Source organism: Paenibacillus glycanilyticus, assembly GCF_023715145.1.
Taxonomy (GTDB): Bacteria; Bacillota; Bacilli; order Paenibacillales; family Paenibacillaceae; genus Pristimantibacillus; species Pristimantibacillus glycanilyticus_A.
On record NZ_JAMBNP010000014.1, the window covers coordinates 1 to 56958 of the forward strand.

General features: G+C 50.2%; 57 protein-coding genes, 9 tRNA genes and 1 rRNA gene (1 of these 67 only partly in view). 56 read left to right on the top strand and 11 right to left on the bottom strand.

Annotated features, from left to right (window positions below; genetic code table 11):
* From M3194_RS26615 to M3194_RS26665, 11 genes are all read left to right on the top strand, one after another.
* Positions 1-105, top strand: a 23S ribosomal RNA gene (locus M3194_RS26615); the annotation flags it as partial.
* Between the two features lie 136 nt (positions 106-241).
* Positions 242-316 (top strand) — tRNA-Glu (locus tag M3194_RS26620).
* A 7-nt stretch (positions 317-323) separates the two neighbouring features.
* A tRNA-Val gene (locus M3194_RS26625) sits at positions 324-399 on the top strand.
* A 17-nt stretch (positions 400-416) separates the two neighbouring features.
* Positions 417-493: transfer RNA gene (locus M3194_RS26630), tRNA-Met, on the top strand.
* Positions 494-524: 31 nt separating this feature from the next.
* Positions 525-601 (top strand) — tRNA-Asp (locus M3194_RS26635).
* A gap of 17 nt (positions 602-618) precedes the next feature.
* Positions 619-694 (top strand) — tRNA-Thr (locus M3194_RS26640).
* Positions 695-715: 21 nt separating this feature from the next.
* Positions 716-802 (top strand) — tRNA-Leu (locus M3194_RS26645).
* Between the two features lie 3 nt (positions 803-805).
* A tRNA-Gly gene (locus M3194_RS26650) sits at positions 806-880 on the top strand.
* A gap of 9 nt (positions 881-889) precedes the next feature.
* Positions 890-966: transfer RNA gene (locus M3194_RS26655), tRNA-Arg, on the top strand.
* Positions 967-984: 18 nt separating this feature from the next.
* Positions 985-1061 (top strand) — tRNA-Pro (locus tag M3194_RS26660).
* A gap of 105 nt (positions 1062-1166) precedes the next feature.
* Complete coding sequence (locus M3194_RS26665; RefSeq protein ID WP_251657151.1) at positions 1167-2156, top strand: Gfo/Idh/MocA family protein; 990 nt, start codon at positions 1167-1169, stop codon at positions 2154-2156.
* A gap of 54 nt (positions 2157-2210) precedes the next feature.
* Here the strand turns inward: M3194_RS26665 and M3194_RS26670 are convergent, their stop codons facing one another.
* Positions 2211-2708 (bottom strand): YecA family protein, encoded by a 498-nt coding sequence (locus M3194_RS26670; RefSeq protein ID WP_251657152.1) that lies wholly within the window; start codon positions 2706-2708, stop codon positions 2211-2213.
* A gap of 186 nt (positions 2709-2894) precedes the next feature.
* On the opposite strand from M3194_RS26670, the gene M3194_RS26675 reads away from it, so the two are divergent.
* From M3194_RS26675 to M3194_RS26695, 5 genes are all read left to right on the top strand, one after another.
* On the top strand, positions 2895-4133 hold the full coding sequence (locus M3194_RS26675; protein ID WP_251657153.1) for an aminopeptidase: 1239 nt from the start codon (positions 2895-2897) through the stop codon (positions 4131-4133).
* A gap of 32 nt (positions 4134-4165) precedes the next feature.
* The gene (locus M3194_RS26680; RefSeq protein ID WP_251657154.1) at positions 4166-4438 is read left to right on the top strand and encodes a YqkE family protein; all 273 of its coding nucleotides are present in this window, start codon (positions 4166-4168) and stop codon (positions 4436-4438) included.
* Between the two features lie 178 nt (positions 4439-4616).
* Positions 4617-5240 (top strand): ribonuclease H-like YkuK family protein, encoded by a 624-nt coding sequence (locus M3194_RS26685; RefSeq protein WP_251657155.1) that lies wholly within the window; start codon positions 4617-4619, stop codon positions 5238-5240.
* A 178-nt stretch (positions 5241-5418) separates the two neighbouring features.
* Positions 5419-6153 carry a metallophosphoesterase gene (locus M3194_RS26690; RefSeq protein ID WP_251657156.1) on the top strand — a complete coding sequence of 245 codons (735 nt, stop codon included), beginning with the start codon at positions 5419-5421 and terminating at the stop codon, positions 6151-6153.
* A gap of 136 nt (positions 6154-6289) precedes the next feature.
* Positions 6290-8170 (top strand): sensor histidine kinase, encoded by a 1881-nt coding sequence (locus tag M3194_RS26695; protein ID WP_251657158.1) that lies wholly within the window; start codon positions 6290-6292, stop codon positions 8168-8170.
* Positions 8171-8217: 47 nt separating this feature from the next.
* Here M3194_RS26695 and M3194_RS26700 read toward each other — a convergent pair whose 3' ends face one another.
* The 3 genes from M3194_RS26700 to M3194_RS26710 all read right to left on the bottom strand — a co-directional run bounded on the left by M3194_RS26700 (position 8218) and on the right by M3194_RS26710 (position 10191).
* The gene (locus M3194_RS26700) at positions 8218-8454 is read right to left on the bottom strand and encodes an NHLP leader peptide family RiPP precursor (protein WP_251657159.1); all 237 of its coding nucleotides are present in this window, start codon (positions 8452-8454) and stop codon (positions 8218-8220) included.
* A gap of 75 nt (positions 8455-8529) precedes the next feature.
* Entirely contained in the window at positions 8530-9465 is a 936-nt protein-coding gene (locus tag M3194_RS26705) for a hypothetical protein (RefSeq protein ID WP_251657160.1), read from the bottom strand.
* Between the two features lie 24 nt (positions 9466-9489).
* Positions 9490-10191, bottom strand: coding sequence for a tRNA (adenine(58)-N(1))-methyltransferase non-catalytic subunit TRM6 (locus tag M3194_RS26710; protein WP_251657161.1), 702 nt, complete (start codon positions 10189-10191; stop codon positions 9490-9492).
* Between the two features lie 327 nt (positions 10192-10518).
* Between M3194_RS26710 and M3194_RS26715 the strand changes: the two genes are divergently transcribed.
* Positions 10519-11085: a hypothetical protein gene (locus tag M3194_RS26715; RefSeq protein ID WP_251657162.1), complete on the top strand. Its 567-nt coding sequence runs from the start codon at positions 10519-10521 to the stop codon at positions 11083-11085.
* Between the two features lie 38 nt (positions 11086-11123).
* Here M3194_RS26715 and M3194_RS26720 read toward each other — a convergent pair whose 3' ends face one another.
* Entirely contained in the window at positions 11124-11996 is an 873-nt protein-coding gene (locus M3194_RS26720; RefSeq protein ID WP_251657163.1) for an SDR family oxidoreductase, read from the bottom strand.
* Positions 11997-12238: 242 nt separating this feature from the next.
* Between M3194_RS26720 and efeO the strand changes: the two genes are divergently transcribed.
* The 6 genes from efeO to M3194_RS26750 all read left to right on the top strand — a co-directional run bounded on the left by efeO (position 12239) and on the right by M3194_RS26750 (position 18846).
* Positions 12239-13093 carry an iron uptake system protein EfeO gene (gene efeO / locus M3194_RS26725; protein ID WP_251657164.1) on the top strand — a complete coding sequence of 285 codons (855 nt, stop codon included), beginning with the start codon at positions 12239-12241 and terminating at the stop codon, positions 13091-13093.
* Between the two features lie 4 nt (positions 13094-13097).
* Positions 13098-14390, top strand: a complete 1293-nt coding sequence (gene efeB / locus M3194_RS26730) for an iron uptake transporter deferrochelatase/peroxidase subunit (RefSeq protein WP_251657165.1) — start codon at positions 13098-13100, stop codon at positions 14388-14390.
* Positions 14391-14411: 21 nt separating this feature from the next.
* Positions 14412-16244, top strand: a complete 1833-nt coding sequence (locus M3194_RS26735; protein ID WP_251657166.1) for an FTR1 family iron permease — start codon at positions 14412-14414, stop codon at positions 16242-16244.
* A 43-nt stretch (positions 16245-16287) separates the two neighbouring features.
* The gene (locus tag M3194_RS26740; RefSeq protein ID WP_251657167.1) at positions 16288-16500 is read left to right on the top strand and encodes a hypothetical protein; all 213 of its coding nucleotides are present in this window, start codon (positions 16288-16290) and stop codon (positions 16498-16500) included.
* Between the two features lie 171 nt (positions 16501-16671).
* Positions 16672-18072, top strand: a complete 1401-nt coding sequence (locus tag M3194_RS26745) for a glycoside hydrolase family 26 protein (protein WP_251657168.1) — start codon at positions 16672-16674, stop codon at positions 18070-18072.
* 69 nt (positions 18073-18141) lie between these two features.
* Positions 18142-18846 carry a hypothetical protein gene (locus tag M3194_RS26750; protein ID WP_251657170.1) on the top strand — a complete coding sequence of 235 codons (705 nt, stop codon included), beginning with the start codon at positions 18142-18144 and terminating at the stop codon, positions 18844-18846.
* Between the two features lie 68 nt (positions 18847-18914).
* Here M3194_RS26750 and M3194_RS26755 read toward each other — a convergent pair whose 3' ends face one another.
* The gene (locus tag M3194_RS26755; protein ID WP_251657171.1) at positions 18915-19757 is read right to left on the bottom strand and encodes a lipase family protein; all 843 of its coding nucleotides are present in this window, start codon (positions 19755-19757) and stop codon (positions 18915-18917) included.
* A 429-nt stretch (positions 19758-20186) separates the two neighbouring features.
* Between M3194_RS26755 and thrS the strand changes: the two genes are divergently transcribed.
* Complete coding sequence (gene thrS / locus M3194_RS26760; RefSeq protein ID WP_251657173.1) at positions 20187-22100, top strand: threonine--tRNA ligase; 1914 nt, start codon at positions 20187-20189, stop codon at positions 22098-22100.
* 27 nt (positions 22101-22127) lie between these two features.
* On the opposite strand, the gene M3194_RS26765 is transcribed toward thrS, so the two are convergent.
* On the bottom strand, positions 22128-23282 hold the full coding sequence (locus M3194_RS26765) for a magnesium transporter CorA family protein (protein WP_251657175.1): 1155 nt from the start codon (positions 23280-23282) through the stop codon (positions 22128-22130).
* 163 nt (positions 23283-23445) lie between these two features.
* Here M3194_RS26765 and M3194_RS26770 point away from each other — a divergent pair, with 163 nt between their 5' ends.
* Positions 23446-24015 (top strand): general stress protein, encoded by a 570-nt coding sequence (locus tag M3194_RS26770; protein ID WP_251657176.1) that lies wholly within the window; start codon positions 23446-23448, stop codon positions 24013-24015.
* Between the two features lie 48 nt (positions 24016-24063).
* On the opposite strand, the gene M3194_RS26775 is transcribed toward M3194_RS26770, so the two are convergent.
* Together M3194_RS26775 and M3194_RS26780 are read right to left on the bottom strand one after the other, a co-directional pair.
* A complete protein-coding gene (locus tag M3194_RS26775; protein WP_251657177.1) occupies positions 24064-25296 on the bottom strand; it encodes an NAD(P)/FAD-dependent oxidoreductase in 1233 nt (410 codons plus the stop codon).
* Positions 25297-25350: 54 nt separating this feature from the next.
* Entirely contained in the window at positions 25351-26214 is an 864-nt protein-coding gene (locus M3194_RS26780) for an AraC family transcriptional regulator (RefSeq protein ID WP_251657179.1), read from the bottom strand.
* A gap of 189 nt (positions 26215-26403) precedes the next feature.
* Here M3194_RS26780 and M3194_RS26785 point away from each other — a divergent pair, with 189 nt between their 5' ends.
* The 4 genes from M3194_RS26785 to M3194_RS26800 all read left to right on the top strand — a co-directional run bounded on the left by M3194_RS26785 (position 26404) and on the right by M3194_RS26800 (position 31039).
* The gene (locus tag M3194_RS26785) at positions 26404-27576 is read left to right on the top strand and encodes a galactokinase (protein WP_251657180.1); all 1173 of its coding nucleotides are present in this window, start codon (positions 26404-26406) and stop codon (positions 27574-27576) included.
* Between the two features lie 38 nt (positions 27577-27614).
* Positions 27615-28604, top strand: coding sequence for a UDP-glucose 4-epimerase GalE (galE, locus tag M3194_RS26790; protein WP_251657182.1), 990 nt, complete (start codon positions 27615-27617; stop codon positions 28602-28604).
* Between the two features lie 36 nt (positions 28605-28640).
* The gene (locus tag M3194_RS26795) at positions 28641-30230 is read left to right on the top strand and encodes a UDP-glucose--hexose-1-phosphate uridylyltransferase (protein ID WP_251657183.1); all 1590 of its coding nucleotides are present in this window, start codon (positions 28641-28643) and stop codon (positions 30228-30230) included.
* 338 nt (positions 30231-30568) lie between these two features.
* Positions 30569-31039, top strand: a complete 471-nt coding sequence (locus M3194_RS26800) for a hypothetical protein (RefSeq protein WP_251657184.1) — start codon at positions 30569-30571, stop codon at positions 31037-31039.
* Between the two features lie 236 nt (positions 31040-31275).
* Here the strand turns inward: M3194_RS26800 and M3194_RS26805 are convergent, their stop codons facing one another.
* A complete protein-coding gene (locus M3194_RS26805) occupies positions 31276-31503 on the bottom strand; it encodes a DUF1128 domain-containing protein (RefSeq protein ID WP_251657185.1) in 228 nt (75 codons plus the stop codon).
* 155 nt (positions 31504-31658) lie between these two features.
* Between M3194_RS26805 and yyaC the strand changes: the two genes are divergently transcribed.
* From yyaC to M3194_RS26920, 23 genes are all read left to right on the top strand, one after another.
* Positions 31659-32171 (top strand): spore protease YyaC, encoded by a 513-nt coding sequence (gene yyaC / locus M3194_RS26810; RefSeq protein ID WP_251657187.1) that lies wholly within the window; start codon positions 31659-31661, stop codon positions 32169-32171.
* A 154-nt stretch (positions 32172-32325) separates the two neighbouring features.
* Positions 32326-33168, top strand: a complete 843-nt coding sequence (locus tag M3194_RS26815; RefSeq protein ID WP_251657189.1) for an alpha/beta fold hydrolase — start codon at positions 32326-32328, stop codon at positions 33166-33168.
* 33 nt (positions 33169-33201) lie between these two features.
* A complete protein-coding gene (locus tag M3194_RS26820) occupies positions 33202-33846 on the top strand; it encodes a DUF6483 family protein (RefSeq protein WP_251657190.1) in 645 nt (214 codons plus the stop codon).
* A 33-nt stretch (positions 33847-33879) separates the two neighbouring features.
* On the top strand, positions 33880-35061 hold the full coding sequence (locus M3194_RS26825) for a class I SAM-dependent methyltransferase (protein WP_251657191.1): 1182 nt from the start codon (positions 33880-33882) through the stop codon (positions 35059-35061).
* A 106-nt stretch (positions 35062-35167) separates the two neighbouring features.
* Complete coding sequence (locus tag M3194_RS26830; RefSeq protein WP_251657297.1) at positions 35168-36847, top strand: histidine kinase N-terminal 7TM domain-containing diguanylate cyclase; 1680 nt, start codon at positions 35168-35170, stop codon at positions 36845-36847.
* Between the two features lie 144 nt (positions 36848-36991).
* Complete coding sequence (locus M3194_RS26835; protein ID WP_251657192.1) at positions 36992-38077, top strand: HD-GYP domain-containing protein; 1086 nt, start codon at positions 36992-36994, stop codon at positions 38075-38077.
* Between the two features lie 89 nt (positions 38078-38166).
* On the top strand, positions 38167-38529 hold the full coding sequence (locus M3194_RS26840) for a hypothetical protein (protein ID WP_251657193.1): 363 nt from the start codon (positions 38167-38169) through the stop codon (positions 38527-38529).
* 184 nt (positions 38530-38713) lie between these two features.
* The gene (locus tag M3194_RS26845) at positions 38714-39586 is read left to right on the top strand and encodes a YitT family protein (RefSeq protein ID WP_251657194.1); all 873 of its coding nucleotides are present in this window, start codon (positions 38714-38716) and stop codon (positions 39584-39586) included.
* Between the two features lie 24 nt (positions 39587-39610).
* On the top strand, positions 39611-40657 hold the full coding sequence (gene thiL / locus M3194_RS26850) for a thiamine-phosphate kinase (protein WP_251657195.1): 1047 nt from the start codon (positions 39611-39613) through the stop codon (positions 40655-40657).
* Positions 40658-40673: 16 nt separating this feature from the next.
* Positions 40674-41174 carry a tRNA (adenosine(37)-N6)-threonylcarbamoyltransferase complex ATPase subunit type 1 TsaE gene (tsaE, locus tag M3194_RS26855; protein ID WP_251657196.1) on the top strand — a complete coding sequence of 167 codons (501 nt, stop codon included), beginning with the start codon at positions 40674-40676 and terminating at the stop codon, positions 41172-41174.
* Positions 41161-41982: a tRNA (adenosine(37)-N6)-threonylcarbamoyltransferase complex dimerization subunit type 1 TsaB gene (tsaB, locus tag M3194_RS26860; protein ID WP_251657197.1), complete on the top strand. Its 822-nt coding sequence runs from the start codon at positions 41161-41163 to the stop codon at positions 41980-41982. Before tsaE ends, tsaB begins: the two co-directional genes overlap by 14 nt.
* Complete coding sequence (rimI, locus tag M3194_RS26865; protein ID WP_251657198.1) at positions 41982-42467, top strand: ribosomal protein S18-alanine N-acetyltransferase; 486 nt, start codon at positions 41982-41984, stop codon at positions 42465-42467. Before tsaB ends, rimI begins: the two co-directional genes overlap by 1 nt.
* On the top strand, positions 42461-43510 hold the full coding sequence (tsaD, locus tag M3194_RS26870) for a tRNA (adenosine(37)-N6)-threonylcarbamoyltransferase complex transferase subunit TsaD (RefSeq protein ID WP_251657199.1): 1050 nt from the start codon (positions 42461-42463) through the stop codon (positions 43508-43510). Before rimI ends, tsaD begins: the two co-directional genes overlap by 7 nt.
* Before the next feature lie 883 nt (positions 43511-44393).
* Positions 44394-45935, top strand: a complete 1542-nt coding sequence (locus M3194_RS26875) for a 2-isopropylmalate synthase (protein WP_251657201.1) — start codon at positions 44394-44396, stop codon at positions 45933-45935.
* Between the two features lie 259 nt (positions 45936-46194).
* Positions 46195-46509 (top strand): hypothetical protein, encoded by a 315-nt coding sequence (locus M3194_RS26880; RefSeq protein WP_251657203.1) that lies wholly within the window; start codon positions 46195-46197, stop codon positions 46507-46509.
* The gene (locus M3194_RS26885; RefSeq protein WP_251657204.1) at positions 46506-46847 is read left to right on the top strand and encodes an ATP-binding cassette domain-containing protein; all 342 of its coding nucleotides are present in this window, start codon (positions 46506-46508) and stop codon (positions 46845-46847) included. Before M3194_RS26880 ends, M3194_RS26885 begins: the two co-directional genes overlap by 4 nt.
* A 34-nt stretch (positions 46848-46881) precedes the next feature.
* Positions 46882-47235: an ATP-binding cassette domain-containing protein gene (locus M3194_RS26890; protein WP_251657205.1), complete on the top strand. Its 354-nt coding sequence runs from the start codon at positions 46882-46884 to the stop codon at positions 47233-47235.
* Between the two features lie 45 nt (positions 47236-47280).
* On the top strand, positions 47281-47496 hold the full coding sequence (locus tag M3194_RS26895; protein WP_251657206.1) for a hypothetical protein: 216 nt from the start codon (positions 47281-47283) through the stop codon (positions 47494-47496).
* A 33-nt stretch (positions 47497-47529) separates the two neighbouring features.
* Positions 47530-48450: a polyprenyl synthetase family protein gene (locus tag M3194_RS26900; RefSeq protein ID WP_251657208.1), complete on the top strand. Its 921-nt coding sequence runs from the start codon at positions 47530-47532 to the stop codon at positions 48448-48450.
* Between the two features lie 128 nt (positions 48451-48578).
* Positions 48579-48752, top strand: a complete 174-nt coding sequence (comX, locus tag M3194_RS26905; RefSeq protein WP_015842656.1) for a competence pheromone ComX — start codon at positions 48579-48581, stop codon at positions 48750-48752.
* 46 nt (positions 48753-48798) lie between these two features.
* A complete protein-coding gene (locus M3194_RS26910; protein WP_251657209.1) occupies positions 48799-51192 on the top strand; it encodes an ATP-binding protein in 2394 nt (797 codons plus the stop codon).
* Complete coding sequence (locus tag M3194_RS26915) at positions 51170-51826, top strand: response regulator (RefSeq protein ID WP_251657210.1); 657 nt, start codon at positions 51170-51172, stop codon at positions 51824-51826. The genes M3194_RS26910 and M3194_RS26915 overlap by 23 nt, the downstream gene beginning before the upstream one ends.
* Positions 51827-52085: 259 nt before the next feature.
* Positions 52086-52496: a hypothetical protein gene (locus M3194_RS26920; RefSeq protein WP_251657211.1), complete on the top strand. Its 411-nt coding sequence runs from the start codon at positions 52086-52088 to the stop codon at positions 52494-52496.
* A gap of 50 nt (positions 52497-52546) precedes the next feature.
* Here M3194_RS26920 and M3194_RS26925 read toward each other — a convergent pair whose 3' ends face one another.
* Positions 52547-54475, bottom strand: a complete 1929-nt coding sequence (locus M3194_RS26925; RefSeq protein ID WP_251657212.1) for an ABC-F family ATP-binding cassette domain-containing protein — start codon at positions 54473-54475, stop codon at positions 52547-52549.
* Positions 54476-54608: 133 nt separating this feature from the next.
* Between M3194_RS26925 and M3194_RS26930 the strand changes: the two genes are divergently transcribed.
* The 4 genes in view from M3194_RS26930 to M3194_RS26945 are tightly spaced (at most 37 nt apart) and all read left to right on the top strand, a layout consistent with a single transcriptional unit that may run on beyond the window.
* Entirely contained in the window at positions 54609-55238 is a 630-nt protein-coding gene (locus M3194_RS26930) for a 5-formyltetrahydrofolate cyclo-ligase (RefSeq protein ID WP_251657213.1), read from the top strand.
* Positions 55238-55705 carry a cyclic pyranopterin monophosphate synthase MoaC gene (gene moaC, locus M3194_RS26935; RefSeq protein ID WP_091190342.1) on the top strand — a complete coding sequence of 156 codons (468 nt, stop codon included), beginning with the start codon at positions 55238-55240 and terminating at the stop codon, positions 55703-55705. The genes M3194_RS26930 and moaC overlap by 1 nt, the downstream gene beginning before the upstream one ends.
* A gap of 37 nt (positions 55706-55742) precedes the next feature.
* Positions 55743-56234 (top strand): MogA/MoaB family molybdenum cofactor biosynthesis protein, encoded by a 492-nt coding sequence (locus M3194_RS26940; RefSeq protein WP_251657214.1) that lies wholly within the window; start codon positions 55743-55745, stop codon positions 56232-56234.
* Positions 56231-56958, top strand: partial view of a molybdopterin-binding protein gene (locus M3194_RS26945; RefSeq protein ID WP_251657216.1) — the 5' portion only. The gene runs 292 nt beyond the window's last position; only the first 728 of its 1020 coding nucleotides appear in the window; its start codon is at positions 56231-56233; its stop codon lies beyond the right edge, outside the window. The genes M3194_RS26940 and M3194_RS26945 overlap by 4 nt, the downstream gene beginning before the upstream one ends.

The window sequence follows — 56958 nt, forward strand, 5'->3', positions numbered from 1 at the left end:
CCCAACTAGTAAGACCCCTTGAAGACGACGAGGTTGATAGGTTCGGGGTGGAAGCACAGCAATGTGTGGAGCTGACGAATACTAATCGGTCGAGGGCTTATCCTACAACAAACCCCAAAAAGTGAAGCAAATGCTTCGGAGTTGATTCCGAGTACTTTGCGGGGGCCCCGGTGTAAAACCGGAAAGCTTAAGGAAATCATTCATTCGCATCCAGTTTTCAAGGCGCAAATCTTGAATGCAAGGCCCGTTGGTCAAGGGGTTAAGACACCTCCCTTTCACGGAGGTAACAGGGGTTCGAATCCCCTACGGGTCACCAACTATATGGAGGCTTAGCTCAGCTGGGAGAGCATCTGCCTTACAAGCAGAGGGTCGGGGGTTCGATCCCCTCAGCCTCCACCATATAAGTTTTGTAATGCCGCGAGGTGGAGCAGTCCGGTAGCTCGTCGGGCTCATAACCCGAAGGTCACAGGTTCAAATCCTGTCTTCGCAACCAATTTTCTTCGGACAAGATCCGAAAGTAACATGGAGCTGTGGTGTAGAGGCCTAACATGCCTGCCTGTCACGCAGGAGACCGCGGGTTCGAATCCCGTCAGCTCCGCCATTTTTACAAAGTTTTATGCCGGTGTAGCTCAGTTGGTAGAGCAACTGACTTGTAATCAGTAGGTCGTGGGTTCGACTCCTATCGCCGGCACCATTTTTACAACACAATATGCATGCGGTCGTGGCGGAATTGGCAGACGCGCTAGATTCAGGTTCTAGTGGTGTAACAGCCGTGGAGGTTCGAGTCCTCTCGACCGCACCATATGCGGAAGTGGCTCAGCGGTAGAGCATCGCCTTGCCAAGGCGAGGGTCGCGGGTTCGATTCCCGTCTTCCGCTCCATAATTTTTTGCGGCCTTAGCTCAGCTGGATAGAGCGTTTGACTACGAATCAAAAGGTCAGGAGTTCGAATCTCTTAGGCCGCGCCATTTTTACAAATTGAATTACGGGATGTAGCTCAGCTTGGTAGAGCACCTGGTTTGGGACCAGGGGGTCGCATGTTCAAATCGTGTCATCCCGACCATTTCAATTCATTAGAAGTCAGCAGACGTACTTGATACGTAGGGCGGGCTTTTTTTTAGTTTATGGACAATTAGAGACAGACTTAAGAAAGAAGAGGTGAGTTCAATTGCTGCGCATTGGTATTATTGGCTCTAACTTTATTACGGAAACGTTTATGAATGCAGCAAGTAAGGTCGATAAGGTGGAAGTAACTGCGCTATACTCCCGTACGGAGGAGCGTGCAAAGGCATATGCAGCTGCTCATGGTATTGCTCATACCTTTACGGATCTCGACGAGATGGCACAAAGCGATCTGATTGATGCGATTTACATAGCTAGCCCAAACTCCCTTCATGCGAAGTATGCTATTGCTTTCATGAATAATGGGAAGCATGTTCTCTGTGAGAAACCGCTGGCTTCCAATGCTGATGAAGTAAAAGCTATGTTTGAAGCGGCAGGCGCTAATAAGGTATTGCTAATGGAAGCCATGAAGTCGACGGTTATGCCGAACTTTGAAGCGGTTCGCGAGAATCTGCACAAGATAGGCAAAGTCCGGACCTTCTTTGCTTCGTTCTGCCAGTATTCCTCTCGTTATGACAAATACAAGGCGGGAGAAGTATTGAATGCATTCCTGCCGGAATTGTCGAACGGATCTCTAATGGATATCGGCACGTACTGCATCTATCCGCTTGTTGTGCTGTTTGGCAAGCCTGACAGCGTGAAGGCAAGCGCGGTAATGCTGGAGTCCGGTGTAGACGGCAAAGGCAGCCTGATCCTGAACTACGGGGATATGGAGGCTGTGCTGCTTCATTCGAAGATATCGAATTCAAATATGCCGACCGAAATTCAAGGTGAAGAGGGCAATATGATTATTGAGAGAATCAGTCAGCCTTCGAGCGTTCGAATTCAATACCGCGACGGCCGCCCTGAGGAGAATGTAAGCAGAGAACAAGGGGATAATTCAATGGTCTATGAGATTCTGGCCTTTGCTGAGCTCATTGAGCGCGGCGAGCTTGAATCCCCGGTTAACTCTTATGCAAACTCGCTTACTGTCATGGAAATTATGGATGAGGCACGCCGCCAGATTGGGATTGTGTACCCGGCGGACGGGAAGTAAGGGGATAAAAAAAGCAGGCTGCTCCGGATAATTACTCCGGAACAGCCTGTCCCATTATTGAGCAACCAGCTCTGGGGCTTGCTCGTTTTGCTCGAGCTGCTGCATAAGGAATGCAGAAAGCTCTTGATATCGCTTAGTGACAGTAGCAGCGGATACTTCATATTTCTCGGCAAGATCATTCTTGCTCTTACCGGATTCGGTAACCTCACACACCATATATTCCAACGCGGCACAAAATGCGCCTGATTTACGATACGTTGGTTTCGTCATATTCGTGAAATCATGCCAGATCATAATCGCCATTGCGATATGGTTAGGCTTATAATCCTGTTTCATGGAAGCAATAACTTCATGCGCCAGTTCTGCATATTGCGGATTAGCCCACGTGGATTCGTGGTCAACCAAGTGAACCAGTTCAGCTTCTGTAAAATGACGAAGTGTATTGGAGGCTTTGCTTGTTCTAGCCGATTGTTCGTCCTTCGACATGCAGCACTTTTTATATTTCAAGCCGCTGCCGCAGTGACATTGTTCATTTCTACCTAGTTTAGACATATGAGCTCCTTCGTGCGAAAATCTTTTATGCAAGAGTACATTCCTATATAATAACATAAAAAGAGGTATGGAAAAACGAAAAACCTTCATTTTCCATTCTTTTCGTCTCGGGTAATTATTTTCATATGCCTGGGGCAAGAAGCAAACAATACGATTTATACATATTTAGAAAGGTGTGAATGAGCAATGACAAACGTTGCATTCCAGAGCAATCTGACCAAGTACGCGGAACTGATCGTTAGAGTAGGCGTTAATGTACAGGAGAACCAGGAGGTATTTATTACAGGTGCTGTCGATCAAGCTGACCTTGTACGGCTTGTTGCCGAGCAGGCCTATTTGGCCGGGGCAAGTAATGTACACGTAGATTGGACCGATGACAGATTGTCCCGTCTCAAGTACGAGAAAGCTGCCGACGAGGTGTTCACCCAATATCCGGAGTGGGAAACGGCAAAAAGGAATTCCTTCGTAGAGCGCAATGCCGTATTTATCTCCATCGTTTCCTCCAGTCCGGATCTGCTGTCCGGCATTGATTCGCAGCGAATTGCCAACTTCCAAAAGGCTGCTGGCCAAGGTCTGCAAGCTTTCCGCAGAGCGACTCAATCTGATAAGGTAAGCTGGACGGTTGTTGCTGCTGCAGGAAAAGCATGGGCATCCAAAGTATTTGCCAATGTATCCGAGGACGAAGCGGTCAGTCAGCTGTGGGAAGCCATCTTCAAAGCGGTTAGACTGCATTCGGATGATCCCGTAAAAGCATGGGATGAGCATAACGCAACGCTTCATACCAAAGCGCAGGCGCTAAACGAGAACCATTTCGTGAAGCTGCATTATACGGCTCCAGGTACGGATCTCACCATTGAGCTGGCGGATAAGCATATTTGGGTAGCCGCAGGCAGCGAGAATCAGAACAACGTTGCTTTTATGGCTAACATGCCTACAGAGGAAGTATTCACGGTGCCTCTTAAGTCCGGAGTTAACGGCTATGTGTCCAGCACGAAGCCGCTTAGCTATGGCGGCAACATTATCGATAACTTCAAGCTTACGTTTGAAGCCGGCCGCATCGTTAAGGTAGAAGCAGAGCAAGGCCAGGAAACTCTTCAAAAGCTTGTCGATACAGACGAAGGTTCGCATTACTTGGGCGAGGTTGCGCTTGTGCCGCATGAATCGCCGATTTCGCAATCGAATATTTTGTTCTATAATACTTTGTTTGACGAGAATGCTTCGAACCATTTGGCGATTGGCAGCGGCTATGCGTTTAACATCGACGGAGGTAAAAAGATGTCTTCCGAGGAGCTTGCGGAGAATGGCGTAAACGCCAGCATCACGCATGTCGACTTTATGATCGGATCCGCGGAAATGGATATTGACGGCATCAAATCCGATGGAACAATTGTGCCGATCTTCCGCAAAGGGAACTGGGCATTTTAAGGAATTGAACGGATTGTAAGGGGATGACAGTCATGGCGAAAAAGAAAAGACCAGCAGCACCCAGCCATAGAGGAAGCACAAGCTCTCAGCAGGAGCAGGGTCCAACGTTAAAGGATATGCTTAGCGCAGATGTCCTGCAGAAGCTTAAAGCCCAATCTGACGAGATGAAGGCGGCTGAGGAGCAGAAGAAGCAGAAAGCCCGGGTAGAGGCCGAGGAAGCTCGCAAGAAGGAGCAGAAACGGCTGGAGAACGATATGAATTACTTGCTGGAGAACAGCAAGCAGGATTGGCGGAAATATAAATAAGGTTTGGCGAAGAGCCCCTGGGCTGCATTTTTGTGATGCAGACAGGGGCTTTTTTTATATTTGGGTAAGGCACTTTCGTGCTTGTCAACATATTTTAATAATAATATACAACTCCCTTCGCATAGGCATGGGTATAGAAGAGAGGGAATTAGGCGATGGCTGATAAGAAAGGGCTGAAATGTACATTGTACAGGTGACGATGATGAGAAAAAATCAATCGAATAAACGGCTCCTTCTACCGGAAGAGCTGAGGTTCCAGAACGTGACGGAGAGCAGGCTTACGATTCAAGAGGTATATGACCGCATTTTGAATTTTATGGCGAGTGATCCACGGGCAGCTTATCATTTTGTAATTGGAACAGACAGCCAAGGGTTTAACGGATATACGAAGTTCGTAACGGGCATTATTATTCGGCGGATGGGCAAAGGCGCGTGGGCCTGCTACAGGCAGGTCGTTGTACCGCGCGAGCTAACCTCGCTGAAGGAGAAGCTGACGCTTGAGACGGCCTTGTCGCAGGAGGTAGCCTATTACTTCGTGGAAGGCGCCATCCAGCGGATGGAGGAGCTTCTGCTGCCATTTGTATACCAGGGAGCTTCGCTTGATTTGTTTATCGATATCGACGCAGGTACGGAGCCGACCATTAATAAGACATCGCTTTATGTAGAAGAGATGATAGACCGGGTCAGAGGAATGGGAACATATGCGGCGAGGGTGAAGCCGGATTCGTATGCGGCATCCGCTTATGCCAATCGCCATACGAAGAAGCCTGTCCGCTTCAAAAAGCGTCAAGAGCTTGTGTGAATATAGTGGCGTTTCTTTTTTACACACGAATTAATCAGGGTTTGCGAGTGAGCGTTGAGGGACAAGTATATGGCAAAAAAAGAGCCGCAGGACTGCTGTCCTGCGGTTTTTTGCGTTCGGGAGGGTTTTTCCCTATAGCTGTAGAATTCAAATACGTATAGGGGAAGGAAGGGATGTTATGGGGAAGGAAAGAACGCTTGTCATCAGTGATATTCATGGTTGTTATGATGCTTTCAACCGGCTGTTGGAACGGGTTAATTACGAGCCGGTGAAAGATCAGCTGATTTTGCTTGGGGATTTCGTCAGTAAGGGACCGGAAAGCAGGCAGGTGGTGGAACAAGCAGTCAGCCTGGTCCGGGAAAATGGAGCCATTGCGGTTCAAGGGAATCATGATGAGCGCTTCGTTGATATTGTCCGTAACAAAACCAAAGAGGCGAGAGAGAAGTTCTTCCGCCATGGCGGCCGTCAGACCGTATACAGCTATCTGAAGGGCAGCGACATGACTGGCAGCGAGGAGGACTTGCTGACAAGGCTCAGAGAGACGGTTCTGGAGCGTTATCCGCATCATGCCGACTTTCTGGAGCAGCTTCCGTATTACTTTGAGGATCAGCGTTTTATTTATGTACATGCGGGACTTAATCCAAGATATCTGAACTGGAAGGAGCAGCCAAAGCGGGATTTCTTATATATTAAGGATTCCTTTCATAAAGCGGATACGGTCGTTGATAAGATTGTCGTGTTTGGCCATACGAAGACGGTAGATCTGCATGGCAGACCGGATGTCTGGTACGGCAAAGGCAAGATTGGCATTGATGGCGGCTGTGCAAGCGGGCTGCAATTAAATGCGCTTGAGATTATTGGCGAAGAGGTACGTTCAATCTCGGTACCGGCAAGAAGAGCAGCCATATCATAGGACAAACAACAGAGCGGATTTTCCGCTCTTTTTATATGAAGAATTTTAAATTAAGAAGTTGTGAATTGAAGGAATTAATCGAAATATGTCGAATTAGTGAGCATTAAGAACTATTTCCCAGTATTGAGGTGTAAAGATGAAGGCAGTATTGAAGTACGTCTTATTCGTTCTCTTATTCATTGCAGTTACCACTTCATTACGCCCAACAATCACCTTTGCGAACACAGAAAAGGCAGCCCCGGAGATTCGGATTACCGAATGGCAGATCCACCCGGGGACGGATGAGGATAGCAAGACGCCGCCGGCCGCCGGCTGGATTACGGTAAAGGAAGATGAAGCAGCGCCTGAATTGCCGGAAGGGACCAGCTCTTTATGGGTCAAGGTTGAGCTGCCTATTATAGCCGAACCGCATGCAGGGATGCTGGTAGAAAAAGCTTATGCGCAGAATGTCTCTGTCTATATGGATGGAAGAAATCTTTATGAAACGACTAGAGATCACTCTTACGATGTTAATCGATTTGTTATTCCGTTAGCTGAGGCATCGGATGAAACCCTTTACATTCATCTTGTTAATGATACGGGCAACATTGGTGTCAGCGGTGGTCTTGTGCTTGGAGATTACGCAAAGCTATACCGTACAACGTTGGTCAAGCAAATAGATAATATCATACTCGGTGCGGCATTTATTTTCATAGCAGCATTGATGTTTATTTGTATGATTTTCCTAAAAAAAGTCCACGTTCAAGGCTGGAAATCGCTTAGTTTAATTATTTTTTCTATTGGTTGTATGTTGATTTTTTACTCACCATTTCTATATATGTTGAATGAAGATTATGGTTGGCTATATGCCACCGGCTTTGATCTATCGTCTAATCTATTCCTTCCTGCCTTATTTTTCTTCCTGGAAACGTTCTTTGGCAGAGGAAAGTTTTCAATCATTCGCATCTTTAAAATATATGCTTTATGCTTGATGATTTTTTCGACCATAGGACTATTCTTGAACATTCTAACTAATAATTCTTTCTATTCCACTTACTATTCAATCTCAACCATCCTGTTTGTTCTTGGGGTAGTTGGTGGTTGTCTCATTCTACTTGGAGTTTTACTGGTATTCAGTTTCAAGAAACAAAAAGATGCGATGATATTAGCTACTGGCCTTGGATTATTTATCATCTTTACAGTTGCAGATATTATCCAATATTACTCGCTATCGAGAAATTATGAGTTTATGTATTGGAAATGGGGAATCGTATGCTTCGTATTTACGTTAGTAGTCCTGCTGGGAAGGCAAATTGTAATCAACTTCGAGAAGGTTGTAACTTATTCCAGACAACTTGAGATTTATAATAATGAACTTCAGCGTTCAGAGAAAATGGATATGATCAGCCAACTAGCTGCTTCGGTTGCTCATGAAGTCCGTAATCCGCTGCAGGTTACCCGTGGCTTTTTGCAGTTATTGGAAGAGAAGAGCATTAGCAATAAAGAGAAGAATTATATGGTGCTTGCCATCAACGAGCTTGACCGTGCTTCCGAGATTATTACCGATTTCCTGACATTTGCCAAGCCACAGCTTGAGCATGTAACAGTATTGAATATTGCAAACGAATTCAAGCATATCGGCACCATTCTTATACCGCTGGCTAATCTGCAGGGAGGCCGGATCAAATTAAACATTCCAGATCATTTGCAGATTCAAGGCAATTCCTCTAAATTCAAGCAAGCTTTTATCAATATGATTAAGAATAGCATTGAAGCGTTAAATGGTGACGGTGAAATAGAAATCAACGGCTATCATGAAGAGGACCGGGTTATTATCTGTATAAAAGATAATGGGGTAGGAATGACGGAGAGCGAGCTTGCACAGCTTGGTGAGCCGTATTATTCGAATAAAACCAAAGGAACAGGACTTGGTCTTATGGTCACCTTTAGCATCATAGAAGTGATGCAAGGAAATATTAAGTTCAAAAGTAGCAAAGGGATAGGAACAGAAGTTGTTATTACTTTCCCTGCTGGATAAGTTAAAACCACTCCGATTTCCGGAGTGGTTTATATTTTTATATTTAGTTACCAAGCAGGAATTTCCTCTGCCGAAGCAGCTTTCAATGTGGAGGGTTTCGGCGGAATAACCAGATAAGCATGCTCTGGTGTTTCTTCAACGGCAGTAACTTCGATATTGTCCGGAATGTCTACGCCAAACGCGTCTTTGATTGCTGCTTTGGGATCATCCAGCAATTGTTGCTTGAATGCATCGTCTTCCCAAGCTTTCTGAATAATTTGATCCCTAGTAATCTGATTCGACAAAATAACCCCTCCAATTATGCTAATAGAATACCACCCGAGTACCCAAATTATAGCATAACTATTGGTTATATTATACTATCTTATCCGATTATTCGACAAAATATAATCAAATCCGCCTGATAATAAAGTCCTTCTTGTATGCTCGACTCTTTCGGTAAAGGAAGCTATACCTTCGTATATGGATTTGCTAAAAGAGTAGAGACGCTCTAAGTGGAGCGGGCTATTGTTAAGGAAGTCCAGAATATCCTTGCCACGGGCACAATATACTTTCATAAGACCACGGTCATAGATATGCGATTCTACTTCTTGTGAATTTAGCGCGATCTGGGTAGACGTCCGTTTGGAACGGATTAAAGATAATAGGCAGTTATAGTTCCCTTCCCGAAGATCATCCTCCCAGTCGGCCAGATCGTCCGCCATCTGGAGGAGAACCAGACTGAAGTCGACCCGTTCTTCCACCTGTAGGATAAGCTCTGGCCGGTCTGCCAGGAGAAGAACGCCGGTGCTTGCTAATTTAAGCGGTGAGGCTTTTTTGGCAACCTTCACGATGTCCGTATTGAAATAATCATGCTTGTCTTCATGAACAACGGCAATCGCCCATTCATTCACATATTGCTGACGATAGCTCCAGAAAAGCGAGTCGGCAGCAAACAGCTCGCGAAGAATAACCTCCAGCTCGGAGTGGCATAAATGAGCTAGTGCAAGCTGCTCTTTCCAGGCAGCAGGCGTCTCGTCCATGACGTCGTCCTGCAGAAAGTAATAAAGCATGTTGAACACATTAGCCAATGAGAGCGCGCGGCATTGCCTGATCGGAATGGGGACAGCTTCATTAATCCAGTAGGGAAGCAAATAACAAATATAATTTTTGGAGCTTTCCCGTTCAAAGACGTCAAATTTGCGGAGATAAGCCAATCCGTTCTCATTAAACGGTTCAGGGAAATTGGAGATTCGCCGTCTAGCTTCAGAAAAGACCAATTGCAATTCAGAGACATAAGGATCGAAATAATTCATCTGGAGGCTCCCCGTTTGTTCGCTCTATTCATCACGCTTCACAATCTCCATCAAGGCAATAATCTTGACGGAGCTGAATTCCTCATCAGACAGTCGGGATAGAAGGGTATCTTTAATGGATTGTTTCTCTTCAGGCGTCAGGCCGTCCTTCGCTTTATCGGCTAAACCCGTCAATTCCTTCTTGGAGAACTTGCTGAGCAGCAGGCTGGCAGCTTCATCTTTATTCTTAACAATAAGCTGATCACCGGTAGCAGGCTTGTCCGTTGCTGGTTTAGATGCACCACCCTTATCCGTCGTTGAATCGGATTTAACCGGTTTATCCCCTGCCGCCGTATGGTCTTTACTGCCGCCGTTGTTTGCATCAGCAGCGACTGAACCCTGAAGGGCTTCAACTGTTTTTTTATCGAAATATTTGGAGTTATCGGCAATGATCTGCTGAACGTCAGGATCCTTCTTAAGAGCTTCTACTTCATCCGTTGTCAGAATTTGATCTGCCATTTCGTTCATCATTTTATTGGATAAATAGTGGAACCCGATCTTGTAGCCCGCAAAGCCTACGACACCAAGAATGACGAGGATAGTCAGCAGCTTGGTCCAAATGACTGTGTTTTTCTTGAGCGGTTTTCGGGAGCCTCCCGGATATTTGATCCAGGCTTGTCCGTCCTTGCTTTTGTACTTCTGAATACCCACGAGACGAAGGGGCGTATTCACCTTTTTGAATTCCATTTGTATCGCAATCTCCTTTGTATCCCAGCTGTAATGTGGCTTATTATACCATATAAAAGGAGATTGCTAGAAATCGCTCTAGTGCCAAATGCTTATCCTACTTGCCAAAAGGACTAGAAGAGCACTAATTTACACTTTGCTATCATTCTGTTAAGTTTTGGTTGAGAGATCCTTATAATTCCATTAAAATAGGAGAATGATTAAACAATTTTCCAGAACAGGACCAAGGTCGTGGATAGGACTGTACCTCAGCAGGTTATGAAGCCATGGCTCCTGCATTAAAGTTAGATGAGTAGCGTTACTTCTTTAATGTGGAGGTTATCAGGCATGACAAGCGAGTTGGAGGTTTATGTAGTACTTACAGATACGGGAACGTTATTCACGAGAACGATTAAGTGGTTTACGAAAGATCCGCTTAATCATGCGTCTATAGCGTTTGACAGCGGATTAAACGAGGTCTACAGCTTTGGCCGCAAAAATCCGCAGAATCCGTTCTTCGCGGGCTTCGTGAGGGAAAATATGCGCGGACAGCTGTTTGCCGAGGCTAATTGCGCCTTATACCGCTGCCGCGTACATCCTGGTGCTTATGCCAAAATGCGTAGTGTCATTGCCGAGATGGAACGAAACAGAGAGCAGTATCGTTACAACTTGATTGGAGTTATCGGGCTGTTGTTCAACACCCAGCTCATTAAGAGGGATTACGCTTACTTTTGTTCGGAATTTGTTGCAGCGGTATTCGAGAAGAGCGGCGTCCATCTTGTTAATAAGTCTTCCTTTCTCGTGACGCCGGGCGATCTGGAGAATACTCCAACGCTTGAGCTCATCTATGAGGGAAGGCTGCAGAACTTGTTAAATAATCGGATAGACGACGAAATAGGCAAGCGCCTTGCGTAACGACGCAAGGCGCTTGTTGTTTTATTTGCCGTTCACGCTTAACCGTTTACAGCCTCTCCGCCGTTTATGTGGAGGAATTGTCCGGTTACATAGCTGGAATCTTCGGAGGCCAGATATACATAAGCCGGAGCAAGCTCATAAGGCTGGCCGGCACGCTTCAGCGGCGTATCCGAACCAAAGGTGGATACCGACTGCTCATCGAAGGTGGACGGAATAAGCGGTGTCCAGATCGGTCCCGGGGCAACGCCGTTTACGCGTATGCCGCGATCTGCCAGATTGGTTGCCAACGCTCTTGTAAAAGACACGATGGCGCCTTTGGTAGCGGAATAATCGATTAAGGTCGGGTTGCCCTTATAAGCCGTGATGGAAGCCGTATTAATGACGGTGGCGCCCTGCTTCAGATGGGGGAGAGCGGCTCTTGTCAGATGGAACATGCCAAATACATTAGTCCGGAATGTCTTCTCAAGCTGCTTGGCGGTAATATCTTCAAGCCGCTGCTGCACATGCTGCTCGGCGGCGTTATTGACGATAATATCTAGCTTGCCAAAGGACATGACCGTCTGTTCGACGGCATTGCGGCAGAATGCTTCATCTCCGATATCTCCGGGAATAAGAAGACAGCGTCTTCCGGCTTGCTCGATCTCTTGTTGAACAAGCTTTGCATCCTCATGCTCATTATAGTACACAATGCTGACGTCACAGCCTTCACGGGCGAAGGCAACTGCTACCGCCCGGCCAATACCGCTGTCTCCCCCGGTAACAATAGCTGCTTTGTTCGCCAGCTTGTTAGCCGCTTTATAATGATCGGTCTTATAGACCGGAAGCGGATTCATCTCAGATTCTATACCTGGCTGCTTATTCTGATGCTGCGGCGGGAAAACCACGCTTTTATTGCTTGACGATTGTGACACTGGGCAAAGCCTCCTTTTTTGGATATCCGTTCTTCTATTAGTGTGGGATGTTGGGAGGTCTGCTATACACTATGCATGAGCGGAGAGGGTGGTTTAGGCGAATGCCTGACCGTAGGCGAGGAGTAGCTTGTGAAAAGGTTTAGGAGTTAAAAATCTAATTGACAATGATTATCATTATGAATATACTCATTGGTAGTTCATTATCGAATTACATATTAACTGGATAAGGGGTTAACTATTCAATGAAAATCAAATTAGCTGCAGTTGCACTGGCAAGCGCGGTCGTATTTGCAGGCTGCGGCTCTAACAATAATGAAGCAGATAACGCGAAAGAGGCTTCGGCCAATGCGGAACAACAAGTCTCGAAGGTAGAGAATTGGGATGAGATTACGGGACAATACCGCCAATTCGCCCTGGATCAGACCGACATGCTGGTGGCGGAGACCGATAAATTTGTTCAGGCCGTAAAATCAGGCAAGGTAGAAGAGGCGAAATCGCTGTATGCGCCAACGCGCATGTATTACGAGAGAATTGAACCAATCGCGGAAGCACTTGGGGATCTGGATCCGAACATCGATGCCCGCGAGAATGATGTGGAGGAGAAGGACTGGCGCGGCTTCCACCGCATCGAGCAAGCCCTCTGGGTGAATAACACGACAGCCGGAGCAGAGGATTACGCTTCTCAGCTTCTGGATGATACGAAGACGCTGCGCGCTTTAATTGAAACGGTTGAGGTAGAACCAAGCCTTCTCGTTACTGGTGCGGTGGAGCTGCTAAACGAAGTGTCCTCCTCCAAAGTAACGGGCGAGGAGGAGCGTTACTCGCATACGGACTTGTATGATTTCGCCGCAAACGTGGAAGGCGCGAAGAAAATCTACGAGCTGCTGAAGGCCGAGCTGAACAAACAGGACGCTGACCTGGAAGCGCAAATCGGCACAAGCTTTGACAATCTGGATCAAGCGCTCGCAGCCTACAAAAGCGGAGACGGATATGTGTCTTACCTTGATCTGAAAGAGGAAGATACGAAGAAGCTCAGCCAGCTGCTTGACGCATTAGCTGAACCATTGTCGCAAATGGGAACAATTCTGGGAGCTTAACAATATGACGACCGACAAAACTAATAAGAATGCTGGAGACAGCATATTGGAGAAACCGATCAGCCGCAGAGATATTTTGCGGTTGGCTGGTGTTGGGGGCGCCGGGCTATTGCTTGGCGCTTCAGGCGTTGGGGCAATATTCGGCACAAAAGGCATGAGCGTATCAGGTACAGCCAAGCAGGATAACGAGGCAGACAGGATTGAATTCTACGGCAAGCACCAGGCCGGAATTACGACTCCCGCACAAGACTTCTTAATGTTTGCGGCCTTTGACCTGACGACCGAATCCGCAGATGAGGTGCGTAAGCTGTTCAAGGCCTGGACCGAGGCTTCCGCTGCGATGGCAAGGGGCGATATGATTGGCGAGAATAACGGAAATCAGAATCTGCCTCCATCGGATACAGGAGAGGCAGCGGGGCTTAATCCTTCGAAAACAACCTTAACGTTTGGGGTTGGTCCATCCTTTTTTGATTCGAGATTTGGGCTTGCCTCCAAGCGGCCTGCTGCGCTTGCCGACCTGCCGGCCTTTGGCGGTGACGAGCTGAGGGAGGAATGGAGCGGCGGCGACATTGGCGTGCAGGTGAACGCGAACGATATGCAGATTGCCTTCCATGCGATCCGCAATCTGGCCCGCATCGCAAGAGGCAAGGCTGTGCTGCGCTGGACGCAGGAGGGCTTTCAACGTACCGGAGGCGCGGATCCAACGGGGGCAACCCCCCGCAATCTGATGGGCTTTAAGGACGGTACCGGTAATCCGGATGTGAACGACGATGCCTTGATGAATGAGGTTGTATGGGCGCAGGCCGGGGACGGTACGCCATGGATGACAGGCGGCAGTTATATGGTTGTGAGACGTATCCGGATTCGAGTAGAGGTATGGGACCGCTCAACATTGGGCGATCAGGAAGCTACGTTTGGACGTCATCGCGATAGCGGCGCGCCGATAGGATCCAAGAAGGAATTTGATCCGGTGGAGCTGGGCAAGAAGGATGAGAAGGGCAAGCCTCTCATCCCCGTAAATTCGCATGTCGCGCTGGCGCGGGGAGACGGCAAGATCAAGATTTTACGCCGATCGTACTCTTACTCCAGCGGCATGGATAACCGCACCGGACAATTTGATGCTGGTCTCTTATTTATTTGTTATAATCGCGACACGAGAAAGCAGTTTATTCCGATGCAGCAAAAGCTTGGGCAAATGGATGCCCTTAACGAATATATTGTCCATAACGGCAGTGCCGTATTTGCTTGTTTCCCTGGCGTACGCGAAGGCGGCTATATCGGCGATACGTTATTGTAGGCGGAAGGGAGACAATTAATAATGACCGGACAACATCAACCTCAAGCGTATTTCTCCCGGTTCCTGCTGCTTCTTGTCGCTGTCCTCTTGTGGACCGGAATGATAAGCTCTGCCTCCGCGATAGGCTTCAGCCCAAGTGCTTATGCCGCGGAAGGTCAGTCGACCGAACAGCTCGATAAGCTGCTTCCGCTGGTTGGCGGGGCTCTGGCGGCTGCCGGCGAAGGAGACTGGCAGGATGCCAAGGATCATATCAAGCAGGCTAACGAGAGCTGGGAACAGTTAAAAACAGGCGCAAAGGCGAGTGCTGCCGATGTCTCCTCGGCGCTTGCGCATGCGACGGAAGCCCTTGATCAAGCGGCAGCTAAGCCGGAAGAGGCCAAGGCGGCTTTATCCGCTTTGGCCAAAGCGATTAATACGTTCGTAAAGAGCGAGAAGGCGGCGGAAGAGCCGGCGTTATCGGGGAAGGAGGCGGCAGCGAGCCTGCTGCCGCTGGCGGAGAAGCTGCTTGGCAGCATTCAAGCCGGGCAATGGGAGCAGGCAAATGCCGCCTACAAGCAGATCAATGACAGCTGGCCGCCGATTGAGCAATCGATCCGCGGCGAGAATTTCACCGTCTATGGGAAGCTGGAGACGAGCATGAGCATGATTCGAATCGCACTCCAGGCGGAACCGCCTCGGGAAGAAGATGCCCAGTCAAATGCGTCTGCCCTAATCACCCTTATTAATGATTATAAAGACGGGAAAATCTCGGCGGAACCAAGCAAGGCGTCAGAGGAACTATCAATAGGGGATCTGGTCGATAAGCTGAATCAGGCATCGCAGGACATTAAAGCGGGTCATTATGAGGAAGCGGACGGTCAGATGCAGTCGTTTATCAGCAGCTGGCCTTCCGTGGAAGGTCAAGTGCAGATTCGTTCTGCGGCGGCCTATCAGGACATAGAAATCAAGATGACGGATGTATCCAAATATCTGCTAGCGGCAACGCCTTCACCGGATAAAGCGGAAGCGGTTATCGAGCAAATCCGAGGCCAGCTGACGCCAATGATGTCGGAAGCGAAATATACGGCCTGGGATGCGGGGATGATTTTGCTGCGGGAAGGGCTTGAAGCCATTCTCGTGCTGGCGGCTCTGCTTGCTTATCTGAAGCGTACGAACAATCAGTCCAAAAATATCTGGGTATGGTCTGGCGTATGGACGGGGCTGCTTCTCAGCGTGGCTCTAGCCGTTCTATTAACAACGTTCATAGCGGAAGCCACGGCGGGCAGCGCCCGGGAAGCGATGGAAGGAATAACGGGATTGGTATCCGTGCTGCTAATGCTCTCGGTTGGTAACTGGCTGCACAAGAAATCCAATCTGCAGGCATGGAACCAATATATTGATGACCGCATGGGCAGCGCGCTGGCGAAGGGGAGCTTATGGTCGCTGTTTATCGTCTCGGGTCTCGCGATTTTGCGGGAAGGGGCGGAGACGACGATTTTTTATATCGGGATGGCGGGTTCCATCGAGCCTGTTCAATTGATACTCGGAATTGGAGTGACGTTCCTCCTTCTGCTCATGATCGGCTTTGCGATTATCCGATTCAGCGCGAGGCTGCCCATCCGGCCGTTCTTCCTTGCGGCTTCGGCTTTAATCTATTACCTGGTTGTCCGATTCCTTGGCGAAAGCATTCATTCGCTTCAGGTGGCCTCATGGCTTCCGGCACATTCCTCGGAATCGCTCGCAACCTTAAGTTTTCTTGGGGTGTACCCGACTTGGGAGACGACAATTCCGCAACTTGTGGTGCTGGCCGTCATCCTGACGAGAATCGGATTCGTACAACTTCGCAAACTCCAGGCGAAGGGGCTTGCCGATTGACGCGTCACTTGATATGCTGTTTACATTAAAGCGAGGTGATCATATGTCCGCCAATGAACATAATGAGGCTCAAGCTGAGGTGCAAGAGCAAGCAAAGCCGCTTACACAAGCTGAGCGCGCGAAGCAGCTTCTTGCTCAGAAGAAGCAAGGGCAAAACGGAGCAGCCGGTCTGAAGCATCAATCGACTGCTACGCAGGCTATGAAGAGCCAGAATACAAAGAAAGTAAACAACCAACGTAAAAAAATGGGCGTTTAATGAAAACATGCAGGGGCTGTCTTTAACTAGTCTGTTCAGGACTAGATAGGGGCAGCCTTTTTTCATAGGAAGTATAAATGCCTCTTCTTTGTCTCATCCTTGGAATAGAGAAGAGGAGGAGTTTCCCTGCTGAGCTATTGGTTAACGCACCGCCGCAAGCTGCCCGGTCTTATGCTGGTCTGTGCTCTCATCGTCATGCTGGAAGGAGCGGAGAGCGCTGCCAGAAAACATAACACTCCGCTCGAGGCAAGCGCATATGCTTCCGTCGCTGACGGAGAAGAGGCCAGCTACTCGGATTGGACCATCCATGTCTCGTCCGCGCATCCCAATTACATGCTGGGCAAATCCGAGCCGGCAACGGGAGTGTATTTGGGTGCTTACGTGCTTCAAAATTCAACGATCCATTACAGCATGGCGGAGTTCAACCAATTAGCAGGAAAGCAGCATGCCAGCTTCTTCAAGTATGTCGGATACGGGGAGCCTTTCCCGGTTGAATGGGTTAACGAAGTGAAGGCCGAGGGCGCCTTTCCCCATATTGCCTGGGAGCCTAACAACGGGCTGGCCGAGGTAAAGGACAATGCTTATTTACGGGGTTTTGCCGATGCTGCCCGCAAGGCCGATGTGCCGATCTTCCTGCGGTTTGCCTCCGAGATGAACGGAACCTGGACGAATTACAGCGGTGATCCCGAGCTTTATATGGACACATGGAGATTGGTTCATGATATCTTTGAAGAAAGAGCTCCTAAGACGGCAATGGTCTGGACCGTGCTTAATGTGCCGGAGCGGCCGATTGAGGATTATTATCCGGGTGATGATTACGTAGATTGGATAGGAATCAATGTCTATAACGTAAGATATCATAACGGGGATTTGAAGCAGCGTTCGGATTTCGAGGACCCTCTTCAGATGATTGATTACGTCTATAACCGGTTCAGCCGGACGAAGCCGATTCAGCTGTCGGAATACGGCGTGACTCACTATACGGTTACCGATGGAGTGCAGGATAACGAGTTTGCAATCTCGAAAATCAATCGACTCTATGCCAACCTCCAAGAGCTCTATCCGAGGGTAAAAGCCGTTTATTATTTTGACGTGAACAACCTTACGGAATACAACGAAGCACGCCGTATTAATGATTATTCCATAACCGGCGAGCAGCAAATTTTGGAGGCTTATCAAGCGGCAACGGCCAGTCCTTACTATTTGAGCCGTGCAGCGGCTACTGCGGGAAGCGGGACTTCCTCTATGGTCACGCAACCCTTTACTTACCGCGGGCATATATTCGAGCAGGACGGCGAGCTATACGTGGATGAGCAGTTTTTCAGCCATATGCTGCAGGTGGAGATTGAAACGACGGAGAACGGAATGGTCCGGCTGACCAGGTGGGAGAACGGCGCAATACCAAGAGCAGCGCAGGTTCCGTTCCTTCCGCATAAAATATGGAGCGGTTACAAGGTGAACGGCGTATACCCGTTATGGCGGGAAATAAATGCCCTGCCCCTGGTAATGGTTGCGGAGGAGCTTGGCTACCAGATTAGCTGGAACGGAAAACACATCTATATAGAGGAATGAAAGTGCTTGTCCCCCCGCATAATGAAAGTACACAATTCCATGAACACAGCATGAACGGAGGGATGAATCATGACAGCGATCAGCGGCTCAACCATGCGGATTTACCTGCTTGCTGGCGTTGCTACAACCAAGGGTTATTTTGATGAATGCCGTAACCAGCTCGACCGGATATTCCGGGCAGATGGACGCGAACCGATTATTCATGTCCTGCACCCGTACGGGGATGTCAGCCGTAATCTGTACAGGCAAATTGTTGAGGTGGGGACCGATCTAACTAACCGGATGTCAATTGGCCGGATTGGCGGACGTGCCGCGTTTCAACAGGTAAAAGAAACCATGCAGGGCGAAGATGAACCCATGCTGTTTATCGGGCATAGCGGCGGGGGAGCGGCGGCTTACCAGGCGGGGAAAATGCTGTATCAGCAGCGTCTCAACCGGAACTTCCGTATTGTTCAGGTGGGCTCGCCGCGTATTCCGATTCATCCGGAGCTGAGGGATAAAGTGTGCTTTTTCCATTCCGTCGACAAGGAAGGGAAGCTCAGCGATCCCATCAGCCGGATTGGTACCTGGGGAGGCTGGTCAGCGGGAGACACAGCGGTTCCGCGGTGGAACCGATACAAATATTCTCCGTCCATCGTGGAAGGGATTCCGTTAATCGGCGGACATGCTCACTATTTCTCTCATCAAACGCCTTACGTGGATCAGGATTCCGTATGTAATCTGGATAAAACCATCAATCGGGTACGCAACTGGCTTCTTCAATCCTGGTCTTGATTTTCGTTCTTATTGGTTCATGAACACATCAAAAACTCCGCAGGAAATGCGGAGTTTTGCTTATATAGTCAAACCAGCGGACACCAGCCCGGGGGCTCGGAGCAGACCGCTTCGGCAAACTGCGGCTCCTCCCTGCACAAATCGGCAAAGTAGCTGCTCAGAATATGGTTGCCGGAGACGGAGCCCATTCCGAAGGAACGTTTGACCTCGCCTTTTACATGCATGTAGAAGTACGTTTTTTTGGTATCCGGGGATTGGTATACCAGCGGCGGCAAATGAGGCACGATATCAAATTCATTCTGAAGACGCCAGTGCGTTTCGACGGTATTGTTATAAAGCCGGACGAAGCGGGGGTCTCCGACACGCGGGGTGCCAAAGGTATAAACGATTGGTGCCGTGAAAGGCGTGTTGACGGCGATATCGAGCGCGGCAAGGGTAGCGAGCGCTCCGCCAAGGCTATGTCCGGTGATGAATAACGGCTTGTCGACGGGCAGCTGCTCGACTAGTTCAAGCACCTGATCGCGCGTTGACGAATAAATATCGGTAAACCCCTTGTGGGTTTGGCCGGCATTTTTGACGGGACGGTAAGTGGTTTGCTGGGCTATGAAGTCAGATACCCAGTCCACAGCCGAACCCGAGCCTCGGAAGGCCAGAACGGAAGAACGGTCCGATTGCAAAACAAAGCCAAAGCGTTCCTCGGTGTCATCATAAGCTTTGGCGGAGAAGGCCCCAGTCATATGATAATCGCGGGGGACAAGAAAAAGGCCGTCCTTATTCTCAAATTGCGAGTAAGTCTGTCCAGCAATACCGGCAAGAAATAGGGCAATTCTCAGATCAAACGGCTGCGGCTGGCCTTGTCTCATGGGCCTTGGAAATACCGTTGTATTGGTCCTTCTCGTTGTTTTTGCCATATACGGATCCCTCCGCTCTTTCCATGGGCTGATTATGTATACTATGACTGGGCGCTTGTATGGGTAACTGATTCCTATTGACTTTTTGAAATAAAACATTGTAACATAGTGTAAATTTCATAATAAGGCATTGACCAAAGACAAGATCTCCTTTACATATCCGCCCAGAGAGAGAAGCCCAGGCTGAAAGCTTCTTCGGTGAAAGATCGAGATTACCGCTTTGCAGCCGTGACCTGGAACCTGCATTATTGATGCGGTAGTACACGTGACCGACCGATCCCCGTTAACGGATTCCAATGAAGCATCTCTGCGCAATTGAAGCGCGGGATGGAATTAGGGTGGAACCACGAGCAGAACGCACTCGTCCCTTGCAGGGAGAGCTGCGTTTTTTTGCGTTCACAAAAATCAGGGAGAAACGGAGGAGCAGAAATGGAGATTCAAGCTGTATGGCCAGACGGAAGTATAAGGAGGGTATTGCAAGGCACGACGATTGCGCAAGTGGCTGAATCGATGGAAGCCGATTGGAAAAAAACAATAATAGCGGGGGCAGTTAATGGGACGATGACCGATCTTGATGAGCCGTTTGGCGATGGCAGCCGAATCGACATGATTGCTCAGGACAGCCCGGAAGGGCTTCATATATACAGGCATAGTACGGCTCATGTGCTCGCGCAGGCGATCAAACGATTATACGGGAGGCAGGCAGTAAAGCTCGGGATCGGCCCGGTTATCGAAGACGGCTTTTACTATGACGTGGAGCTGGATCATACCCTCTCGACCAAGGATCTCGAAGCAATCGAGCAAGAAATGCGAGTCATCATCAAGGAGAACTGGCCGATTAAACGGCAGGTTGTGTCGCGGGAGGAGGCTCTGTCTATCTTCTCGGAGCGGAAGGAACCGCTCAAGCTGGAGCTGATCCGGGACCTGCCAAGCGGCGATATCATCAGCATCTACGAGCAAGGGGAGTTTGCGGATTTGTGCAGGGGCCCGCATCTGCCTTCGACAGGCCGGATTAAAGCATTCAAATTACTGCATGTAGCTGGAGCTTATTGGCGCGGCGATTCGAATAATCAGATGCTTCAGCGCATTTATGGAACAGCTTTCCTGAGCAAATCCGATCTTGCCGATTATTTGCATCGGCTGGAGGAAGCGAAGAAGCGTGATCATCGCAAGCTTGGCAGAGAACTGGAGCTGTTCATGTTCTCGGAGGAAGCACCCGGAATACCGTTTTATTTGCCGAAGGGAATGGCGGTCCGGACAGCTCTGGAGAACTTCTCCCGCGAGCTGCTCAACAGGAACGATTATGAAGAGGTCCGCACGCCGTTTATGATGAACAAGCGGATGTGGGAGCAGTCCGGGCACTGGGATCATTACAAGGACAATATGTATTTCACGCAGGTGGACGAGGCTGAGTTTGCGCTTAAGCCGATGAATTGTCCGGGGCATATGCTGATCTTCAAGAACAGTCTGCGCTCTTATCGGGAGCTGCCCATCCGTCTAGCGGAATTCGGGCAGGTACACCGGCATGAGCTGTCCGGGGCGCTCGGCGGAATGATGCGGGTGAGGACCTTCTGCCAGGATGATGCGCATCTGTTTGTCCGTCCCGACCAGATCGAAGAGGAGATCGGCAAGGTCATGGCTTTGATCGACGATGTATATAAGGTGTTTGGCTTCGACTATAGCGTGGAGCTGTCCACAAGGCCAGCTGACCACATGGGCTCGGAGGAGCTATGGGATGAGGCGGAGCAATCGCTTAATAATGTACTGGATGCCCGCGGGATGAGCTATCGCGTTAACGAGGGGGATGGTGCCTTCTATGGGCCGAAGATTGACTTCCATATCGTAGATGCCTTGAAGAGAAGCTGGCAGTGCGGAACAATCCAGCTGGATTTCCAAATGCCGGAGAAGTTTGACTTGTCCTATATCGGAGAGGATAACAAGAAGCAGCGGCCGGTTGTCATCCATCGCGCGGTATATGGCTCTCTTGACCGCTTTATCGGGATCTTGATCGAGCATTACAGCGGCGCCTTTCCGATTTGGCTGGCTCCTGTCCAGGCCAAGATCATTCCGGTGTCGGAGCATGAGCTGGATTACGCGCTGCAGGTGAAAGCTAAGCTGATCCAGGCAGGGATACGAGTAGAGGTAGATGCGCGCAGCGAAAAGCTGGGCAACAAAATACGGAAGGCCCAGCTTGAGAAAGTTCCTTATATGCTTGTCGTAGGGAAAAACGAGCGGTTAAGCGGCAGCGTCTCCGTTCGAAAACGCGGTGAAGCGGACGCGGCTGTGAGCCAGATCAATTCCGTTGCCGGAAGCATTCTCGAGGAGCTCCATCTGCGCAGATGAGTCCGTGTAGGCTCGCTCCAAGCCTTATTAGATAGTCTTGGAGCGACGCTTGCGGGAGTGTCTGGAAAGCTCCTGTTCCGGCGGCTCCGGTTCGCTATTCGCGGTAAGAGGTTCATCAAGCATCAGGATACGCGATTGCTTCTTCGAACTGCGTCCGGTAAGCAAATCGCCGGTCCAGCCTTTTTGCCACAGCCATAAATAGATAAGCAGGGTAACAATAAGAATAATGACGCACATGCCTATGAAGCCCAGCCGGTGATTATCCCAGGGGAGCGGGTTGAAGTTTGTTCCCCATAAGGCACCGATGACGGTAGCTGGCGTAAAGATAACCGTAAAAATCGTCAATGTCTTCATAATATCATTGCCGCGGAAGCTGGAGAGTGCATCATCCATGGAGATCAGCGTATCTATCTCCAAAGCATAATGCTTCAGAAGAGATTCGATACGGTCCAGCTTGTAGGTGGTCCGCTTGAATACCTCCGTGTCGGTCAGTTTGTCCATAAAGGCTTCCTGAGCGGCACCGTACAGCTCTCTGATCGGAATAAACTGATGACTCCAGTGCAATAAATCGTATCGCCGTTCAAAAATAACATCAAGAAGTCCGGTCCTGTTCGAGATGCGCATCGATTGCTCGAGCTCACCCAGACGTTTCTCGAAGCCGTCAAGTCCTTGATGGAACGGACCGAGCAAATGGCCCAGCATGATAAAGAGGGCTTCCGGCGCCGATGCGCAGTTGTTTAAACGGGAAGTGATCGTATCATCCTGCAGGCGGATCATAAATCGCAGGTCGGTATGCAGGGTAACGATTTTATCTTCCATCAGCCAGAAATAAAATGGCTGTACGTCGGTCGTCTGTTCAGAGGCTTGGAGCATCAAGGTGCCGGACACAACCGTACTTTGAACGGCAGAATGCTTAACCGCAATCTGATTCTCCTTTTTGCCCCAGCAGTCGTCCAGCCAGCTTGCGCATTCCGGAAGGAGCCGCTTGCAGCTCAGTTGTTCTTCGAAGTCCTCGTCCGTTACAGGAGGTGTAGTAAATGTCATAGATGCCTTCGACGTCTCGTTCTTTTTGCGATTGTCCTTGCGCTTTGGCAGCTCCTCAGCCGACTCCATTGGAGGCCGTTCCAGCTGCAGCACATGCCATTCCCATTTGGCGGGATAGCGGAGCATCCGATGAATCATTCTGTACCTCCTGTTCATAAAATCTAATTTCCGATTTCCATGTCGCTTACTCTTCATCATACCTTGAACGGCTTACTTACACAACCTTCCTGTACACGAGATTGATTGCCGGAGAATCAGGGTATAACTACGTAGAAGGAAGAAGAGGAGGATGAGGATAGCGATGGCTAAATTAATTGGAGCATTTGCTACGCAGCAGCAGGTTATTGATACGATTAATGCCCTGGAGCAGGCTGGTTTCGTCCAGGGGGAGATGAAGATTATCGCGAAGGACGGCGAGCATTCCCGTCGCATTGAATCGGAAAGCGATATACACGTTGATGAATTGACGGAGCTGGCGCAGACCACCAACGAGGTGGAGGGAGATGATCGCCACGGCAGGGCCTTGACAAGCGCTGCCATGATCCCCGCTATCGGGCTGACGGGAGGCGGTTCCTGGAATCCGGGTTTTGCGGCTGCAGGTCTCATCGCTTCAGGCAGCAGCTTGACGGGCGATTATATTTTTGGTGACGAGGATCACATTCAGGGCGCTATGATGGCGCTAGGACTTGATGAGCAGGAAGCGACTTCCTGCCGGGATTCGATCCGGGATGGAGCAACCCTGATTGTCATTGAGTCAGATGAGAGTAAGTCGCTTCTGGATAAAGACGGCGGTCCCGACTTATCGCGTCTTGGCATTGCGGAAGGGATCTTCAGGAACAACGGAGCGGCGCGGATTTTTACGGGCTCCTGAATAGAGACAAAGAAGGGATTCGGCCTCGGGCCGAATCCCTTCTTTGTCTTAGGTTTGAAGCGTTGGCCGCTTGAGTCCCACAATATCGGCCAGCGGATGATAACCTTCCTTGATAAGGTCATGAAGGACATAAGACGCGATCATGCTGTATACCGTGCCGTTCCCGCCATAACCGAGACAATAATAGACACCTGGCTGGGCAGGGTCTTCTCCGACAAACGGCAGATTGTCAAAGGATTCTCCAAAGGTTGCGCTCCACTCGTATTCAAACGGGACATCCAGCATGGGGAAATGAGCGGTCAACTTGTCGTACAGCCTGTTGATCCGCTTGCCGCGTTCCCGTTCACCTTCCACGGGATGCTCGAATTCCTCATCAAGACCACCGATTATGATTCGGCCATCAAGCGTTGTCCTCATATATAAGTAAGGGCGGGCCGTTTCCCATATAAACATTTGTTCATGCCACCGCAGGAGCTTATCTTTATCCTGTACCGCCGTAACGGCGGCGAAAGAACGGTTCAAGACGGGTTTGATTAGCTGTCCGCGCAGTTCTTCAGGCTCATAGCCGATGGCGTAAATAACCTTCTCTGCCGAAATAACATGACCGGTTGCGGTTGTAAGTTGATGTTTGCCATCGGCCTTGCGTTCATGGTCTATCACGTCTGTATGCTCATAAATTCGCGCTCCGTGCGCCGCAGCGGCATCGGCAACCCCGTGTACGAACCGGAACGGATTCACTTCCGCATCGCCATTTGTAATAATTGCGCCGGGACGGCGGAACGGGAAATGTTTCGCGATTTCGTCCGCTTCCCAGAAGGAGACGTCAAAGCCGTTTTGCCGCAGCGCATCGTATTCTTTATGAAGCTTAGGGAGATCCTGCTCCGAACTGGCATAATAAAGGCTTCTGCGCGGTACAAAATGGGGATTTATGGCAAGCTCGCCGGCAATAAGTCCGATCTGCTTGACCGCGTTCGCGCAAGCAGCATAGAATTGCACGGCCGGCTGCCGGCCGATCTGATTAATTAAATCGCAAAGCATAATATCATTGGAAAACTGCAATAGTCCGGTATTGGCAGAGGTGCTTCCACCGGCAATCGTATCCCTCTCCAAAACAGCGGTTGAAATGCCGCTCTTCTCGAAGACATAAGCGCACATGGCACCGGACATTCCGCCTCCGATAATTGCGACCTGCACTTGTAGGTCTTCTGATAGCGCAGGGTAGTTTTTATACTCCTCCATCGTAAGCGGCCAGAATAAATGACCGCTATGCAATTCCTTCATGAAGATCACCTCGCCCGTATTATGCCCATATTGGGGCTAACTTTTTAATACCCGTTAAGTCTTCATTTGACGCATGGATTCACGGTAGGCGGAAGGGGATAAGCCGTAGAAGCGGCGGAATTGCTTGGAGAAATACAGGGAATCCTGCAGTCCGACGGAGGCAGCGATTTGCTCGATTGTGAGACCTTCGCGCTCCCGGATCATTTGGCGGGCTTTGTCTATGCGCAGCTTGAGCAGGAACGTGATTGGCGATTCGCCCGTATAGCGTTTGAAAACTCGCGAAAGATAAGCACGGTTATAGCCGAAGGACTCGGCCATCTGCTCGATTGAGACCGGCTGGGCGTATTGGGTAGATAAATAATGAATCATCTGCTGCATCAATCTGTCGGTATCATCCATAGTCGTCAGGGCGGCTTTATCCTCGGACAGCTGATGAATGCTGCAAAGTTCGGCGAGCAGCAGCTGCAAATAACCGGCCGCCTTCAGATGGGCTGCAGGTTCGCTTTTGCGAAAGACGCTGAAGATATGGTTATACAAGACGCCGACGCGTCTGATCGGAGAGATCTCCGCAACGGGATTGGCCATCGAGAAGCCCGCCGCCTGAGCAAGCTCGGCTGCTTGGGGGCCATTGAAGGCGACCCAGCGGTACAACCAGGGCTCATCCGCATCCGAGACATAGCTGACGAGCTGTTCCGGTTCAATCAGAAAGGTATGTCCGGCATGAAGCTGATAGCTTTTTCCGCCGCAGGTGAATTCTCCTTTTCCTTCAAGCACCGTATGCATCAGGTAAAAATCATATACTTTGGGTCCCCGCTGATGAGACGGTTTGGTTTGGCTCTCGCCTGCAAACAATACATTCATGTGCTCGTTGTACGTAATGACGGGATTGGAAGCCACTTTATATGTATCTTGCCTCATTCTAACAGCACCTGCCTTAAGGTGTGGATTTACGATAAATCCATCATATCATGCCACATTGCCTTACTAAAAGTCACATAAATCCATGTGAAAAGCACTTTGCGCCATTTTGCTCAGGAGAGGCTTGCGTTATACTGAGATTGAACAAACGGCTTCAAAAATTATACAAAAAAGGACTGTTGCAAGCATATGGCATCTATCCAACAGCTTACACAACAATTTATACAGCAATTCGGCGGAGAAGCCGCTGAGATCAAAGCTTTTCACGCACCAGGACGCGTTAACCTGATTGGCGAGCACACCGACTACAACGGCGGTTATGTATTCCCCGCAGCACTGACTTTCGGAACAACGCTTCTTATCCGCAAGCGCGACGACCGCCAGCTTGGCCTCGCGACAACAAATTTCCCTTCGTCAAAGTCGCTTGCGATTGATGCGATCGCATATGATGAAGCGGATGACTGGATGAACTATCCGAAAGGGATCGTTTACGAGCTGCAGCAAAAGGGTATTACATTCAGCAGCGGTTATGACCTGCTCTTCCATGGCGAGATTCCGAACGGCGCAGGCTTGTCCTCTTCGGCATCGATCGAGGTTGTAACAGCTTACGCTTTGCTTACGATGGAAGGCAAACCTACGGATACGGTCGAAATCGCTCTTCTGTCCCAGAAATCGGAGAATGAATTCAATGGCGTGCAATGCGGCATCATGGATCAATTTGCTGTCGCAAACGGCAAGAAGGATCATGCGATCCTGCTGATGTGCGATACGCTCGAATATGAGCTTGTTCCATTCCAATCCGGCGCTTACAAGCTTGTGATCGGCAACACGAACAAACGCCGCGGACTTGTCGATTCCGCTTACAACGAACGCCGCTCTCAATGCGAGCAGGCCGTGGTTGACCTCCAAGCCGCATTCCCTGAGCTGAAGCTGCTTGGTCAAATTAACCTCGAGCAGTTTAACGCGAGCAAACACTTGATCAAAGATGAAGTCGTACGCAACCGCGCACAGCATGTTGTGGAAGAGATCGACCGCGTGCTTCGCTCGATGGATGCCCTTAAGGCAAATGATCTGACGGCATTTGGTCAATACATGAACGGCTCGCACGACTCTCTCCGCGACTTGTATGAAGTAACGGGTCCTGAGCTTGACGCAATGGTTGCGGCTGCGCGTCAGGTTCCTGGCGTACTTGGCTCGCGCATGACAGGCGCAGGCTTCGGCGGCTGCACCGTATCGCTTGTTCACGAAGACAGCATCGAACGCTTCAAGGAAGAGGTAGGGCGCCAATACACAGAAGCAACGGGACTTACGCCTGACTTCTACGTTTGCAGCATCGGCAACGGCGTAGAACAGCTTCAATAAATTATTTCAAATAACATAGAGAAAGTGGGATGAGGAGTATGGCAGTATTAGTAACCGGAGGAGCGGGCTATATCGGTTCGCATGCCGTAGCCGCACTTGCAGAGCGCGGAGAGGAAATCGTAGTAGTCGATAATCTGCAGCAAGGTCACCGCGAGGCGGTTGTTGAAGGCAAGCTGTACGTAGGCGACCTTCGCGACGCAGCATTTATGGATACGGTATTTAAAGAAAACAAGATTGACGCAGTTATTCACTTTGCAGCAAACTCGCTGGTTGGCGAGAGCATGACTAACCCTGCGAAATATTATCACAACAATGTTTACGGCACCCTGTGCCTGCTGGAGAAAATGATCGAGCATGACGTTATGAAGATCGTCTTCTCTTCTACGGCCGCAACTTACGGCGAGCCCGAGAATGTGCCGATCGACGAATTTGACCGCACGCTTCCAACAAACACTTACGGCGAAACCAAGCTGGCGATGGAAAAAATGATGAAGTGGTTCGATGTCGCTCATGGCCTCAAATACGTATCCCTTCGTTACTTCAACGCTGCAGGCGCTCATGCCAGCGGCAAAATCGGCGAAGATCACAGTCCTGAAACCCATCTGATTCCGATCGTGCTTCAAGCAGCGCTTGGTCAACGTCCGCATATCTCGGTATTCGGCGATGATTATGCAACGCCGGACGGTACCTGCATCCGGGACTACATCCATGTCAGCGACCTGGCCGATGCCCATGTCCTTGCGGTTGATAAGCTTCGCCGCGAAGGAGCGGAAAGCTCGATCTATAACCTCGGCAACGGCCAAGGCTTCTCCGTCAAAGAAGTGATTGAGATTGCCCGCAAGGTGACTGAGCGCGAGATCAAAGCGGTTATCGAGCCTCGCCGCGCAGGCGATCCTGCTACTTTGGTCGCATCCTCGGCGCGTGCCCGCCAAGAGCTCGGCTGGAATCCGTCGCGCGCTAACCTTGAAGATATCATCCGCAGCGCATGGAACTGGCATGTCAATCATCCTAACGGCTATAACGGCTAAGCTGCCGGTTAGGAGCGGAAAGGAGATTTACACATCATGACAGTCAAAGAAGATACAACAGTTACCGCAGCGGAGGCTCTCGTCCTGATCGACAGGCTTGTCCAATTTGCCCTTCGTCAAGGGATGATCGAACCGCTTGATGTGAACTATTCCCGCAATGCTTTGCTGGATCTGTTCAAGTTCACGGAGCCCCATGAGGGAGAGATTCCGGAAGAAGAGCTGGACAGTCCGGTATCTCTGCTTGAACCGCTGCTCGATTACGGGTATACGATTGGCTTGATCGAGGACAATATTCTAACGTTCCGCGATTTGCTGGACGCCCGCATTATGGGACTGCTCATGCCGCGTCCTTCCGAGGCTGCGGCGGCTTTCCGCCGTACAACGGCAGAAGCCGGCATCAAAGCGGCAACGGATGCTTTCTACAAGCTGAGCATTGACTCGAACTACATCCGGATGGACCGCATCCGCAAAAACAAATACTGGCTCCACGAAACCGAGCATGGCGAGCTCGAGATTACAATCAACCTGTCGAAGCCGGAGAAAGATCCGAAGGAGATTGCGCTGCTCAAAACCTTGCCGCAGGCACATTATCCGAAATGTCTGCTCTGTGAGCAGAACGTCGGCTACGCCGGCCGTGCCGATCACCCGGCACGCCAGAACCTGCGCGTATTGCCGCTGACGCTGGACGATCAGCAATGGTACTTCCAGTACTCGCCGTATGTGTACTACAACGAGCACAGCATTGTGTTTAAAGGCGCCCATGAACCAATGGTCATCTCTCATGGAACCTTCAAACGCTTGCTGGACTTCGTTGAGCAGTTCCCGCATTACTTCATCGGCTCAAACGCCGATCTGCCGATCGTTGGCGGCTCGATCCTGAGTCATGACCACTTCCAGGCAGGACGCCATACCTTCCCGATGGAGAAGGCAAAAGCGGTAGCCTCGTTCTCGGATCCGTCCTTGCCGGGTGTAAGCTACAGCATCGTGAACTGGCCGATGACCGTCGTACGGGTGAACGGCGCATCCAAAGAGGATGTTCTGAAGGCCGCAAGCCGGATGCTGGATGCTTGGCGCGGATATAGCGACGAAGCTGCTGACGTGCTTGCATTCACTGCAAACGGCGACGGAACGCTTACTCCCCATAACACGATCACTCCGATCGCGAGACTGCTTGACGACGGTGCTTACGAGATTGATCTCGTACTCCGCAACAACCGGACAAGCGAGGAGCATCCGATGGGGATCTTCCATCCGCATCAGCACTTGCATCATATCAAGAAAGAAAATATTGGCCTGATCGAGGTTATGGGTCTGGCTGTATTGCCTGGCCGCCTGAAAGCCGAGCTCGAGCAGATTGCTGCTTACCTGACCGGCGAAACAGCCGCGCTTCATAACGAGCTGCACAGCGCGGAGCATCCGCTTCGTCTCCATGCCGAGTGGATTGAATCGCTGGTAGCCCGCTATGGCACATCCTGTTCGGCTGAACAGGCACAAGCGATTGTGGAGGGCGAGACAGGTGCGAAATTCTCCGAGGTGCTGAAGGACGCAGGCGTGTTCAAGCAAACGGAAGAAGGCCATGCCGCATTCCAACGTTTCCTGGCTGAATTTGGCCTAAAACCAGCTTAATAATGAAGTGTAAGCCGTCGAATTTGCCCAATGGACATTTACGACGGTTTTTTTGCCCATAGCATTTTTATGAGAAATATAACCAAAAATCAATTTGGCGACTTTAAACGCGGCCGTTTATCTTCGAGATGCTGCGATTCTCCTATGAGGATTGTGCAATTATTTGAAATATGTAAAGAAATTAATTTGTAAATCGAAAAAAATTATGGTATTTTTTATATGAAAATATAAACTATTCGCAATGTTATATTTTTAATGAAAGATATGTGTACTTTTTGATAAAGGGGAAAGTTAACGCTTATCTGGAACATTCATTTCAGGTTAACGGAGGGGTCAATATGCCGGAAGCAATTATGCCTTTAGATGATTTCTTGCAGTTGAATGCCGAGGAGCAGATCGAGAAGCTGAAGCGTTGGAAGATGGATTACACGCTGAAGGATATCCGTGAAGCTTGGAATTTCAAGCATTCGGCGCAATATTATATGCTGCTCAAGAAGCTGCGTATTTACGAACGCGTTGTTAATAAATCAGACAAGTTTTATCCGATGCAGGACCAGCTGCTGGTGCAGCAGGGCGGTTCCAAGGAGCGTGCCTGGAGAGGCCGTACGACGTTTGCTGCGCAAGAGGAACAGCCGGCGGACCGTTTCAATTATCAGTTGAATACAGCGCTTACAGGCTCGGAGCTGGCAGAAAAGCTGGAGCGTCTGGCATTCTTCCTGAAGGGCGAACAGAAGCAGGTTCAGATCAGCTTAACCATCGAATCGGCAGATGCGGGGGCATCGCCTGATTCCGAGGAAACAAACGAATAAGACAACAAGGGGAGCTCTGATTGGGATAGGAGCTCTTTTTTTGTTTATTGAACATATGTCTAAAAAATTTCTAGTTAATGGCTGTTAGTGGTAAAGATTGTAATTACAGCTGTTACTTTATGTGTAAAATTTGCATAAAGCTAGGACCGTGGGCATCGTCCTTAAGTCGGATGAGCGCAAAAAAGAAGCACCGGCAGGCTCTCTGGAGTCTGCCGGTGCTTCTTCGTTGCCGTATTTTATTTGCTGCGCAGCTTGCCAAGCTCCGACACGAGCGCTTCTACTTCGCTGATGCTGAATTTATCCTTGGACGCAACAACTTCATATAGGTCGCGGATATCCTCATATTGTTCAACGCGGAAGTGGGAAGCCTGCATCGCTGCCGCTGTCGCCATTCTTAGCTTTGTCTTGATGGTTTCGATCATAAATTCCACGTTCTGCTGGGTTGGTTCTTCCAGATTGACCATGATTAGTCCCCTCTCCATGTTCGGTTAGTCTTTATCATTCTCGCCATTGTAACATATTTCGCGCATCCCATGCCTGTAAATTGAACCATGCCGCTTAATTCGGGTACAATGAAGGTAACTCTCATTCGCACGAACAACATAAAGCAGGTGTTTACATGTTAGGGAAGACAGGCGAAGCAGCAAAAAATGGGCCGGACAGCCTGCAGTCATTTCTGACCCAAGTCGCAGCGAGACACCCTGACCGCAGCCAGGTCGTATTCGTATGTATCGGCACGGACCGTTCCACCGGGGACAGCTTTGGCCCCTTGTTAGGCTCCAGGCTGGAGGAACGAGGCTGGCCTCATGTCTTCGGCACGCTGAAGCAGCCTTGTGACGCTAAGCGTTTTGAGGAGGCGCTTAAGCAAGCCGCAGAGCATGAGGTTGTTATAGCCGTTGATGCCTGCCTGGGCAAGCCGCAGTCCGTTGGAGGATATATTACTGCAGAAGGGCCGCTTACGCCCGGTCAGGCGACAGGTGCAAGATTGAAGGCTGTTGGCGATTACAGCATCGCCGGAGTCGTGAATGCCAGCAGCCATAAGCCATACATGACGCTTCAGACCACATCGCTGTACACCGTGATGCAAATGGCCGACACCGTTGCGGAGCTGGTGGATCAAGCCTGGAAATGATTTTACAAAGTGAATGCTTACGAAGCAAGAATCATCATAAACAGCGGAAACGCTGTTTCTGTGATAATTCTTTAAGTGAATGCTTACGAAGCATGAATCATCATAAACAGCGGAAACGCTGTTTGTGTGATAATTCTTTTTAGGAGGGCCCAAAATGACTCAATTAACCATCGCCAATCAAACGATCACACTGTCAAACGGCGTTTCGTTAGCTTATTACGATTCCGATCCCCAAGGAGCAGATACAGCTCAGTTAAACAAACCGGTTGTTGCGCTCCTCCATGGCTATTGCGGAAGCTCGGCCTATTGGGAACAGGTTATAGAGCCGCTCTCCGCCGCGGCCCGTATTATTGCATTGGATTTACGCGGACATGGCCGCTCATCCGGGGAGACCGGGCCGGAGGAGACGAACGCAATGGAATTGTATGCAGACGATCTTGCCGCCATGCTTGACCAACTGAAAATAAACAAGGCATGCGTCCTCGGCCATTCCCTTGGCGGTTACATAACGTTGGCTTTTGCCGAGCGCTATGAAGAGAAGCTGTCAGCCTTTGGACTTGTTCATTCTACGCCGCTGCCGGACAGCGAAGCGGCGAAGGAGAATAGAGACAATGCGGTGGCGGCCATTAAGAAGGACGGCGTTGCTGCCTTTGTGGAAGGTCTTGTTCCAAAGCTTTATTCCCCGGACAATAAAGTCGCTATGCCGGATCGGGTAGAGCGTTCTATCGCGATTGGCAAAGGAACTAGCGCGGCCGGAGCAATTGGCGCAGCCAAAGGCATGAAGATCCGTCCGGACCGTACAGAGGTCTTGAAGAAAGCCTCTCTGCCCGTGCTTCTCCTTGCCGGTGAGCATGATCAGATTATTCCGGCAGAGCGCACCTTTGCTGTTGAGGGACCGAATGTAACCCGGGAGCTGCTTGCGGAAGCCGGGCATATGGGAATGACCGAGCGTCCGGGTCCATTCGCGGAAGCGTTACTTCGTTTTATTAAATTCTAAAACGCTTGGTTTATCATGAGGGGAGGGAACAAGATGTTTCGTCGCGATTATTTGATGAACATGATTGAGCAGATGACCGAAGCGGTCGGACACTTATTGCAGTTGAAAAAGGAGCTTAAGCATCAGGAGGCGTTGCTCGTAATCGACGAGCTTCTGGATAAACGGTTTGGACTGAGCGGTAAGCTGATCCGGTCCTTGTCCGACAAGGATTTGATGGCGGTACTGACCACTAACGGCGTGATTGAGACGGATAAAATACAGGCCATTGCGGTAACTCTGAAGCAGGAGTCGGAGGTGCATGCCGAGCTTGGCAACGAAGATGCAAGCTTTGTATCCGGTCTGAAGGCGCTGCAGCTCTTCATGCGTCTGTCGCTGGTTGGAGCGGAGCCTACGCTTGTGAACCCGTCGAAGGAAGCCGAGCAGCTCCTTGAGCAATTAAAGGCTTATGAGCTGCCGGACCATGTCAAGCTGCTTCAGGCGGAATGGCTGGAAGGAGAGGGACACTTCGCCCGGGCCGAGGATGTACTTTATGAGCTTATGGAGGACAAGGCGGTTACCAAAGAGGAAGTGGAAGCTTACTACCGGCGTCTTCTGTACTGTGCGGACGAGAAGCTGGAAGCTGGCGGACTGCCGCGCGAGGAAGTCCAGCATGGACTGGACTCGTTGATAGCCAATTAATGAAAGCATTGATCTATAGGAGTGACTAACAGCATGACAGAAGAATGGCAGCAGCAAATAATAAAAGTAGTGGAAGCGGGGGAACTGCTGCAGGGAACGCTTAGCCAGCTGCGGCGCAAGGACAGCGCGGCTGCTCCGAAGACCGTTGTGCGGCCGGTTCAATTGAAGAACGGGCTTCATATGCAGTTCGAATACCACTACAGCAATAAAGTAACCCATGATAATGTAAAGCCCGAGCTCGCAGGCAACAGAATCGTCGAGCTTCTGGAAGGCGACTACAAGCAGGCTTTATTCAAAACGCCAAACGCGGATATTCAGATGCTGTTTAATAAGAAAGGGAAGGCTACTATGCTCAGCAAGCCGCCGACCGGCAGCAATAAGGCTGCCGCGGATCTGCAGCATAACCGCCAGAAAAACCGCATTTTGGCTGAAGGAACGGCTGCCCCTTTCCTGGTGGAGCTTGGCATTATGACGAAGGAAGGCGCCGTACATGCGAAGAAGCAGGATAAGTACAGGCAGATCAACCGTTTCCTCGAAATGGTGACGGATGTGCTTCCTAGCCTTCCGAAGGACAAGCCGCTTACCATTGTAGACTTTGGCTGCGGCAAATCCTATTTGACCTTTGCCCTTTATCATCTGCTCGCCGTTGAGCAGAAGCGTGAAATATCCATTATCGGTCTGGATTTGAAGGCAGATGTCATCGCGTTTTGCCAGGAGCTTGCGGATAGGCTTGGTTACGACAAGCTGAAATTCCTCGTCGGGGATATTGCCGATTACGAGGAATTGAATGCAGCCGATATGGTCGTAACGCTCCATGCCTGCGATACCGCAACGGATGCAGCGCTTGCCAAAGCCGTGAAGTGGGGGGCGTCAGTCATTATGTCCGTGCCTTGCTGCCAGCATGAATTGTTCCGGCAGGTTGAGAGCGAGGTGTTGTCTCCGATTCTGTCGCAGGGGCTTCTGAAGGAACGTTTCTCCGCGCTCGCTACGGATGCGGCACGCGGTAACCTGCTTGAGGTGCTTGGATATAAAGTGCAGATGCTGGAGTTTGTTGATCCTGAGCATACCCCGAAAAACCTGCTGATCCGCGCTGTTCGCAGCGGTCAGGGTGCCTCGAAGGAGAAGTGGGAGCAATATGAGCAGTTCCGCAGCTTCCTGCAAATTTCGCCTTCCTTGGAGCATATGCTTTCGGACCTTTGGCCTATCCCATCCTGAAAATAATAATCGAAAAGTCCTATGGAAGTAATTGTCGATTGAAATAACATTTGCTACAATGGCAATAGATGGAATGTTAATGGATGGGTGAACCGTATTGGAATCGATGATGTGGCTGGATTTTAGCATGTTCCTCGTATTGCTCGGTTTGTTTTTTTACGTGTTTGCGGTTGGTACCATTACCGTACTGCACAAAATTTATTTTGCCCTGCATCTCGTGTTGATGGTTTGGCCGCTGACTCAGTTTATAGCTCAAACGATGCCTGGTTCCTCATACAGGCTTTTTTATCTTTCAGGCTCTTATGTAGGACTGTCTCTCGTTGGCGTATGCTGGTTTATTTTTGTAGTATTCATGACGGGACAAGCCAAGGTCATACGTTTTGGAAGGATTGTGATGCTGGCCATTCCGGCCCTTCTGTCCGTAGTCGGCGTCATAGCCAATCCCAATCATATGTTCCTGGCCATTAATGAACAGCTTGGGACCAAGCAGCTTCAAAGCGGACCTTTGTTCTGGTTCATGATCGTTCAGCTGTTCTCGTATATTCTCGTATCGCTTATTGTGATGGGCTATACCATTCGCCGGGCGGCATCCGTCCGGCACCAAATGCTCGTCAGGACAGCGATGATCGGCGTACTTGTTCTTGTCTTGTTTGGACTTGGCGATTTTCTCGTTAATATTATTTTTATCGATTATTTTTCCTCTTATTTCTCCATCTTCTCAGTAGGGATTACCTTATCTGCTGTTTACCTCGTGCATGCCATTACCAGACACCGTGTATTCGACATCATTCAAATTGTGCAGCGCGACGTTATGAATACGATCTCGACGGGCATTATTGTACTGGACGAAAGCGGGATTGTCCTTGAATTCAATAAAGCGATGAAGCCGATTGTGAAGCTGAAAATCGGAGAAAGGTTTAACCCTGAAGCGCTTGGTATTCACCTTCCTGATCCGATTCGCGAGGAATTCGACGATTTTCTGAAGCTGCAGAAAGAGCGGCCGATGGAGCGGCAGGAGCTGGAGATCGCGCTGCATAGCGACGGCGATTACCGTTATATCGTGATGCAGTCCGCACCTATTCTAAGCCAGAAGAAGAAGGAGCTGCTCGGCCGTCTCTTAACCTTCCATGATGTAACCGAGCTGCGGTTGCTGGTTGACGAGACCAACTCGCAGAACGAGCTGCTGCAGGAACGGAATCAAGAGCTGCTTAAGATGCAGGAAGAGCTGTTCCAGGTGAATAAGAAGCTGGAGTACATGGCGATTACGGACGGATTAACGGGCTGCTATAATCGGCGGTATTTGCTGCAGCAGCTAGAGCATGAGCTCGCGGTGAACGTGCAGTACGGCATTCCTTTTTCGATCTTCCTCTTTGATATCGATCTATTTAAGTCTATTAACGATAGATACGGCCACCTTGTTGGTGATGAAGTGATCTGCGCGACTGTTGAGGCCGTAAGAGGCACGCTGCGCGCAGCCGATATCCTTGCCCGGTACGGAGGCGAAGAATTTACGGTGTATCTGCCGCATACCAACCGGGAGCAGGCGGATATTATCGCGGACATGGTCAAGGAATCCGTCGAACAAAATGTGGTCAAGACGGGGCATGGCAATCAGTCCGTTACCGTGACGATCAGCATGGGCGTCGTTTCGGTGGAGCAGTTCGATCGGCAGGCGCTTGATGATCCAAAGGCCTTCTTGAGAGAGCTGCTGGCACAAGCGGATTCGGCCTTGTATGAAGCAAAATATAGCGGGCGCAACCGTATCGTTAAGCGGAAGCTCGCCTGACAGAAAGACTCGGCATTTAAGGGATATACGCCTTTGCATGCCGAGTTTTTTTGTATTAGTGATAGATTTCCTTCCATGATAGTAAGTCCATCCTATATCTGATAAAATAGCTTCGTACTAGTATGATTGAAAGAGGAATGAGCGATGAGAAAAGTGCAAATTGGATCGGTCAAACCTGGGGACAAGCTTGCTAAACCGATATTTCAAGATAATGGACGGGTTCTGCTTGGTGAGGGTGTAGAGCTGAGTGAACGATATATAAATCGGCTTCAAAATTTAGGCGTGGATATTGTTTATATTGAAGATGGCATGACGGAGGATCTTATCCCCGAGGAGACGCTTCGGGATGAGACCCGCAGGCAAGCCGTAGAAGCAATCTACAAGACGATGAATACCTTTAAGGATCAGTCTGTAGTCATGAAAGGCCGGGCGATCGCGCCGGATTTGGGCCGGACCTTCCGCAATGTGTTTGGTCAGATCATGACGGATTTGACGGCAAGGCCAAACATGATGGTGAATCTGACCAATATTCACGTGGCAGACGCGTATTTGTTCCATCATTCGGTGAATGTGGCCATGCTAGCCGGGGTGATGGGAATAGCAAAGGGCTATAACCGCAATCAGCTGGAGGAGCTTGGCATCGGCGCGCTTTTGTTTGATATCGGGATGACCAAAATTCCGCAAAAGCTAATTGAGAAGGAAGGTCCTCTTACGGCCGATGAAAGGGTTGTTATGGAGAGCCATACGAAGGAAGGCTTTGATATTTTGCGCAAATATCATGATATATCCATCGTGTCCGCGCATTGCGCGCTCCAGCATCATGAACGTTACAACGGCTCGGGTTATCCCCGCCAGCTGAAGCGGGATGAGATTCATATGTATGCCCAGATTGTAGGGATTGCGGATGTGTATGATGCGCTCACTTCTCCAAGACCGCACCGCAAGCGGTATACGCCATCGGAGGCGATCGAGTTTTTGTTTGCTGCCGGCAATACTTACTTTGATTTCGATCTGATCAAGCTGTTCTGCAAGCATATCTCCATCTATCCGGTGTCTACGACTGTACTGCTGAGCTCCGGTCAGGTTGGCGTGGTATCGCTTAACAGCGAGCTGGCGCTGCATCGCCCGAGAATCCGGATTATCCGCGAGGCTGACGGCAAGGAGCCTGCTTCGCCTTATGATTTGGAATTAAAGGATGAGCTTCATCTGACTATCGTGAAGGAATTGTAATTGGACGGCAGCTAGTAGGGTTGTAACCATACCAAGCTATCACTCTCCGAATATCCTAATAAAGAATTAGGAGGGAGGGTGGAGACAGTATGGCTGCTAGAATAAAACCAACTTTAATAAGTCCTTCCAAAGGCAAAGGGAAAGTGATTAAAAAAGCCGCAAAATTAGCTCCGCTGCAAACGGGTCCGATCTTTAGCCGTTTAACGGTAGTATGGGTGAATGAAAATGGCGTTGCGTTTGATACATCGGCAGGTTATTTTGCCAGGTTGTTCAGAGGAACGACTATTGTTTCAACATCCAGCTTTGATCGGTTTGGCGTAGTCCGCTTTAATAATATTACAACACTTACAAACTCTATTTTTACAATCCGGATCTATCGGATCTCTGACGGAGCCTTGTACCGTACCAGAACGATCCCGTCCGGTGTAGAGACATTTGCCGTAATCGGCTAACCGGTAATAATCCGGCGACTTCGTTTCGCATAAACGGAGGCGCCGGATTTTTTTAATATTTTGCTCTATCGGACAAGTTTCGCGGGAGATTGATATATTCTGCATAGGCTGGTCTTTGAATATCTTGTTTATTAAGGTAAAATAATCGTAATTAGCGAGTTCGGGGGGAGGAACAAGCTTACATATGCCAAGTCACTCACAGCACTTAAAGCTGCCTAAGCTGGAAATTCTGCGCCGGGTATTGTTTATTACGCTTGGAGCGGCACTTGTTTCCGTGGGACTTGAGATTTTTCTGGTTCCCAATCACATTATTGACGGCGGTATCGTCGGGATTTCGATTATGGTATCCCATTTGTCCGGACTGCCCCTTGGTATTTTCTTATTCCTTTTGAACCTGCCATTTCTAGTGCTTGGCTACAAGCAGATTGGCAAAACCTTTGCGATGTCTACCCTGTACGGGGTAAGCGTCATGTCGCTTGGCACGTTCCTGCTTCACCCGGTTCCGCCTCTGACGGAAGAATATTTCCTGGCTTCCATATTCGGCGGGGTTATTCTGGGCATTGGCGTCGGGATCGTTATCCGGTTCGGCGGATCTTTGGACGGAACGGAGATTATTGCCATCCTGTTCAATAAGCGTCTTCCTTTCTCGGTTGGCGAGATCGTCATGTTCTTTAATCTATTTATTCTTGGCAGCGCAGGGTTCGTGTTTGGCTGGGACCGCGCTATGTATTCTCTGGTGGCTTACTACATCGCTTACAAGATGATTGATATTACGATGGAAGGCTTCGAAGAATCGAAAGCAGTCTGGATCATCAGCGATGAAGCCAAGGAGATTGGCTCCGCCATCATTGACCGTCTCGGGCGGGGCGTGACCTATCTGCATGGGGAAGGCGGCTTCTCCGGCGGGCAGAAGCGAATAATCTTCTGTGTCATTACGCGTCTGGAAGAAGCGAAAATGAAGTCGATTGTTAATGATCTTGACCCGTCTGCGTTTCTTGCCGTTGGCAACATCCACGATGTGAAGGGCGGCCGATTCAAGAAGCGGGATATTCACTAATAGGGATAGTAAGGAGATCAGGCAGTGGACGAATTTGCAAGCATCCGCCATTGGACGTCAGGGCGGCAAAGCGAAAGTTGGCAGCGGGAACGCGGAGTCCGTCTTGGCATTGGTGACGATGCGGCGCTTGTCGACCCTGCCGCTCCGATAGCCGGAGTAAGCTCGCCGTATGAATATGTCATGGCGATGGATACGATGGTAGAGACGGTGCATTTCAATGAGGTGACGATGTCCTACGAGGATATCGGCTATAAAGCACTTGCCGCGAACATCAGCGATATCGCCGCGATGGGCGGCGTGCCGCTGCAGGCGCTTATCTCGGTAAGCGTGCCGCGGCAGCTCGGGCCGGACCCCATGCGCCGGCTCTATGATGGGCTGTATGCCTGCGCCGGGCAATACGGCGTAGCTGTTATTGGCGGCGATACGACTTCTTCGCCGCAGCATCTTGTTGTCGCGGTGACGGTGACGGGAGCCGTCGAAGCGGGGAAGGCGCTGCGCCGGTCCGGGGCAAAGCCCGGCGACGCGGTAGTGTTGACCGGCCCCGTAGGCATGTCGGCGGCCGGTCTGCACTTTCTGCTCGCGCAGCAGGAACGCGGTGCGGATGCGCTCGCGGGAGAGCGGGCGGCGCAGCTTGTGCATGCTCACCGCCGCCCGTCGCCTTCGGTGCGGGCAGGGCGCCTGCTGCTTGCCCGGGGCACCTGTCATTCGCTTAACGATGTAAGCGATGGTCTTGCGAGCGAGGCTTGGGAAATCGCCGAGGCATCCGGACTTGTAGTCACGTTAGCGGAGCAGCGGCTTCCGCGCAGCGGCAGCATGGCGGCTTATGCCGGGGCCGCGGGAGTAGATCCGCTCGAGTGGATGCTGTACGGCGGCGAGGATTATGTATTGCTGGGCACGATGGAACAAAGTGACGCGGAAGCTGTACAGGCGGCCTTCCATGCGGAAGGGCTGCCCTTTTATATCATCGGGGAAACATCAGCCGGCACCCCGGCTGTCCAATTAATCCGTTCTACGGACAGAGGCGAGCAGAAGCAGCCGCTGGCTAAGCGGGGTTATAATCATTTTGAGTAATAAGCAGGTGAAGAAGATGACGAGCAGAGGACAAATTGTCCTGACCGTTCGAAGCGAACAAGAGACAGCGTTGCTTGCGCAACGGATTGCTGAGCTTGTTAAGCCCGGAACGGTTCTGGCGCTTGACGGAGATCTGGGGGCCGGCAAGACGACCTTTTCGCAAAAATTCGCAAAGGCAATTGGCGTAACCGACGTGGTGAACAGCCCGACGTTTACGATTATTAAAGAATACGAGGGGGCTTCCATGCCCTTTTATCATATGGATGTGTACCGCCTTTCCCTCGAGGAAGCGGACGAGCTGGGGCTCGACGATTATTTCTTCGGCAGCGGGGTTACGATTGTGGAATGGGCAAGCTTGATCGAGGAGCTTCTGCCGCCTGAGCGGCTGGAAATGTATATTGCGCATGAAGGCAGCGGGGGGCGGGTGTTCCGGATTAACGGAATAGGCGAACCGTATGCTTCGTGGTGTGAGGCGTTGAACGAGATGGGAGCAGGGAATAACGATGACAGAGCTTAATGACGGACCAATATTGGCTTTTGATACTTCAACGGCTGCGTTTGCGGCAGCGATATTAGAGAAAGGCCGCATACTGGGTGACACGCAGTCGCTGGCGGAACGGAACCATTCCGTGCACATTATCACGCATGTGAAGCAGCTCATGGAGCAATGCGGCGTAACGGCAAGCGATGTAGGAGCTATCGCGGTCGGAAGCGGTCCGGGATCCTATACCGGGATGCGAATCGCGGTTGCGGCAGCCAAGACGCTCGCTTGGGTATGGGGCAAGCCGCTTATCAGCGTATCAAGCCTTGAAGCGATTGCCTACGGAGGCTGGTATCACGGCGCAGGCATAGAGCTTGGAGCGGCTTCACCCGCAGATGCGGCGGAAGGCGAAGACTGGATTCTGCCCATTATGGATGCTCGGCGAGGACAAGTATATACAAGCGGATATGCGATGTCATCGAGCGGGTCGTGGAGCTGTTTTGCTGCAGACGGCGTACGGCTTATGCATGAATGGGTGGATCGCATTGCCGGCGAGGCAGCGGAGCTGCAGGGTCAATTGAAGCGGATATGGGTTATTGGCGATTTGGCTATTCATGCCGGCGAGGCAGAACGTCTCAAAGCTTTATGCGAGGACAACCTGACGAGTATCGAGGTCAATCTACTGTCTTATGAACTGGAAGGCCGCGCGATCGCCTGGCTTGGCCGTCATCGCCAGCTTGAAGGCAAATTTGCGGATACACATGGACTAACGCCTAACTACACCCAGCTTGCAGAAGCGGAAGTTAATCTGCGCGCGAAGCAGCAAGGGGAGGCGAAGTCCTGATGGTATCTGATCTTGTTTTCCGTTCCATGACGATGTCTGATATTCCTTCCATCGTTGCCATTGAACAAGAAGCGTTTGCAACCCCCTGGACACCGGAAGCGTTCAAGAACGAGCTGACGAGCAATATGTTTGCGCGCTATATGGTGATGGAACAGGATGGACAAATTATCGGCTACGGCGGCATGTGGGTCATTATTGACGAGGCTCATGTCACCAATATTGCTGTAAGCTCGGATCATAGAGGCCAAGGGCTTGGAGAGCGTCTGCTAAGCGAGCTGCAACAGACGGCCGCTTTTTTTGGCGCGAACAAAATGACGCTCGAAGTACGCGTGTCCAACGAGATCGCTCAGCGCTTGTACCGGAAGCTTGGGTTCAAGCCATCGGGCATCCGTCCGGCCTATTATTCGGATAATAACGAGGACGCGCTAATTATGTGGGCGGAATTGAACCGGTACCAGCCCACGGCAGAGGAGCAGGAATGGTGAGCAAAACAAATCAGGATGCCGTAATTCTGGCAATTGAAACAAGCTGTGACGAAACATCGGTCGCCGTCGTGCGCGGCGGTAAACATATATTATCGAATGTTATCTCGAGTCAAATCGAAGTTCATAAGCAATTTGGAGGAGTCGTCCCGGAGATCGCTTCGCGCAAGCATGTAGAAGTGATTACGCTGATGATTGAGCAGGCGGTGGAGGAATCCGGCCTGACGCTGCAGGATATTTCGGCGGTTGCCGTTACTCAGGGACCGGGGCTTGTAGGAGCTCTCTTGGTTGGCATTGTTGCAGCCAAAAGCCTTGCGATGGCGCTGGACGTGCCTTTTATCGGGACGCATCATATTGCCGGCCATATTTATGCGAATCAGCTTGTTCACGAGCTGGAGTATCCGTGCATGGCGCTTGTCGTTTCCGGCGGTCATACAGAGCTTGTACTGCTCGAGAGCGAAGGACAGTTCCGCATGATCGGGCGTACCCGCGATGATGCCGTTGGCGAGGCGTACGACAAAGTGGCCCGGGCATTGAAATTCCCGTATCCCGGAGGACCTCATATCGACCGGCTGGCTTCGGAGGCGGAATCGGTTATTGAGCTGCCCCGCGCGTGGCTGGAGCCGGATTCCTATGACTTCAGCTTCAGCGGGTTGAAATCGGCCGTTCTTGCCGTCATCAATCAGACGAATATGAAGGGCGAAACATTGAATGCCGGTGCGCTTGCCCGGGGATTCCAGGAATCGGTGATTGAAGTGCTCGTGGAAAAAGCGCTCCGCGCCGTGCGCGCATTTGGCGCCAAGCAGCTGCTCTTATGCGGCGGCGTAGCGGCGAATAAAGGCCTGCGCGCAGCTCTTGCCGCGCGTTGCGACAAGGAAGGCGTACCGCTGCTGGTTCCGCCGCATAAGCTGTGTACGGACAATGCGGCGATGATTGGAGCGGCAGCTTACTTGAAGTGGCAGCAGGGAGAATTCACTCCGCTCGACATGAAGGCGGAGCCGAATTTCTCGCTGGAGGGCTGGGCTGAGCCTTCCGTGCCGCAATAAAGAATATTTTTTTCTTGGAATTGACAGAATATTTGTTGGGGAATATAATGGGTACCAATAGTTCAAACTCCATACTGTGCAAACGCAAAGAACAGGAGTAGTAAGGTTGATCCGGGTTTAGAGAGCTGCGGGAAGGTGCAACGCAGTCGAAGGATACCTGAAACTCGCCTGGGAGCGGAGCAGCGGAAATTAGGCTGGCCATGGACAGCCCGCAAGTACGCCGCTACGGTTAACCCCCGTAAAAGGGTGCGCATTCGTCAACATCCGGAGTTGGCAATGTGCCTAAGGTGGGCATTCGTTTGGCTGCGGTTAGCAGCAAATGATGTCAACAAGGGTGGTACCGCGCAGGTTAATAATAGCCTGTCGTCTCTTGAATTCAAGAGGCGACAGGTTTTTTGGTGTCTTTGGACTAGTTTTGGCAAGGTAAAGGCAAGATGATCACTTACGAATAAACACACGGAAATTCATATACAAAACGCTGGGAACAGGATTAGTAAAGCAATGAAGCGGGTACACGGCGCGAGAAGATCAGGGTTAGCCTGAACGATCGCTGCCGCAGAGAGCTGCGGGTTGGTGCGACGCGGTCGAAGCTTAAGCTTGAACTCACCTGGGAGCGGAATGATGGAGGCCAGGGACTGCTCGAAGAGAAGCAGTCAGTATGCGGCGAGTACATCGTTACGGATACCTCCGTCATCGGGTGTTCAAGCGGGTCGGACCTGCATGAAGCTTAAGTTTTGGCTTGCCGCAGAAGGCTTGCGGCCGCTTCATGAAGGTCCGGCCAATGAGAGTGGTACCACGGCAGCTCACTTACGAGCCTGTCGTCTCTTACAAAGAGACGGCAGGCTTTTTTGCATTCAAAAACACATAAACGGAGGGTTTACCCATGAAAAAAATTCAAATCTTTGATACAACTTTACGTGACGGCGAGCAATCGCCCGGAGCATCGATCGAGCCTGAGCGCAAAATTATTATCGCTCGCCAGCTGGCAAAACTGGGCGTAGACATTATCGAACCGGGCTTCGCGATCTCGAGCCCCGGCGAATTTGCAGCCATTCAGCAAATCTCGCGCGAGCTGCAAAACGTCGAAATCTGCGGCTTTGCACGTGCGGTGAAGGTGGATATCGATGCGGCCGTCAAGGCTACGCAGGACGCCGCAAAACGGCGCTTGCACCTGTTCATCTCCTCTTCGGATATTCATTTGAGCCATCAGATCCGCAAGACGCGTTCGGAAGTTATTCAGATTGCAAGGGACATGATCTCTTATGCAAAGCAGTTTGTAGACGAGATTCAGTTCGCGGCGATGGATTCGACCCGATCGGACCGGGATTTTGTTATTGAGCTGGTAGAGGCGGCCATTGAATCCGGGGCAACGATCATTAATTTGCCGGACACACTGGGGTATGCGCTGCCAAGCGAGATGGTGGACCTGTTTACTTCGGTTCGCCAGCAGGCGCGTGGCGGAGACAAGGTCCGTTACAGCACGCACAATCATAACGATCTGGGCATGGCGGTAGCCAACAGCCTGGCGGCGGTTCAAGCCGGGGCAACGCAGGTTGAGGTTACGGTTAACGGTGTCGGCGAACGGGCGGGCAACTGCTCGCTCGAAGAACTGGCCATGTTGATCGAGACGCGCAAATCGGCGCTGCAGATCGAGACCCATATTGAACAAAGCGAGATATATACAACTTCTCATATGGTCAGCCGCGCGATGCATTATCCGATCGCTTATAACAAGCCGATTGTCGGGCGCAACGCGTTCCAGCATGAATCCGGCATCCATCAGGACGGCTTGCTGAAGGATCGCAGCACCTACGAGATTATGGATCCGGAAGCAATGGGGATCTCCCGCAGCATGATTATTCTGGGCCGCCACTCCGGCCGTCATGCCATTAAGCATCGTTTGTCGGAATATGGAATTAATGTTGCGGATAACGAGTTAAATGATGTCTATAACCAATTCAAGCAAGTAGCGGACGAGAAGAAAATCGTCACCGATGACGAGCTGATCCGCATCGCCGGCGAAATGACCGAGACGCAGCCCGATCCATACAAGCTGGTTGATCTGCAGGTGTTGGCAGGCAGTCAGAAGTCCAGAATCGCTTCCGTGACGATACGCGAAAGCGACGACGGCGTCGAACGTTCTTACTCCGGCATGGGCGAAGGACCGTTGGAGGCCGTTATTCACTGCATACAGCAGGCGATTCCGGTGGCTGCGCAATTCGAGGATCTGGAGCTGCATTCGTTATCGACGGGTGAGGACGCCCATGGTGAAGCGGTCGTGAGCATTATTATAGAAGGCGAGAGGTTCCGCGGTACATCCATCCATAAAGATATCATTTATGCAGCTGCCCAGGCTTATGTGGGTGCCTGCAATCAAGCGGTAATGACGGGCAGGAAACGGGTCATCGAGGAAAATGCCGTGTAACCCGAATGGTTATCCACAAAACCAAACGTTCTGTGCATAAGAGGGAAAAACCGGATAAATACAACCTTTTCCCTGTGAATAAAATTGTGAGTGTTTCGTGGATAGTTTTTGCACAGCCCCCTGTGGATATTGTTGATAACGTGGATAAAATTACGGACAAGGAAGCTTTTGTAAGTAATTAGTGACATTAACCTTTACAAATCAAGCTTTGTTATCGACAGAATTAACTAACAATTTGCGTTTTTATGTGGATAAACATGTGGATAACGTGGACAGTTACCCCGAAAGCACGTTTTTTGTGCTTTCGGGGCTTTTTTATGTTTTCGAAGCTTTTTATGTTTTTCACGCTTTTGTGCTTTCGGGGCTCTTTTTATGTTTTTCGTGGCTTTTTTATGTTTTTGAAGCTTTTCGCGATTTTTGTCGTTTCGGGACTTTTTGCGTTCCCGCAATAAAATTGCGTGATACTGCAATACGGTTTTCGGTGAAAACACTTTCAGTTTCAGGTAAGGTTAAATTACTAGATAACGTTCCGGCGAATAGGCATTCCGGCCTGAATGGAGGAGAACTGAAGTGAAATTAGAGACGGTCATTCAAGTAAGCTCAATCTGCAAATGTTATGGTCCGTACAACGCATTAAATGAGGTCTCCTTTGAAGTAAACAGAGGCGAGCTGTTTGGTATTATTGGGACCAGCGGGTCAGGCAAGACAACCTTGCTGGAGATGCTGATGGGGCTTCGCAGACCGGATGAGGGCACCATAGAAGTGCTTGGCATGGATGCCATCATGGAGGCCAAACAGCTGAAGGAATATATCGGCATGCATATGTACAGCAATTCGCTCGTAGACAATCTGACGGTTCGCGAGGCGCTGGAACTGTTCCAAATCGTTCTACATCAGGCAAAAAGATATTGATTCCATTATTGCGGATCTGGAGCTGGAGCCTTACGTGAATAAGCCGGTTAAACGGCTGTCAGGCGGCTGGCAGCAGCGTATTGCGCTTGCTTTCGCGCTAGTGAATGATCCCGATATTATATTCTTGGATGAACCAACAACAGGGCTCGATAAGCAGGCGAGAGCAGACTACTGGGCGCTGCTTATGAAATTGAAGAGCCAAGGGAAAACGATTGTAATGGCTTCCCATGACATGGGGGAAATGCAACGAAATTGCGATCGTATTGCGGTGCTGCGCAAAGGAGATATCGTCAGATGCGATTCTCCGCAGCAGCTCATCTCCCAAATTCCAGAGGGCTGTTTTACGATGGAGGGTGTGTACGTCCATTTCGCTTACGCGGGAATGTGACCTAACCTGAATGATCCGGCCTAGTTTGAAGGAGGACTTTTGTATATGGATCATGGAAACGACATCAACGAAGGTCCGTCCGTTCATCGAAGCCAGGTGATAGAGAAGCGCATGGAGATGATCGCCATGCTGCTTGATAAATTAAATGGGGAGGAGATCGTCCAACAATCCAAAACCAGGCAAGCATCTCACAAACGAAAGGGGCGAAATAACGATAAGCTGATGCGCATAGTTGCCGGCATTTTCTTCCATCGTATATGATAGTGATGACACTACCATGACGGAGGTCAGAAGATGGAAGACATTGTGCCTATGATCGGGCAAGAAATGCTGCGGATTTCCGATAAGTATTTCACTACGGAGCCGCTTCGCGGATATGCCCTCGCTTTTATACGGGAAAAGCAGGCCGAATCGATGAGATTTGGTCTTTTAACCATGCTTCATTACCGGATGTTTGGAGGAGGCTCTAAGCAGATTCTTCAGGCTGCTGCTGCAGTTGAGCTATTTATACTGGCGTCGGATATTCTGGATGACTTGCAGGATGGAGACGCGCCTCATCAGGCCTGGTCCCAGGTGCCGCCGGCCGCCGCGATGCAGACGGCTGCTTCCTTGATGGTGCTTTCGCAGCAGGCGATTCTGGAGCTTGATTTCGGACAGGCCGAACGGCTTCGCGCGGCGCAGATGATGAACGATCAATTCCTTAAAGCAGCAAATGGACAAATGCTGGATTTGATGAACGCCGTTACCGATGAGGATTCCTATATCGCCATGGTACAGCTTAAATCCGCGGCGCTGATCGTAATGGCGTGCATGACCGGAGTCATGCTTGCGGGCCGGGAATGGCATCCGATGGTCGCGGAATATGCGGAAGAAGTAGGTATGGCGGCTCAAATTAAAAATGATATCAGGGACCTGCTTCGCTGGGATGACAAGAACGATTTTATTTTGCGCAAAAAGACCCTGCTCACTTTATTCCTTTTGGAGGAAATTGCGGAGGAGGATAGGTGGATCAAGGACTATTTCGAAGGCAGGCTGCGGGCAGAAGATGTCGCTGACCGGCAGCAAATGTTGGAAGAGGCATGTGACCGGACAGGTGCAGCATTATATGGCTCTGTTCGCATGAGAATGCACTTCAATCGGTTTCAGGAGCTGATAGATGAGGTCCCTGAGGCCGCATCAGCTAAGGATAAGCTCCTACAGATTTTCTCCAGCTAGGGCCTTTCCTCACAAACCGCAATGAGGATTGCGGGAAATACGGGACATGTTGGCGTTTGCTGTCGAAAGAATTCCTGCTATAGTAGAATCAGAATTTGATTCTACTATAGCAGAGGAGGAATTTTTAAATGTTGAAAGATGCTATTCGTTCGCTTGCTGCAAGTAAAGAGAAAATGTCGATGGTGATGGGTGGACAGCTGCAATTGGCTGGCGTATCCGCAGCTGAGCACAAAGCACTCCAAGATGCGCTGAAGAATCAAGACGAGAAAAAAGGCAATTATACGCTGGCAGTTTGGGGCTAATTCAGTCATAAAACGACTTCATGCGAGTGCAGGAGGAGAATAGACGATGTTAAAACCCACTCATAGAATCTCAGCACCTCTCTTCCTGATTGCATTTCTCGTTATTTTGCTCTATTTGACCTTCACGATCATCAAGGAGCCTTTTATCGGAGTCGAGCTTGTGGAAGGGTCAAAGGGAGATTATTTTGTGAAAGCTCTCGAGCCTGCCGGACAAGCTATCAGCAAAGGCATCTTGGTCGGCGACAAAATCGTTTCCGTAAACGGTGCGCCGGCAGGTCAATATAGCAATGTGAAGAAGTTTTTCTCCATTGAGAAATCAGATGCTGTGCTTGTCGAGCATAGCAACAAGGATCAGCAGTTGATTGTATTTAACCGGGGCTGGTACGGAGATCATTCCAGTTGGGAATTATTCATCCAGCTGTATATACCGCTTATTTCGCTGATCCTGTTCGCAGGGTTTTCTTCTTTTCTATATTCGAAAAGAAAAAATGACAGCGCAGCCTTAATGCTCATGCTGTTTTTTGCCACGATTGGGCTATGCTACTATTCATCGGCTGCATCCTATCGGAGTGATCCTGTCGGATTCTCCATTATTTATTTTGTATTGCCGTCTGTGCCGATCATTTTCCTGCAGTTCATGAATCAGTACATGAAGAGATATAATGTCGTCTTTATCAGCAAATCCGGTTTAATCGGGATGCTTAGCTCGTTTGGCATCGTTGAACTCGGAATGCTGCTGTATGTCTGGACGAGTCTTATATCCAACGATGCTTTCGTATACATACGGATGTTGTACTACGGTACGTTAATTATCGGTAATTTCATTTGCATCTATCAGCTTATCCACAAGTTTTTGCAGTACCGCAAGACGAAGTTTAATTCGTTGTTTAAGATTACGCTAGTGTCGCATATCGTTGCGTTCACGCCGTTTACGGCTATGAACCTTCTGCCGCTGTTTATTGGCGGCGGCCAGATTTTACCGGCTGCGTTTACATCGTTATTTTTGTTTGTGCTGCCAATCGTGTATTTCTACCTGTTAACATCCAATCAGCTCTTTGACATTGACTTCATCCTAACCAGGTTTAAATATTATACGCTTCTGTCTGCCGTGCCGGCTCTAGTGCTGACGCTCGCGATGATCGGGGTTCTGAGCGATAGGACGGAAGTATCATGGGTTGGCTATATTCAGATGTTCTTGTCGTCTTACGTCGTGATGACTCTGTTCTTGTACGTGAAGGAGCAGATCGATCACAAGTTTCGTCCGAAGCTTTTCAAAGCGATGTACAGCTATCAGGACAGTCTGGACCGTTTCTCCCGCAAAGTTGCGACGGTTATGAAGAGGGCTGATCTGGAGGCCGTGCTCAAGCAGGAGATCAGCGACTTGCTTCCGGTTAACCGCATTGATTTCGTTCTAGTTGATCAAGCGGACTGTTCGGTTCACAAGATGGGCGAATCCGACGAAGAGAAAGGGACTTCCTTATTCCTGCTTCAAGTCGCGGACTCGCTTCAGGTTGGCGAAATGGTGGAGCTGCCTCACGGGATTGGTCTTGTCATAGGCCGTCAGCGTTCCAGATACCATGTGGTCTGGATCGGCTCGAAGACGAACCACACCCGTTTCAATTCGGACGAGCTGCGCTGGCTAAAGACGTTAGCCAACTATTCAAGCATCGTATTTGAGAATCTGTATTTGATCGAAGGTCTGATTGAGGACCTGGAATCGGAAGTGCGCAAGGAGCAAACGACCGCGCCTTGGGTATTGCGCTTATTGTTCTGTCTGTCGGAAAATGAACGCCGAAAGCTCGCCGCGGATCTACATGACTCCGCTCTTCAGGATCAGTTAATCTGGTACCGCAAGCTAGAAGGCGTTATGAATGATTATCCGATCTCGGACAAGCTGGGTGACGAGCTGAATGAGATTAAGGAAGGCCTTCTGGATGTTATCCATCAAATCCGCGAGACCTGTAACGAGCTGAGGCCTCCGCTGCTGAAAGAGATGGGCGTCATTGAAGCAGTTGAGTCCATTGTCGAGCATTCGCAGATGCGGGATAACTTTGCCGTAGATTTCAGACCTAAACCGTTTATCCATCCGCTTAACGAAGAGCAGATCACCGCCGTTTACCGGATCGTGCAGGAATTGCTTCGCAATGCGGCCAAGCATGCGCAGGCGAACCAGGTTACGCTGGAGCTTGAACAGCGGAAAGGAAAGATTTATTTCCGCTACAAGGATGACGGAATCGGGATGGATGTTGATTATATGAAGGCGTCCTTCGAGCATATGGGACTGTCCGGGATTAAAGAGCGGGTAGCCAGCCTTGAAGGAGAAATTACGTTCCGGTCGAAGCGTGGAAGCGGGCTGGAGGTTGTAATCAACTTGCCGGAGACAATGACGACCGGTCGTTCGGAAAGGGGATTATTACGTGATTCGTATCTTATTAGTTGACGATCATCCTTCCGTAGGCGAAGGAACCAAGACCATGATCGAACAGGATCCTGAGATGAAGGTAACGGTTGTGTTATCCGCGATGGAAGCGCTGGATGCCGTCAATCATGATCCCTTTGATATTATATTGTGTGACCTAAATATGCCGGGGATCAGCGGGCTGGAGCTTGCCAAAAGGCTTATTCAGCAGGATCCTGACCGCAGAGTTCTTATCTATACCGGATATGAGATCAGTACCCACTATAACTTGCTGATCGAATGCGGGGTATCCGGCTTTATCTCCAAGACGGTGTCGCGGGAACAGCTGCATAATAACATCCGGTGCGCGATGCGGGGGGAAGCGGTTATTCCGATTACCCTGCTGAAGCAGCTGAGGCGCAACGAAGTGAAGATTACCCGCGCGGAAAAGGCAATTGAAGAGGTCTCGATTAATGAACGGGACCAGGATATTTTGCAGGAAGTTGCCAATGGCAGCAGCAATAAGGATATTGCCGCCAAGCTTCATATGAGCCAGCGGACGGTGGAGTACAACCTGACCCGTATATTCGAGAAGTTGAGCGTCCGATCAAGATCGGAAGCGATTGTGGAAGCCAAGCGGCTTGGACTTATTCGCATGGAGCAATTCTTAACCTAAATGATGTTTACTACGACTTTTAACGACTCGCCGTCTGCGGTGAATCATGAAAGTCTTCCTATATGGGATAACTGCCGCATTCGCTGCAGAATCGTATCCCCATGATTGTCTTGCAAGACCACCCTAACTTTTGGTTTCCCTCTCAATGCTTACGTCTATATGGCGTAAGCATCTTTTTTTAAATATTAGAGATAAGGTTCCTTTATACTGCGCTCATATTACGTCGCGTAACAATTAGGTCCGGAAAGGAGGCATAGCTTTGAAGTATTTGTGGCTGTGGATCGTCTTTGCAATTGTATTTACTCTGGCCGCTATTGGACTGGAGCTGCTGGAGGGGAATAAGATTACGACAACGGAATACTATGGGCTGCGTAACATGGGCAGCATCTTTGTTGCTTTTTGTTTACTCTGCAGCATCGTTTTTTATCTGATTACCTTCCTTCCGTTAACGTTCCTTTGTACGAGGTTTGTAAAGTTTTTGCTCGGAAGAATGATCATTTATACCATTGCCGGGGCAGTAGGGGGAATCTGGGTATTTGACCAATTCTACGCGTTAGATGATGACTATTACGTGAAGGGATATGGGCTCAACCTCAATAGCGCCATGATCTTGTTTGGTTTGGCAGGATTTATTTATGCGTGGATGGATAGGTATTTGGAAAAAAAATAAAAAACCTCCCGCCACTCTCACTATGGAGGTACCGGGAGGCTTTTTGCTGTTTATTCGCTTAATTGTTCCCACTGCTCGTAGGCGTTGTTTAGCGAAGCGCGTTTCTCTTCAATTTTAGCCTGAATCTCTTGAATAGCCATGTAGTCATTAAAGATCGCGGGATCCGTTAACTGCACTTCGTGCTCGGCGATCTGCTCTTCCAGCGAAGCAATGTCCTGTTCCAGCTGCTCGAGCTTGCGCATTCGGCTGCGTTCTTCCCGTTTGGCCTGCTTATCCATTTCATAAGAGGTAGGAGCTTCTTGAGCGGGCTGATTGGACTTGCTTGCCAGCTTGGCAGCAGCTTCAAGCCGGGCTTCTTCAAGCTCGTTTTTCTTTTCGATCATGTCGTCGTAATTTCCTAGGAAATGCTCGGTTCCTGTCGGAGTCAATTCGACGATCCGTTCCGCCATCTTGTTAAGGAAATAACGGTCATGAGAGATAAATAGAAGTGTTCCCTCGTAATCAATCAAAGCGGATTCCAGTACCTCTTTGCTGAACAAGTCCAGATGGTTGGTAGGCTCGTCAAGGATCAGAACGTTTGCCTGCTCGAGCATCAGCTTGGCAAGCGATACGCGCGCCTTCTCGCCGCCGCTGAGGGAAGAGATGCGCTTCAGGACATCTTCTCCGCTGAATAAGAAATTGCCAAGGACCGTACGTATACGGGCTTCTTCCATATGGGGGTAGGTGCCCCACACTTCCTCCAGAACGGTATTGGAAGAGGTTAGTCCCGTTTGCTCCTGGTCATAATAGCCGAGCTTAACGTTGGAGCCCCAGCGGACGCTGCCCGTTTGCGGCTGTCTTTGTCCAACCAGCACTTTAAGCAAGGTGGACTTGCCGATCCCGTTAGGACCAATGAGGGCAACCGTTTCACCACGCGACAGCTTGAAGGATACCTGCTGGAACAGCTGACGGTCCTTTTCCGGGAATTTGACGGACAAGTCCGTTACATCCAGAACATCCTTGCCCGTTTGGCGTTCGATTTCGAAAGTGAACCGCGCTTTCTTGAGATCGCCAAGCGGCTTGTCCAGCACATCCATTTTCTCGAGCGCTTTCCGGCGGCTTTGCGCGCGTTTGGTTGTGGAAGCACGAACGATATTGCGCTGAATGAACTGCTCCATCTTCGCAATTTCATCCTGCTGCTTCTCATAAACCTTCATGTTCGCTTCGTATTCGGCAGCTTTCAGATCGATGTAGCGGCTGTAGTTGCCTGTATACCGCCTGGCTGCATGACGTTCGATCTCCACGATGGTTGTGACCAGGGCATCAAGGAAGTATCGGTCATGGGATACAACCAGAATGGCGCCGGAATAGCTGCGAAGATAACCCTCCAGCCAGGTCAGCGTTGGGATATCCAAGTAGTTGGTAGGCTCGTCGAGCATCAATAGATCAGGTGCCTGCAGGAGAATGCGCGCAAGCGCGAGACGGGTTTTTTGGCCGCCGCTTAAAGTGCTGATCAAGGTGTCCGGCGGGAAGCTGCCAAACCCCATTCCGTGAAGAACGCTGTTAATCCGGGTGTTGATCTCGAAGCCGCCTTGCTCGCGGAACCAGTCTGATTTGCGCGAGTAACGGTCAAGAACCTCCTCGTAACGCTTTGGATTATCATGAAGAGCCGGATCGGCAATCTGCTGTTCCAGCTCGCGAAGCTCCTTCTCGGCATCGATCAGATGGGAGAAGACGGCGCGCATTTCCGCTTCGATGGTGCGGTTCGACTGCAAGCCGCTGTTTTGGGCCAGATAACCAATGCGCGTTTCTTTGGCTTTGTGTATGGCACCGGAGTCGTAGGACAGCTCTCCGGCAATAATTTTGAGCAAGGTCGATTTGCCGGCGCCGTTAACGCCAACAAGTCCAACCCGTTCGCGTTCGAGGACTTGCATCGATATATCGGATAAGATGACGTCTATGCCATAGTTTTTACTGATATTGGATACTTGAAGCAGCATGAATATACCTCCAACAAATAATGACTCGTTCATTATATATTACCACAAACCACTGCCGCCATTGGCGAAAGTTGCATAACAATGGTAAACTACAAATAAACAACAAGCATGTATGGGAAGGCAGAGCGGGGTAATGATGAGTGAACAGCGAGGTGCCATGGATTTCGATAAAACGTCGCTGCGGAAAGCTATGACGAAGCTGCGAGAAGGCATAAGACCAGATGAGCGTTCCGTACGGTCAGCTGCGGCATGCCGGTATCTAATGGATTGGATGATAGAGCATGAAGTAAGAAGCTTTATGTGCTATGTTCCGTTCCGCTCCGAGCTGGATACCCGCTCACTCGTCGAGCGGGGCTGGGAAACGGGCAGAGAGGTTATTGTGCCGAAATGTTATCCATCGGACCGCTCGATGTCCCTTCACAAGCTGGACAGCTGGAGCGGGCTTAAGGCCGGCGCCTATGGCATTCTCGAGCCGGATCCAGGCGAGTGTCCGCCGCTTCCGGCTGCATATATGCCTGAGCTGGTCGTCACGCCGGGCCTTGCTTTTGACAGTAAGGGCGGGAGGCTTGGATACGGGGGCGGTTATTACGACCGTTTCGCGGATCGTCTCCGGCGCGAACAAGGAGAAGCCTCGCGACTGGTGAAGTGGCTGGGCATCGCTTTTGAAGATCAGCTGGTGGAAGAGATTCCAATGCAGACCCATGACAAGCAAATGGACGGTTTAGTAACGGAACTTAAGGTTAGAGTTTGGAGTGACTTATAATGGAACTGACGCATTTTAACGAGCAGGGCCGGGCGCGGATGGTTGACGTCAGCGATAAAGAAGTGACAGCCAGAACGGCAACCGCGCGTACGCAGGTGAAGATGAACCCAGGTACGCTGGCCCGTATTAAGGAAGGCAGTATCGGCAAAGGGGATGTGCTGGCCGTATCCCAGGTTGCTGCGATAATGGCCGCGAAGAAAACGTCGGATTGGATTCCGATGTGTCATCCGCTTCCGTTAACCGGGGTGAATGTGACCTTCGGCGATAACGGGAATGATGAACTGTACATAGAAGCGACGGTAAAAACAACCGGTAAAACAGGCGTGGAAATGGAAGCTTTGACTGCTGTTTCTGCCGCTGCGCTTACCGTATACGATATGTGCAAGGCACTTCAGAAAGATATGGTCATCGGTCCGACTTACCTGATCGAGAAGACCGGGGGCAAAAACGGAGACTATCGGATTTGACTACCCATGAGCGGATAAGGGATGGGAGGAATAAAAGATGCGGTGGAAAGTAGCGATATTGACGGCAAGTGACAAAGGCTCGCGCGGAGAACGCGAAGATACAAGCGCGCAGGTCATTCGTGAGCTGGTAGAGGAAGAACTCGGCGGAGAGATTGTTGACTATCGGATCGTACCTGACGAACAGGATGAGATTATAGCGGCAATCATCGAAATGACCGAGTATTATCAGGCGGAGCTTATTCTGACCACCGGCGGAACCGGACTCGCGCCAAGGGATGTTACACCGGAAGCTACCCTTAAGGTAGTAGACCGGCTTGTGCCGGGGATTGCGGAAGCGATGAGAATCGGAGCCCTTCAGAAGACCCGTCGCGCCATGCTGTCCCGCGGGGTATGCGGTATTCGCGGTCAATCTCTTATCATCAACTTGCCAGGCAGTCCTAAGGGTGTGCATGAGAGCTTGATGGCCATTATGGATCAGCTGCCGCATGCTTTGGAGATTATATCCGGCAGTCATGGAGATCACGAATGAACGGAGCGGAGACAATTCTGAAAGAAGTGCCGGTGCGGGAAGCCATAGGCCTAAGGCTTGCCCATGATCTTACCCGCATCATTCCGGGAGAGTTCAAAGGACGTTTATTCAAGAAAGGGCATGTCATTACGGAAGAGGATATTCCGAGTCTATTGGATATCGGCAAGGAGCACATCTATATTATGGAGCTGGGCGAGAGAGAGCTTCATGAGGATGATGCCGCACTCCGGATGGCAGAGGCGCTAATGGGCGATGGTATTACATTGTCTGAACCCCATGAAGGGAAGGTTAGCTTGAAATCAAGCCAGCTTGGTCTTGCCGAAGTGGACCAGGTGCTGGTAGAGGCGATTAACGAACTTGGCGAGATTGCGCTGGCGACAGTGAAGACGCATAGCGTAGTAAGGGAAGGACGGCCGCTGGCCGCAACAAGAGTGATTCCTCTGACCGTGTCAAAAGCGAAGGTTGAAGAGGTAGAAAGGCTTGCTGCGGAATATAGAACGGCTCATCAAGGACAAGCGCCGCTTCGAGTAGTTCCCTTCCGCAAGCTGCGCGCGGGACTTCTGACCACCGGCGGAGAAGTGTTCTCCGGACGTATTCAGGATAAATTCGGACCGGCCGTCCGGGCCAAGCTGGAAGCCTTCGGCTCAGAGGTGGGTGAACAGCGCTTTGCGCCGGATGACCGACAAATAATTGTCAAGGAAATACACTATTTGCTAGAGCAACG

Coding starts and splice junctions, on each gene's coding strand:
- M3194_RS26785 (WP_251657180.1), top strand. CDS start 26,404: ATGGCATCTATCCAACAGCTTACACAACAATTTATACAGCAATTCGGC.
- M3194_RS26875 (WP_251657201.1), top strand. CDS start 44,394: ATGAAAAAAATTCAAATCTTTGATACAACTTTACGTGACGGCGAGCAA.
- M3194_RS26830 (WP_251657297.1), top strand. CDS start 35,168: ATGATGTGGCTGGATTTTAGCATGTTCCTCGTATTGCTCGGTTTGTTT.
- comX (WP_015842656.1), top strand. CDS start 48,579: ATGTTGAAAGATGCTATTCGTTCGCTTGCTGCAAGTAAAGAGAAAATG.
- M3194_RS26825 (WP_251657191.1), top strand. CDS start 33,880: ATGACAGAAGAATGGCAGCAGCAAATAATAAAAGTAGTGGAAGCGGGG.
- tsaE (WP_251657196.1), top strand. CDS start 40,674: ATGACGAGCAGAGGACAAATTGTCCTGACCGTTCGAAGCGAACAAGAG.
- M3194_RS26690 (WP_251657156.1), top strand. CDS start 5,419: ATGGGGAAGGAAAGAACGCTTGTCATCAGTGATATTCATGGTTGTTAT.
- M3194_RS26845 (WP_251657194.1), top strand. CDS start 38,714: ATGCCAAGTCACTCACAGCACTTAAAGCTGCCTAAGCTGGAAATTCTG.
- rimI (WP_251657198.1), top strand. CDS start 41,982: ATGGTATCTGATCTTGTTTTCCGTTCCATGACGATGTCTGATATTCCT.
- M3194_RS26800 (WP_251657184.1), top strand. CDS start 30,569: ATGCCGGAAGCAATTATGCCTTTAGATGATTTCTTGCAGTTGAATGCC.
- M3194_RS26750 (WP_251657170.1), top strand. CDS start 18,142: ATGACAGCGATCAGCGGCTCAACCATGCGGATTTACCTGCTTGCTGGC.
- thrS (WP_251657173.1), top strand. CDS start 20,187: ATGGAGATTCAAGCTGTATGGCCAGACGGAAGTATAAGGAGGGTATTG.
- tsaB (WP_251657197.1), top strand. CDS start 41,161: ATGACAGAGCTTAATGACGGACCAATATTGGCTTTTGATACTTCAACG.
- moaC (WP_091190342.1), top strand. CDS start 55,238: ATGGAACTGACGCATTTTAACGAGCAGGGCCGGGCGCGGATGGTTGAC.
- M3194_RS26685 (WP_251657155.1), top strand. CDS start 4,617: ATGTACATTGTACAGGTGACGATGATGAGAAAAAATCAATCGAATAAA.
- M3194_RS26715 (WP_251657162.1), top strand. CDS start 10,519: ATGACAAGCGAGTTGGAGGTTTATGTAGTACTTACAGATACGGGAACG.
- efeO (WP_251657164.1), top strand. CDS start 12,239: ATGAAAATCAAATTAGCTGCAGTTGCACTGGCAAGCGCGGTCGTATTT.
- M3194_RS26695 (WP_251657158.1), top strand. CDS start 6,290: ATGAAGGCAGTATTGAAGTACGTCTTATTCGTTCTCTTATTCATTGCA.
- M3194_RS26925 (WP_251657212.1), bottom strand. CDS start 54,475: ATGCTGCTTCAAGTATCCAATATCAGTAAAAACTATGGCATAGACGTC.
- M3194_RS26680 (WP_251657154.1), top strand. CDS start 4,166: ATGGCGAAAAAGAAAAGACCAGCAGCACCCAGCCATAGAGGAAGCACA.
- M3194_RS26780 (WP_251657179.1), bottom strand. CDS start 26,214: ATGAGGCAAGATACATATAAAGTGGCTTCCAATCCCGTCATTACGTAC.
- M3194_RS26705 (WP_251657160.1), bottom strand. CDS start 9,465: ATGAATTATTTCGATCCTTATGTCTCTGAATTGCAATTGGTCTTTTCT.
- efeB (WP_251657165.1), top strand. CDS start 13,098: ATGACGACCGACAAAACTAATAAGAATGCTGGAGACAGCATATTGGAG.
- yyaC (WP_251657187.1), top strand. CDS start 31,659: ATGTTAGGGAAGACAGGCGAAGCAGCAAAAAATGGGCCGGACAGCCTG.
- M3194_RS26770 (WP_251657176.1), top strand. CDS start 23,446: ATGGCTAAATTAATTGGAGCATTTGCTACGCAGCAGCAGGTTATTGAT.
- M3194_RS26820 (WP_251657190.1), top strand. CDS start 33,202: ATGTTTCGTCGCGATTATTTGATGAACATGATTGAGCAGATGACCGAA.
- M3194_RS26755 (WP_251657171.1), bottom strand. CDS start 19,757: ATGGCAAAAACAACGAGAAGGACCAATACAACGGTATTTCCAAGGCCC.
- M3194_RS26740 (WP_251657167.1), top strand. CDS start 16,288: ATGTCCGCCAATGAACATAATGAGGCTCAAGCTGAGGTGCAAGAGCAA.
- M3194_RS26805 (WP_251657185.1), bottom strand. CDS start 31,503: ATGGTCAATCTGGAAGAACCAACCCAGCAGAACGTGGAATTTATGATC.
- M3194_RS26815 (WP_251657189.1), top strand. CDS start 32,326: ATGACTCAATTAACCATCGCCAATCAAACGATCACACTGTCAAACGGC.
- M3194_RS26765 (WP_251657175.1), bottom strand. CDS start 23,282: ATGATTCATCGGATGCTCCGCTATCCCGCCAAATGGGAATGGCATGTG.
- M3194_RS26795 (WP_251657183.1), top strand. CDS start 28,641: ATGACAGTCAAAGAAGATACAACAGTTACCGCAGCGGAGGCTCTCGTC.
- M3194_RS26930 (WP_251657213.1), top strand. CDS start 54,609: ATGATGAGTGAACAGCGAGGTGCCATGGATTTCGATAAAACGTCGCTG.
- M3194_RS26940 (WP_251657214.1), top strand. CDS start 55,743: ATGCGGTGGAAAGTAGCGATATTGACGGCAAGTGACAAAGGCTCGCGC.
- M3194_RS26910 (WP_251657209.1), top strand. CDS start 48,799: ATGTTAAAACCCACTCATAGAATCTCAGCACCTCTCTTCCTGATTGCA.
- M3194_RS26900 (WP_251657208.1), top strand. CDS start 47,530: ATGGAAGACATTGTGCCTATGATCGGGCAAGAAATGCTGCGGATTTCC.
- M3194_RS26710 (WP_251657161.1), bottom strand. CDS start 10,191: ATGGAATTCAAAAAGGTGAATACGCCCCTTCGTCTCGTGGGTATTCAG.
- M3194_RS26835 (WP_251657192.1), top strand. CDS start 36,992: ATGAGAAAAGTGCAAATTGGATCGGTCAAACCTGGGGACAAGCTTGCT.
- M3194_RS26745 (WP_251657168.1), top strand. CDS start 16,672: ATGCTGGTCTGTGCTCTCATCGTCATGCTGGAAGGAGCGGAGAGCGCT.
- galE (WP_251657182.1), top strand. CDS start 27,615: ATGGCAGTATTAGTAACCGGAGGAGCGGGCTATATCGGTTCGCATGCC.
- M3194_RS26675 (WP_251657153.1), top strand. CDS start 2,895: ATGACAAACGTTGCATTCCAGAGCAATCTGACCAAGTACGCGGAACTG.
- M3194_RS26895 (WP_251657206.1), top strand. CDS start 47,281: ATGGATCATGGAAACGACATCAACGAAGGTCCGTCCGTTCATCGAAGC.
- M3194_RS26670 (WP_251657152.1), bottom strand. CDS start 2,708: ATGTCTAAACTAGGTAGAAATGAACAATGTCACTGCGGCAGCGGCTTG.
- M3194_RS26735 (WP_251657166.1), top strand. CDS start 14,412: ATGACCGGACAACATCAACCTCAAGCGTATTTCTCCCGGTTCCTGCTG.
- tsaD (WP_251657199.1), top strand. CDS start 42,461: ATGGTGAGCAAAACAAATCAGGATGCCGTAATTCTGGCAATTGAAACA.
- M3194_RS26840 (WP_251657193.1), top strand. CDS start 38,167: ATGGCTGCTAGAATAAAACCAACTTTAATAAGTCCTTCCAAAGGCAAA.
- M3194_RS26775 (WP_251657177.1), bottom strand. CDS start 25,296: ATGAAGGAATTGCATAGCGGTCATTTATTCTGGCCGCTTACGATGGAG.